The 55165-nt window shown below is 45.9% G+C and carries 71 protein-coding genes and 1 other annotated feature (1 of these 72 cut by a window edge); of the genes, 68 read left to right on the top strand and 3 right to left on the bottom strand.

Going from position 1 to position 55165, the window contains the following annotated elements; translation table 11 throughout:
• Together disA and pssA are read left to right on the top strand one after the other, a co-directional pair.
• Window positions 1-936: the 3' portion of a DNA integrity scanning diadenylate cyclase DisA gene (disA, locus tag ACUTVW_RS25905; protein ID WP_445648366.1), read on the top strand. Its footprint begins 141 nt before the window's first position; only the last 936 of its 1077 coding nucleotides appear in the window; its start codon lies off the left edge, out of view; it ends in the stop codon at window positions 934-936.
• 42 nt (window positions 937-978) lie between these two features.
• Window positions 979-1710 (top strand): CDP-diacylglycerol--serine O-phosphatidyltransferase, encoded by a 732-nt coding sequence (pssA, locus tag ACUTVW_RS25900; RefSeq protein ID WP_445648365.1) that lies wholly within the window; start codon window positions 979-981, stop codon window positions 1708-1710.
• Between the two features lie 135 nt (window positions 1711-1845).
• On the opposite strand, the gene ACUTVW_RS25895 is transcribed toward pssA, so the two are convergent.
• Complete coding sequence (locus ACUTVW_RS25895) at window positions 1846-2241, bottom strand: DUF1573 domain-containing protein (protein ID WP_434749246.1); 396 nt, start codon at window positions 2239-2241, stop codon at window positions 1846-1848.
• Window positions 2242-2413: 172 nt separating this feature from the next.
• Between ACUTVW_RS25895 and ACUTVW_RS25890 the strand changes: the two genes are divergently transcribed.
• From ACUTVW_RS25890 to ACUTVW_RS25580, 63 genes are all read left to right on the top strand, one after another.
• Complete coding sequence (locus ACUTVW_RS25890) at window positions 2414-3499, top strand: PIN/TRAM domain-containing protein (protein ID WP_445648364.1); 1086 nt, start codon at window positions 2414-2416, stop codon at window positions 3497-3499.
• 101 nt (window positions 3500-3600) lie between these two features.
• Window positions 3601-4293 (top strand): 2-C-methyl-D-erythritol 4-phosphate cytidylyltransferase, encoded by a 693-nt coding sequence (gene ispD / locus ACUTVW_RS25885; RefSeq protein ID WP_445648363.1) that lies wholly within the window; start codon window positions 3601-3603, stop codon window positions 4291-4293.
• Complete coding sequence (ispF, locus tag ACUTVW_RS25880; protein WP_445648362.1) at window positions 4290-4766, top strand: 2-C-methyl-D-erythritol 2,4-cyclodiphosphate synthase; 477 nt, start codon at window positions 4290-4292, stop codon at window positions 4764-4766. The genes ispD and ispF overlap by 4 nt, the downstream gene beginning before the upstream one ends.
• 33 nt (window positions 4767-4799) lie before the next feature.
• Window positions 4800-6263, top strand: a complete 1464-nt coding sequence (gene gltX / locus ACUTVW_RS25875; RefSeq protein WP_445648361.1) for a glutamate--tRNA ligase — start codon at window positions 4800-4802, stop codon at window positions 6261-6263.
• A 487-nt stretch (window positions 6264-6750) separates the two neighbouring features.
• Complete coding sequence (gene cysE / locus ACUTVW_RS25870) at window positions 6751-7404, top strand: serine O-acetyltransferase (RefSeq protein WP_445648360.1); 654 nt, start codon at window positions 6751-6753, stop codon at window positions 7402-7404.
• A gap of 66 nt (window positions 7405-7470) precedes the next feature.
• Window positions 7471-8871 (top strand): cysteine--tRNA ligase, encoded by a 1401-nt coding sequence (gene cysS / locus ACUTVW_RS25865; protein WP_445648359.1) that lies wholly within the window; start codon window positions 7471-7473, stop codon window positions 8869-8871.
• Between the two features lie 11 nt (window positions 8872-8882).
• Window positions 8883-9389 (top strand): Mini-ribonuclease 3, encoded by a 507-nt coding sequence (locus tag ACUTVW_RS25860; protein WP_445648370.1) that lies wholly within the window; start codon window positions 8883-8885, stop codon window positions 9387-9389.
• 51 nt (window positions 9390-9440) lie between these two features.
• Window positions 9441-10187 carry a 23S rRNA (guanosine(2251)-2'-O)-methyltransferase RlmB gene (gene rlmB / locus ACUTVW_RS25855; protein WP_445648358.1) on the top strand — a complete coding sequence of 249 codons (747 nt, stop codon included), beginning with the start codon at window positions 9441-9443 and terminating at the stop codon, window positions 10185-10187.
• A gap of 5 nt (window positions 10188-10192) precedes the next feature.
• The gene (locus ACUTVW_RS25850; RefSeq protein WP_434749256.1) at window positions 10193-10714 is read left to right on the top strand and encodes an NYN domain-containing protein; all 522 of its coding nucleotides are present in this window, start codon (window positions 10193-10195) and stop codon (window positions 10712-10714) included.
• A 171-nt stretch (window positions 10715-10885) separates the two neighbouring features.
• Window positions 10886-11530, top strand: a complete 645-nt coding sequence (sigH, locus tag ACUTVW_RS25845; protein ID WP_024633601.1) for an RNA polymerase sporulation sigma factor SigH — start codon at window positions 10886-10888, stop codon at window positions 11528-11530.
• A gap of 306 nt (window positions 11531-11836) precedes the next feature.
• Window positions 11837-11986 carry a 50S ribosomal protein L33 gene (gene rpmG / locus ACUTVW_RS25840; protein ID WP_072735843.1) on the top strand — a complete coding sequence of 50 codons (150 nt, stop codon included), beginning with the start codon at window positions 11837-11839 and terminating at the stop codon, window positions 11984-11986.
• A gap of 20 nt (window positions 11987-12006) precedes the next feature.
• Window positions 12007-12198 (top strand): preprotein translocase subunit SecE, encoded by a 192-nt coding sequence (gene secE, locus ACUTVW_RS25835; RefSeq protein ID WP_024633600.1) that lies wholly within the window; start codon window positions 12007-12009, stop codon window positions 12196-12198.
• 22 nt (window positions 12199-12220) lie between these two features.
• Window positions 12221-12754: a transcription termination/antitermination protein NusG gene (gene nusG / locus ACUTVW_RS25830; protein WP_036607165.1), complete on the top strand. Its 534-nt coding sequence runs from the start codon at window positions 12221-12223 to the stop codon at window positions 12752-12754.
• A 68-nt stretch (window positions 12755-12822) separates the two neighbouring features.
• The gene (rplK, locus tag ACUTVW_RS25825; protein ID WP_017692062.1) at window positions 12823-13248 is read left to right on the top strand and encodes a 50S ribosomal protein L11; all 426 of its coding nucleotides are present in this window, start codon (window positions 12823-12825) and stop codon (window positions 13246-13248) included.
• A 94-nt stretch (window positions 13249-13342) separates the two neighbouring features.
• On the top strand, window positions 13343-14035 hold the full coding sequence (gene rplA / locus ACUTVW_RS25820; protein WP_434749257.1) for a 50S ribosomal protein L1: 693 nt from the start codon (window positions 13343-13345) through the stop codon (window positions 14033-14035).
• A 68-nt stretch (window positions 14036-14103) separates the two neighbouring features.
• Window positions 14104-14250: a sequence feature (ribosomal protein L10 leader region), on the top strand.
• A gap of 23 nt (window positions 14251-14273) precedes the next feature.
• Window positions 14274-14777 carry a 50S ribosomal protein L10 gene (rplJ, locus tag ACUTVW_RS25815; protein ID WP_434749258.1) on the top strand — a complete coding sequence of 168 codons (504 nt, stop codon included), beginning with the start codon at window positions 14274-14276 and terminating at the stop codon, window positions 14775-14777.
• Between the two features lie 71 nt (window positions 14778-14848).
• The gene (gene rplL / locus ACUTVW_RS25810; protein ID WP_445648357.1) at window positions 14849-15211 is read left to right on the top strand and encodes a 50S ribosomal protein L7/L12; all 363 of its coding nucleotides are present in this window, start codon (window positions 14849-14851) and stop codon (window positions 15209-15211) included.
• Window positions 15212-15309: 98 nt separating this feature from the next.
• On the top strand, window positions 15310-15912 hold the full coding sequence (locus tag ACUTVW_RS25805; RefSeq protein WP_434749260.1) for a class I SAM-dependent methyltransferase: 603 nt from the start codon (window positions 15310-15312) through the stop codon (window positions 15910-15912).
• A gap of 412 nt (window positions 15913-16324) precedes the next feature.
• Window positions 16325-19870 (top strand): DNA-directed RNA polymerase subunit beta, encoded by a 3546-nt coding sequence (gene rpoB, locus ACUTVW_RS25800; RefSeq protein WP_445648356.1) that lies wholly within the window; start codon window positions 16325-16327, stop codon window positions 19868-19870.
• Window positions 19871-19983: 113 nt separating this feature from the next.
• On the top strand, window positions 19984-23598 hold the full coding sequence (gene rpoC, locus ACUTVW_RS25795) for a DNA-directed RNA polymerase subunit beta' (protein ID WP_445648355.1): 3615 nt from the start codon (window positions 19984-19986) through the stop codon (window positions 23596-23598).
• A 202-nt stretch (window positions 23599-23800) separates the two neighbouring features.
• Window positions 23801-24049 carry a ribosomal L7Ae/L30e/S12e/Gadd45 family protein gene (locus ACUTVW_RS25790; protein ID WP_441930684.1) on the top strand — a complete coding sequence of 83 codons (249 nt, stop codon included), beginning with the start codon at window positions 23801-23803 and terminating at the stop codon, window positions 24047-24049.
• A 150-nt stretch (window positions 24050-24199) separates the two neighbouring features.
• Entirely contained in the window at window positions 24200-24622 is a 423-nt protein-coding gene (gene rpsL / locus ACUTVW_RS25785) for a 30S ribosomal protein S12 (protein ID WP_056697677.1), read from the top strand.
• An 87-nt stretch (window positions 24623-24709) separates the two neighbouring features.
• Window positions 24710-25180: a 30S ribosomal protein S7 gene (rpsG, locus tag ACUTVW_RS25780; protein ID WP_018753997.1), complete on the top strand. Its 471-nt coding sequence runs from the start codon at window positions 24710-24712 to the stop codon at window positions 25178-25180.
• Between the two features lie 49 nt (window positions 25181-25229).
• Window positions 25230-27308 (top strand): elongation factor G, encoded by a 2079-nt coding sequence (fusA, locus tag ACUTVW_RS25775; RefSeq protein WP_445648354.1) that lies wholly within the window; start codon window positions 25230-25232, stop codon window positions 27306-27308.
• A gap of 93 nt (window positions 27309-27401) precedes the next feature.
• On the top strand, window positions 27402-28592 hold the full coding sequence (gene tuf, locus ACUTVW_RS25770; RefSeq protein WP_123067252.1) for an elongation factor Tu: 1191 nt from the start codon (window positions 27402-27404) through the stop codon (window positions 28590-28592).
• A 432-nt stretch (window positions 28593-29024) separates the two neighbouring features.
• Entirely contained in the window at window positions 29025-29333 is a 309-nt protein-coding gene (gene rpsJ / locus ACUTVW_RS25765) for a 30S ribosomal protein S10 (RefSeq protein WP_017692074.1), read from the top strand.
• 47 nt (window positions 29334-29380) lie between these two features.
• On the top strand, window positions 29381-30004 hold the full coding sequence (rplC, locus tag ACUTVW_RS25760; RefSeq protein ID WP_090924677.1) for a 50S ribosomal protein L3: 624 nt from the start codon (window positions 29381-29383) through the stop codon (window positions 30002-30004).
• Between the two features lie 25 nt (window positions 30005-30029).
• Window positions 30030-30653, top strand: coding sequence for a 50S ribosomal protein L4 (gene rplD / locus ACUTVW_RS25755; protein WP_090924676.1), 624 nt, complete (start codon window positions 30030-30032; stop codon window positions 30651-30653).
• Window positions 30653-30943, top strand: coding sequence for a 50S ribosomal protein L23 (gene rplW, locus ACUTVW_RS25750; protein ID WP_090924675.1), 291 nt, complete (start codon window positions 30653-30655; stop codon window positions 30941-30943). The genes rplD and rplW overlap by 1 nt, the downstream gene beginning before the upstream one ends.
• A gap of 31 nt (window positions 30944-30974) precedes the next feature.
• Window positions 30975-31805: a 50S ribosomal protein L2 gene (gene rplB / locus ACUTVW_RS25745; RefSeq protein ID WP_445648353.1), complete on the top strand. Its 831-nt coding sequence runs from the start codon at window positions 30975-30977 to the stop codon at window positions 31803-31805.
• 71 nt (window positions 31806-31876) lie between these two features.
• On the top strand, window positions 31877-32155 hold the full coding sequence (gene rpsS, locus ACUTVW_RS25740) for a 30S ribosomal protein S19 (protein WP_056697694.1): 279 nt from the start codon (window positions 31877-31879) through the stop codon (window positions 32153-32155).
• Between the two features lie 35 nt (window positions 32156-32190).
• Window positions 32191-32523, top strand: a complete 333-nt coding sequence (gene rplV / locus ACUTVW_RS25735; protein WP_090924674.1) for a 50S ribosomal protein L22 — start codon at window positions 32191-32193, stop codon at window positions 32521-32523.
• A gap of 15 nt (window positions 32524-32538) precedes the next feature.
• Window positions 32539-33204 carry a 30S ribosomal protein S3 gene (gene rpsC, locus ACUTVW_RS25730; RefSeq protein ID WP_090924673.1) on the top strand — a complete coding sequence of 222 codons (666 nt, stop codon included), beginning with the start codon at window positions 32539-32541 and terminating at the stop codon, window positions 33202-33204.
• Window positions 33205-33206: 2 nt separating this feature from the next.
• Complete coding sequence (rplP, locus tag ACUTVW_RS25725) at window positions 33207-33641, top strand: 50S ribosomal protein L16 (RefSeq protein WP_076292170.1); 435 nt, start codon at window positions 33207-33209, stop codon at window positions 33639-33641.
• Entirely contained in the window at window positions 33631-33828 is a 198-nt protein-coding gene (rpmC, locus tag ACUTVW_RS25720) for a 50S ribosomal protein L29 (protein WP_017692083.1), read from the top strand. Before rplP ends, rpmC begins: the two co-directional genes overlap by 11 nt.
• A 48-nt stretch (window positions 33829-33876) precedes the next feature.
• Window positions 33877-34143, top strand: coding sequence for a 30S ribosomal protein S17 (gene rpsQ, locus ACUTVW_RS25715; RefSeq protein ID WP_056697701.1), 267 nt, complete (start codon window positions 33877-33879; stop codon window positions 34141-34143).
• A gap of 36 nt (window positions 34144-34179) precedes the next feature.
• Window positions 34180-34548 carry a 50S ribosomal protein L14 gene (rplN, locus tag ACUTVW_RS25710; RefSeq protein WP_024633579.1) on the top strand — a complete coding sequence of 123 codons (369 nt, stop codon included), beginning with the start codon at window positions 34180-34182 and terminating at the stop codon, window positions 34546-34548.
• A 41-nt stretch (window positions 34549-34589) separates the two neighbouring features.
• Complete coding sequence (gene rplX / locus ACUTVW_RS25705) at window positions 34590-34943, top strand: 50S ribosomal protein L24 (protein WP_090924672.1); 354 nt, start codon at window positions 34590-34592, stop codon at window positions 34941-34943.
• Window positions 34944-34975: 32 nt separating this feature from the next.
• Entirely contained in the window at window positions 34976-35518 is a 543-nt protein-coding gene (gene rplE / locus ACUTVW_RS25700) for a 50S ribosomal protein L5 (RefSeq protein WP_090924671.1), read from the top strand.
• 74 nt (window positions 35519-35592) lie between these two features.
• Window positions 35593-35778, top strand: a complete 186-nt coding sequence (locus tag ACUTVW_RS25695) for a type Z 30S ribosomal protein S14 (RefSeq protein ID WP_013312154.1) — start codon at window positions 35593-35595, stop codon at window positions 35776-35778.
• A 32-nt stretch (window positions 35779-35810) separates the two neighbouring features.
• The gene (gene rpsH / locus ACUTVW_RS25690; RefSeq protein ID WP_123067254.1) at window positions 35811-36209 is read left to right on the top strand and encodes a 30S ribosomal protein S8; all 399 of its coding nucleotides are present in this window, start codon (window positions 35811-35813) and stop codon (window positions 36207-36209) included.
• 30 nt (window positions 36210-36239) lie between these two features.
• The gene (rplF, locus tag ACUTVW_RS25685; RefSeq protein WP_017692089.1) at window positions 36240-36782 is read left to right on the top strand and encodes a 50S ribosomal protein L6; all 543 of its coding nucleotides are present in this window, start codon (window positions 36240-36242) and stop codon (window positions 36780-36782) included.
• Between the two features lie 117 nt (window positions 36783-36899).
• Window positions 36900-37268 (top strand): 50S ribosomal protein L18, encoded by a 369-nt coding sequence (gene rplR, locus ACUTVW_RS25680; RefSeq protein WP_017692090.1) that lies wholly within the window; start codon window positions 36900-36902, stop codon window positions 37266-37268.
• A gap of 27 nt (window positions 37269-37295) precedes the next feature.
• On the top strand, window positions 37296-37793 hold the full coding sequence (rpsE, locus tag ACUTVW_RS25675; RefSeq protein WP_024633574.1) for a 30S ribosomal protein S5: 498 nt from the start codon (window positions 37296-37298) through the stop codon (window positions 37791-37793).
• Between the two features lie 12 nt (window positions 37794-37805).
• Window positions 37806-37991 carry a 50S ribosomal protein L30 gene (gene rpmD / locus ACUTVW_RS25670; RefSeq protein WP_017692092.1) on the top strand — a complete coding sequence of 62 codons (186 nt, stop codon included), beginning with the start codon at window positions 37806-37808 and terminating at the stop codon, window positions 37989-37991.
• Between the two features lie 43 nt (window positions 37992-38034).
• On the top strand, window positions 38035-38475 hold the full coding sequence (rplO, locus tag ACUTVW_RS25665) for a 50S ribosomal protein L15 (RefSeq protein WP_434749266.1): 441 nt from the start codon (window positions 38035-38037) through the stop codon (window positions 38473-38475).
• Window positions 38475-39773 (top strand): preprotein translocase subunit SecY, encoded by a 1299-nt coding sequence (gene secY, locus ACUTVW_RS25660; RefSeq protein ID WP_434749267.1) that lies wholly within the window; start codon window positions 38475-38477, stop codon window positions 39771-39773. The genes rplO and secY overlap by 1 nt, the downstream gene beginning before the upstream one ends.
• A 90-nt stretch (window positions 39774-39863) precedes the next feature.
• Window positions 39864-40508, top strand: coding sequence for an adenylate kinase (locus tag ACUTVW_RS25655; protein WP_434749268.1), 645 nt, complete (start codon window positions 39864-39866; stop codon window positions 40506-40508).
• 3 nt (window positions 40509-40511) lie between these two features.
• Window positions 40512-41264, top strand: a complete 753-nt coding sequence (gene map, locus ACUTVW_RS25650; RefSeq protein WP_445648352.1) for a type I methionyl aminopeptidase — start codon at window positions 40512-40514, stop codon at window positions 41262-41264.
• A gap of 10 nt (window positions 41265-41274) precedes the next feature.
• Window positions 41275-41583, top strand: coding sequence for a hypothetical protein (locus ACUTVW_RS25645; RefSeq protein ID WP_445648351.1), 309 nt, complete (start codon window positions 41275-41277; stop codon window positions 41581-41583).
• 3 nt (window positions 41584-41586) lie between these two features.
• Window positions 41587-41802, top strand: a complete 216-nt coding sequence (gene infA / locus ACUTVW_RS25640) for a translation initiation factor IF-1 (RefSeq protein ID WP_017692098.1) — start codon at window positions 41587-41589, stop codon at window positions 41800-41802.
• 152 nt (window positions 41803-41954) lie between these two features.
• Entirely contained in the window at window positions 41955-42068 is a 114-nt protein-coding gene (gene rpmJ, locus ACUTVW_RS25635; protein WP_003333770.1) for a 50S ribosomal protein L36, read from the top strand.
• Window positions 42069-42088: 20 nt separating this feature from the next.
• Complete coding sequence (rpsM, locus tag ACUTVW_RS25630; protein ID WP_056697730.1) at window positions 42089-42457, top strand: 30S ribosomal protein S13; 369 nt, start codon at window positions 42089-42091, stop codon at window positions 42455-42457.
• A gap of 19 nt (window positions 42458-42476) precedes the next feature.
• Window positions 42477-42872, top strand: a complete 396-nt coding sequence (rpsK, locus tag ACUTVW_RS25625; protein WP_068537278.1) for a 30S ribosomal protein S11 — start codon at window positions 42477-42479, stop codon at window positions 42870-42872.
• A gap of 136 nt (window positions 42873-43008) precedes the next feature.
• On the top strand, window positions 43009-43953 hold the full coding sequence (locus tag ACUTVW_RS25620) for a DNA-directed RNA polymerase subunit alpha (protein ID WP_017692101.1): 945 nt from the start codon (window positions 43009-43011) through the stop codon (window positions 43951-43953).
• A 34-nt stretch (window positions 43954-43987) separates the two neighbouring features.
• Window positions 43988-44353 (top strand): 50S ribosomal protein L17, encoded by a 366-nt coding sequence (gene rplQ, locus ACUTVW_RS25615; RefSeq protein ID WP_017692102.1) that lies wholly within the window; start codon window positions 43988-43990, stop codon window positions 44351-44353.
• Window positions 44354-44515: 162 nt separating this feature from the next.
• Entirely contained in the window at window positions 44516-45289 is a 774-nt protein-coding gene (gene truA / locus ACUTVW_RS25610; RefSeq protein ID WP_445648350.1) for a tRNA pseudouridine(38-40) synthase TruA, read from the top strand.
• Between the two features lie 205 nt (window positions 45290-45494).
• Entirely contained in the window at window positions 45495-45932 is a 438-nt protein-coding gene (gene rplM / locus ACUTVW_RS25605; protein WP_434749272.1) for a 50S ribosomal protein L13, read from the top strand.
• Window positions 45933-45951: 19 nt separating this feature from the next.
• Entirely contained in the window at window positions 45952-46344 is a 393-nt protein-coding gene (gene rpsI / locus ACUTVW_RS25600; RefSeq protein WP_090924661.1) for a 30S ribosomal protein S9, read from the top strand.
• Between the two features lie 666 nt (window positions 46345-47010).
• Window positions 47011-47703: a phosphoadenylyl-sulfate reductase gene (locus ACUTVW_RS25595; protein ID WP_445648349.1), complete on the top strand. Its 693-nt coding sequence runs from the start codon at window positions 47011-47013 to the stop codon at window positions 47701-47703.
• A gap of 99 nt (window positions 47704-47802) precedes the next feature.
• The gene (sat, locus tag ACUTVW_RS25590; RefSeq protein ID WP_445648348.1) at window positions 47803-48972 is read left to right on the top strand and encodes a sulfate adenylyltransferase; all 1170 of its coding nucleotides are present in this window, start codon (window positions 47803-47805) and stop codon (window positions 48970-48972) included.
• Window positions 48973-49045: 73 nt separating this feature from the next.
• Window positions 49046-49801 (top strand): N-acetylmuramoyl-L-alanine amidase CwlD, encoded by a 756-nt coding sequence (cwlD, locus tag ACUTVW_RS25585; protein WP_445648347.1) that lies wholly within the window; start codon window positions 49046-49048, stop codon window positions 49799-49801.
• Between the two features lie 78 nt (window positions 49802-49879).
• Window positions 49880-50983 (top strand): P-loop NTPase, encoded by a 1104-nt coding sequence (locus ACUTVW_RS25580; RefSeq protein ID WP_445648346.1) that lies wholly within the window; start codon window positions 49880-49882, stop codon window positions 50981-50983.
• Window positions 50984-51127: 144 nt separating this feature from the next.
• Here ACUTVW_RS25580 and gerD read toward each other — a convergent pair whose 3' ends face one another.
• Complete coding sequence (gerD, locus tag ACUTVW_RS25575; RefSeq protein WP_445648345.1) at window positions 51128-51889, bottom strand: spore germination lipoprotein GerD; 762 nt, start codon at window positions 51887-51889, stop codon at window positions 51128-51130.
• Between the two features lie 125 nt (window positions 51890-52014).
• Here gerD and ACUTVW_RS25570 point away from each other — a divergent pair, with 125 nt between their 5' ends.
• Window positions 52015-52629, top strand: a complete 615-nt coding sequence (locus tag ACUTVW_RS25570; protein WP_445648344.1) for a KinB-signaling pathway activation protein — start codon at window positions 52015-52017, stop codon at window positions 52627-52629.
• Window positions 52630-52812: 183 nt separating this feature from the next.
• Here ACUTVW_RS25570 and pdaB read toward each other — a convergent pair whose 3' ends face one another.
• Window positions 52813-53589 (bottom strand): polysaccharide deacetylase family sporulation protein PdaB, encoded by a 777-nt coding sequence (gene pdaB / locus ACUTVW_RS25565; RefSeq protein WP_445648343.1) that lies wholly within the window; start codon window positions 53587-53589, stop codon window positions 52813-52815.
• A 122-nt stretch (window positions 53590-53711) separates the two neighbouring features.
• Here pdaB and ACUTVW_RS25560 point away from each other — a divergent pair, with 122 nt between their 5' ends.
• Both ACUTVW_RS25560 and ACUTVW_RS25555 read left to right on the top strand, forming a co-directional pair.
• Window positions 53712-54329, top strand: coding sequence for a stage II sporulation protein M (locus ACUTVW_RS25560; protein ID WP_445648342.1), 618 nt, complete (start codon window positions 53712-53714; stop codon window positions 54327-54329).
• 174 nt (window positions 54330-54503) lie between these two features.
• The gene (locus ACUTVW_RS25555) at window positions 54504-54734 is read left to right on the top strand and encodes a hypothetical protein (RefSeq protein ID WP_434749281.1); all 231 of its coding nucleotides are present in this window, start codon (window positions 54504-54506) and stop codon (window positions 54732-54734) included.
• Window positions 54735-55165: the final 431 nt, after the last annotated feature.

Here is a 55165-nt window from a genome sequence, read left to right as displayed (position 1 = left end):
ATGGAAGTGGTGGATGGGGGATTTTCGATTAACTGTGATTTCTCGCCAAACTACCTTTACGAGCTTGCCAAAATGGACGGTGCGATTATTCTGAGTGAGGATTTGAAACGGATTTTGTACGCCAATACACAACTAATCCCGGACTCCTCTATCTCTTCTTCAGAGACAGGCATTCGTCACCGGACGGCAGAGCGAGTGGCAAAACAAACCGGCAAGCTGGTCGTTTCCATCTCGCAGCGCCGGAATATTATCACCCTGTATCAGGGAACACTTCGATATTCACTTAAGGAAATCGGGGTGATTCTGACCAAAGCGAATCAGGCGATTCAAACGCTCGAAAAGTATAAAGCGGTGCTGAAGCAATCCCTCACGAATCTGAGTGCTTCCGAATTTGAGGAGCTGGTGACGATTCCTGAGGTGGTCAATGTCATTCAGCGTACTGAAATGGTGCTGCGGATCAAAACGGAGATTGAACGATATATTGATGAGTTGGGGAACGAAGGAAGGCTCATTTCCATGCAAATGGAAGAGCTTGTGGGGACAACAGAGGAAGAAGCTTGGCTGCTGTATAAGGACTATGCTCGTGACGATAGTGATGACAAGATTCGTGAAATTATAGTGGGATTAAAAAGATTGTCGGACGAGGAATTACTTGATGCGCATCATATCGTACGATTGCTGGGTTATCCTTCATCAGCGGCGACTTCCGAAGATTCGGTTGCACCACGCGGTTACCGGGTATTAAATAAGATCCCTCGTCTGCCTAATGTAATTATTCATAACTTGGTGGATCAATTTGAACAGTTACCACATGTCATCATGGCAACAATTGAAGAACTCGATGAGGTAGACGGCATTGGTGAGGTTCGTGCACGCACCATTAAGGAAGGTCTCAAACGTCTGCAGGAGCAAATGTTTATTGATCGACAGATGTAGGAAATCGCCTATAACGGCTTCTAATGGATGAGGTGAAACAACATGTTAACCAGATTCATTCCAAATCTTTTTACCTTAGGTAATCTGTTTCTGGGTATGCTGGCCATCTTGCTTGCAATTAACGGAAAATACAGCACGGCCGCCATTATGGTTATCGTTGCGATGTTGCTGGACGGTTTGGATGGAAGGGTAGCAAGAGCGCTGAACGCGCAAAGTGAATTTGGCAAGGAGCTTGATTCTTTGTCCGATATGGTGTCCTTTGGTGCAGCGCCTGCATTAATCATTTTTATGGTGTCATTTCAGGATGCGATGCCAATATTTGCCTGGATTGCTACGGCGGCCTTTCCGATCTGCGGTGCAATTCGTTTAGCGAGATTTAACGTACGTCCAGGAATTCCAGGATATTTTACAGGTTTGCCGATTCCGGCTGCGGGTGGTGTGCTGGCTACACTTTCCCTGTTTCACAAGGATATCGGGCCAATCAGCATGATGATTGCTACGCTGCTGTTGTCTTACCTGATGGTCAGTTCACTGAAATATCCCAATTTCAAAAAAGTCGGACTGCCCCGCAAGGCCATTTGGATTGCCCCGTGGGTTGTACTGCTGGCTGTAGCGCTGGCTGTTCTTTTCCCGGATCAGCTCTCCAAGCTGATTTTTATCCCGCTGGTGTTATATGCCTTATATGGCATGAGATACAGTGTACGAACGGCTGCTTCGCGAAATCGTGCCAAAAAACGCAAGGACAAAAAGTCTTCCCGTTCTTCCGATAATTAAAAAGAGTAGCGTGTTTAGCTTCAGCTACCACCAATATTATATAAAAAGCACGTACATTCCTTAAAAAGGAGCGTACGTGCTTTTTGTTTGGATTGCATTTTTCGATCTATAACCAAGTGGCCGAGACAGATATAGCTAAGACAGATTAAATATCCCCAGCGTTGAACATTTCTGTGATTCGTGATTCACGACCTCTTCCAAGTTAATGTCCAGTAGATTGCAGAGTGCAGACATATAGAACAGGTTTCGCCCCAACTCGGAGCTGATCACCTCTTTGCAATTCTCACACAACTGACCTTCTACATGCGTTTCCAGCAGGCTCTTGGCTTGAGAAATACCACTCTCAGGGGTGTACTGCTGTTTGGTGGCGTGCAGCTCAATGCAGCCGCATTCAGTAATGGCTTTGGACACGGCGCGGTTAACGGAGGCTCCGGCTTGTCCCGTTTTGGACAGTACATCAATCAGGCTGCGATGACGCAGCAACAGTTCGGAAACTTGATCCTGAAAAGCCTGTAAACTTAGCGTACTCATTTTGCTACTCACCTCGGGATATGAATTGAATTCATTATATGCCAATAAAAGTCTTACTTTCAACTGACGAATGCAACATTTCCAAAAACTTCTTGCGAACCGGATTAGCTTTCCGGAAATTGGATCATACTGGATATGAAAATGAAGAATGATTGAGGAGGTGCAGGAACTCATGTGGAGAAAAGGCATTTTAACTTTTACTGGATTGTGCGGCGCATGGTTCGGGTACACGGCTTATCATCTGGCAGGTAAGTCTATTCCCTGGATGGCTGAATGGATTCAGTCGGCAGGATTGCTGGGAGCTGGCGTATCTACACTGCTGGGAGCAGTACTTTTTATGTCCGTATGCACGATCGGCGGCACCGTGATGGCAAACAGATTGCATAGCGGTATCGATTCTTTAGCCAGAATACCCATGAATGAACTTGCTGCCGGGGCGGCAGGCACCGTGGCTGGACTGCTGGTTGCATTACTGATGTATCCTTGCCTTGTCTGGTTAGGAACCGCAGGAGAGGTCCTGCAAGTGGCCCTGACTGTGATTGCTGCGTATTCCGGATATAGTTTGGCTATGGCCAAGAAAGACGATCTGGCGGCACTCTGGAAGTCGGGACGGTGGGGACACCCCGAGGCAGAAGAAGGACGACGGATGGAAGAGCATAAAATTTTGGACACCAGCGTCATTATTGACGGAAGAATCGCAGATATCTGCAAGACCGGGTTCATTGAGGGAACGATTGTTATCCCGGAATTTGTACTGGAAGAGCTGCAGCATATTGCAGACTCATCGGATCTGCTCAAGCGTAACCGCGGGCGCCGTGGGCTGGACATTTTAAACAAAATCCAGAAGGAGCTTGATGTGCAGGTATTGATCTATGAAGGTGATTTCGAGGAAATTTCCGAGGTGGATAGCAAACTGGTGAAACTCGCCAAAGTGCTTCAGGGCAAGGTTGTTACCAATGATTTTAACCTGAACAAAGTCTGTGAACTTCAAGGGGTATCGGTGCTTAATATCAATGATTTGGCAAATGCGGTGAAGCCGGTTGTGCTGCCGGGAGAAGAGATCATGGTGCAGATTATCAAGGACGGCAAGGAGCATGGACAGGGCGTAGCCTATCTGGATGACGGAACGATGATTGTGGTTGAAGGCGGACGCGAGTATATCGGCATGATGATGGAAGTGCTCGTGACCAGTGTGTTGCAGACGTCTGCGGGACGAATGATTTTTGCCAAGCCGAAACTGTTGGAAAAAGCCCAATAAAGCGGTATGATGGGTAGTGTATCGTTGTACGATGGTGGATATCGAAGCAGATATGAATTGTCGCCCGGCGATAAACTGACAGACAAGGCAGGGATTGCGGCATGGATAAAGGGTGGGGCGTTGTCATTGTGGCGGCAGGCCGGGGAACCCGCATGGGAACGACCGAGAGCAAACAATTTTTGCTGCTACAGGACAAGCCCGTTTTCATACATACGCTTGAAGTATTTGCGGCTCTGGACGAGATCCGTGAGATGATCCTGGTTACAGGTGCTGCAGATGTTGAACGTTGCCTGGAATGGGTAAAAGAATATCAGCTGGAATCGCGTGTCCGCGTGATCCCCGGAGGGAAAGAGAGACAGCATTCCGTGCATGAAGGCCTTCGGGTGCTAGACACGGAGTGGGTTCTCGTTCACGACGGGGTGCGTCCTTTTGTGACCCGTGAGCAGATCAGAGACTGTATGACTGTCGCCGCATCGGGCGGGGGCGCTGTGCTGGCTGTGCCGGTGAAGGATACGATTAAACAAGTGAATGCGGAAGGTGTCGTTACAGCGACGCCGGATCGCAGTAGTCTGTGGAGCATTCAAACCCCGCAGGCTTTTCGTCTTTCTTCCCTGCTGGAGGCTTACGAATCCGCGGAACGGGACGGGTTTCTGGGCACGGATGATGCCATGCTGGCTGAGCGCCAGGGAATGTCGGTTAAGGTTGTGGAAGGCAGTTATACCAACATCAAACTAACGACACCGGAAGATTTACAGTATGCCGCGTTTTGGCTTGAGGGAGAGAAGAAGCGATGATACGTGTAGGACAAGGATTTGACGTGCATCAGTTGGTGGAAGGTAGACCGTGTATTATTGGCGGAGTAACGATTCCTTATGAAAAAGGGCTCCAGGGCCACTCCGACGCAGACGTATTGCTGCACGCAATCAGTGATGCCATTCTTGGCGCGCTGGCACTTGGAGATATCGGCAAACATTTTCCGGATACCGATCCGGAATTCAAAGATGCCGACAGCTTGAAACTGCTTGAGCATGTATGGCAACTTGTGAAGGATCGTGGGTATAAGCTTGGTAATATCGATTCAACGATTATTGCCCAGAAGCCAAAGATGGCACCTTACATCCCGCAGATGGCAGAAGTGATTGCCAAGGCGCTGGAAGCGGATGTGACACAGGTGAACGTAAAGGCAACGACAACAGAGCAACTTGGGTTCCCGGGACGGGGAGAGGGAATTGCAGCCCAATCCGTTGTATGCCTTGTACGTGTGTGATATCATCAATCAATTAGAGACGGAGGGGATCATATGAGCACAGAAATTCGGGTGCGCTACGCACCGAGTCCAACGGGACACCTGCATATCGGGAACGCTCGTACGGCGCTGTTTAACTACTTGTATGCCAAACATAATAACGGAAAATTTATCATTCGTATCGAAGATACGGACGTGAAGCGGAACATTGCGGGCGGAGAAGAAAGCCAGCTGAAATACTTGAAATGGCTCGGTATCGAGTGGGATGAAAGTATTGATGTAGGCGGAGAATACGGACCGTACCGTCAGACTGAGCGTCTGGATTTGTATCGTAAATACACGCAGGAACTGCTGGACAAAGGTCTGGCGTATCGTTGCTACTGCACGGAAGAAGAGTTGGAACAGGAGCGTGAAGAGCAGTCGGCCCGTGGAGAAACCCCGCGTTACTCCGGCAAGCACCGTGACCTGACACCAGAGCAGATCGAGGCATTCGAGGCAGAAGGCCGCGTGGCAAGTATTCGTTTCCGTGTACCGGCAGACCGCACATATACATTTAACGACATGGTCAAAGGCACAATCTCGTTCAACAGCAAGGAATCAGGCGACTTTGTCATTGTGAAAAAAGATGGCATTCCCACGTACAACTATGCCGTTGCCGTGGACGATCACTTGATGAAGATCTCCCACGTGCTACGCGGGGAAGATCATATCTCCAACACACCGCGTCAGCTGATGATCTATGAAGCGCTTGGCTGGGAGCCGCCGCAATTTGGTCATATGACACTGATCGTGAACGAAAATCACAAAAAACTGAGCAAGCGCGATGAATCCGTCATTCAGTTTATTGAACAATATGATCAGCTCGGTTATCTGCCGGAAGCGATGTTTAACTTCATCTCCCTGCTTGGCTGGTCGCCGGAAGGAGAAGAAGAAATCTTCTCACAAGAGCAGTTGATCTCCATTTTTGATACTAAACGGCTGTCTAAAAGTCCGGCTGTATTTGACACACATAAGCTGGCGCACTTGAACAACCATTACATCAAAAATGCTGACCCGGCACGTATTGCCGAAATGGCCATTCCGCATCTGCAAAAAGCGGGACGTCTTCCAATGGAACTGTCCACGGAGCAAATAGAATGGGCACATACGCTTGTGCATCTCTATCAGGAACAGATGAATTCGGCATCCGATATCGTGGAACTGTCCGAAGTATTCTTCCGTCCAGAAGTTGAATTGGAAAGTGAAGGCGCTGCAGTGCTTGCTGAAGAGCAGGTTCCAACCGTACTGAAGGCATTTGCGGATAAGGTGCAGGCGAGTGATGAATTTACGCCAAGTAAAATGGCTGCTCTGATCAAGGAAGTACAGAAGGAGACGGGCTTTAAGGGCAAACAACTCTTTATGCCAATCCGTGTGGCCTTGACTGGACAGACTCACGGACGTGACCTGAATCAGACGATTGTGCTGTTGGGCAGAGACACTGTAACCCAGCGTTTGCTGGCACGGGTGACAGGCGCGTAAATTCAATTCTGCAGGTTGTCAGTGCACAGGCTTTTCGCTATAATAGCAACACAAGGTTGAATTGTCATAATACGTTCATATAGAACAGCATAGACCGGGAGAAGTAAGCTGAGCCGGACAGATTCAGAGAGGATGGCCCCACGCGCGAGCAGAGAACAGGTCTCTCGGCGTGTGGTGGCTGCGAGCCGTCCACTGTCCAGCAGTCTGAAATGCACCCGTGAGCTGCACTGTCGAATCCGGCCCCGCCTCTGTCAACAGGATAGAGGAAAACGTCAGGATAGATGGTGACGACTGGTTCTCGTTACCGAACCGCCAGAGGGCTCGTTTTTTCAAGAATGAGCCAAGCAGAGTGGGACCGCGACTAACGCCTCTGCAGCTTCGTGCTGCAGGGGCGTTTTTTGTTTAGGCGAGTGCGCAAGTATACTAACAAGGAACGCGCCGTCCGGCGAACCCGGAGGACGAGAACCTGAACAAGAGGGGAACGAGCATGTTCAAAAAGATCAGATCCGATATTCAGACGGTCTTTGAAAATGATCCGGCCGCCCGGAGTTGGTTTGAAGTCGTATTTACGTATTCAGGGTTGCATGCGATATGGGCCCATCGATTTGCTCATGATCTGTATAGACGAAAATGGTACTCGCTCGCCCGGTTCGTATCACAGGTTAGCCGGTTTATGACAGGTATAGAGATTCATCCTGGAGCTACGATTGGGGAACGTTTGTTCATTGACCACGGTATGGGAGTTGTCATCGGTGAAACCTGTGAGATTGGTGACGATGTCGTGATCTATCAAGGAGTAACTCTTGGTGGAACAGGGAAAGAAAAAGGAAAGAGACACCCGACGATTGGCAATAATGTGGTTATCTCATCCGGAGCCAAGGTACTGGGGTCGTTTCGAGTCGGGGATCAGAGCAACATCGGGGCGAACTCTGTTGTACTGAAAGAAGTTCCCGCCAATAGCACGGTGGTGGGCATTCCGGGCAGAATCGTCAAGCAGGATGGACGGCGGGTAGACCGTCTGAATCAACAATTGCCCGATCCGGTTATCGACTCTTTGCGCAGCATGCAGCGCGAGATTGAACGATTGCATGAGGAAGTGCGTACTTTGCAAGAAACACGTGAATCCGAGAAATGCACCTAATTCCATCCGTTAACATACACCATTGGAATCAAGTAAAAGCAGTTTAGGACGAAAGGAAAAGTGACTATGACGCTTCAGATTTATAATACGATGAGTCGCACCAAAGAGGATTTTGTTCCACAAGAGCCTGGCAAAGTGAAAATGTACGTATGCGGACCAACGGTTTATGACTACATTCATATCGGTAATGCACGTCCAGTGATCTTTTTCGACACGGTTCGCGGATATCTGGAGCAGATCGGACATGAAGTGAATTATGTCGTGAACTTCACCGATGTCGATGACAAACTGATTCGCAAAGCGGAGCAGCTCGGCACGGACGTACCGCATGTGGCTGAGAAGTTTATTGCCGCTTATTACGCGGACCTGGAAGGGCTGGGTATTCCTAAAGCCAGCAGTAATCCACGGGTAACGGAGAATATGCCGCTTATTATCGATTTTATCCGTGAACTGGTCGAAAAAGGTTTCGCATATGAAAATGGCGGTGACGTATATTATCGAACAGGAAAGTTCGAAAAGTATGGGCAATTGTCGAAACAGAACTTGCAAGAGTTGCAGTTTGGTATTCGAATCGGCGTAGACGAGCGGAAGGAACATCCGGAAGATTTTGTGCTCTGGAAAGCAGCAAAACCAGGCGAAATCTTCTGGTCTAGCCCATGGGGAGATGGCCGTCCGGGATGGCATATCGAGTGCTCTGCAATGGCAAGAGAGTACCTTGGTGACACGCTGGATATTCACGGGGGTGGACAGGATCTGCAGTTCCCTCACCATGAATGCGAATGCGCACAGTCCGAGGCAATTACAGGTGCACCCTTAGCGAATTACTGGATGCATAACGGTTTTATTCGCATTGATAACGAGAAAATGTCGAAATCCCTCGGTAACGGCGTTCTGGTAAAAGACCTGCGTGATCAGTACAAACGTGAAGCGATTCGTTACTTTATGCTGTCCACCCACTATCGTAACCCGCTCAATTTCACGGAAGATACGATGGAACAGGCTCAGAACAGTGTGGATCGGATTGCCAATGCGGTAGGTAACCTCAAACATCGTCTGGGTGCTGTGTCTGTCAATCAGGAGGTCACACCGGAGTTCTCTGCAAGACTAGACCAAATTCGACAGCAGTATCATGAAAAAATGAAGGATGACTTCAATACGCCAGATGCAATCACTGCATTGTTCGAATGGGCTGCGGAAGCGAATCAGTTGTTGCAGCAGGATGTGGTGAATGCCGCTGAGATTCATGCGTTGCTGGAACTGTTCGCTGAACTGAATGCTGTGCTTCGGATCTATACGGACATTGAACCGGAGCTTCTGGATGAGGACATCGAACGTCTTATCCAAGAGCGTGTGGAAGCACGCAAATCCAAAAATTGGGCTCGTGCGGACGAGATTCGTGATGAACTGTCGGCTCAGGGAATCCTGCTTGAGGATACCGCGCAGGGCATGAGATGGCGGCGTAAATGAGCGAAGAAAAAATGAATACTTTACCTGAACCTGTCGAACAGGTTGAGCCGGTTGAGGGAACTGAAGCGAAAAATCAGGCGCGTGTTTCGGAAGGTGGATGGTTTCCTTATCCCCCTTCCAGACCTGCAAGACTGATTCCGCCGATTGCTCTTGCTTACATTGGCGATGCGGTATATGAGGTTGCCGTGAGGCAATATCTGTTATCCAAAGCAAACATGCGCCCCAATCATTTGCACCGTAGCGCAACTAAACTGGTATCTGCCAAAGCACAGAGCCGCATACTGACAAGTATTGAGGCTGAACTGACTGAAGAAGAGCAGGATGTTGTACGCTCAGGGCGGAACGCCAAATCGGGCAGTGTTCCGAAAAATGCTGATGTGCTGGAGTATAGACATGCAACGGCGTTTGAATGTCTGATCGGCTACTTGTACAGCAGCAGTCAGCACGAACGAATGATTCAACTGATCGGGCTGGGTATTGAGCTTGCGGAGCAAGCATCTGCATCAACGTCAAAATAGCTTCAGGGTTGAAATATATATAATAAGCAATACAGAGAGGAACGAAGAAAGATGGAAGAAGAATGGATTGCCGGGAAACACTCCGTAACGGAGGCATTGCGATCAGGCAGGACTATTAATAAAATATGGATCGCTGATACGGCGCAGAAACATTTGACGCAACCGATCATCGTGGAAGCCAAAAAGCAGGGGATTGTCATCCAGCATGTGGACAAGCGTAAGCTGGATCAGACGGTTCCGGGTATTCAGCATCAGGGTGTCGTTGCTCAGGCGGCGCCTTATGCCTATGCTGAGGTTGAAGATATTTTGGAAATAGCCAAATCCAAAAATGAACAGCCCTTTTTAATTTTGCTTGATGAGATTGAAGATCCTCATAATCTCGGTTCCATCTTGCGTACAGCGGACTGCACAGGAGCCCACGGTGTCATCGTTCCTAAACGTCGCTCAGCATCGGTAACTGCAACAGTGTCCAAAACATCAGCAGGTGCAGCGGAGTATGTACCCGTTGCTCGCGTAAGCAATCTGGCGCAGACGATCGATCGTCTCAAAGAAGAAGGTGTATGGGTTGTAGGTACAGATGTCACCGCACGTGAAGGCGTGTTTGGTAATGGTGTATTCTCAGGGCCGGTAGCACTCGTGATCGGGAATGAGAACAAAGGCATGGGCCGTCTTATTCGTGAGAAATGTGATGTGCTGGTTAAATTACCGATGCAAGGCCAGATTAATTCCCTGAATGCTTCCGTGGCAGCGGGGGTTGTCATGTACGAGGTGCTTCGCTCCCGCCAAGCGCAGGAATAGTTGTTATGGCTGACTCCCGTGATGTGCTTCTTGTAGACGGGTATAATATGATCGGTGACTGGCCGGAATTATCGAAGTTGGCGGAAAACGGGCTTGAAGAGGCGCGGAACAGGCTTCTCTTTCGTCTGGCAGACTATCAGGCTTTTTCCGGTCGGCGCGTCATTGTTGTGTTTGACGCATACCTTGTGCCAGGACTCGGCAAATCCTTTACTCAGAGTAAAGTTCAGATTTATTTTACAAAGGAAAAAGAGACGGCAGATGAATGCATCGAAAGGCTCGTTCGGGAACTAAGCATGCGAAGACGCCAAATCTATGTGGCTACAAGCGATATGGTGGAGCAACATGTTATCTTTGGACAGGGAGCGCTGCGCATATCTGCCAGAGAGTTGTTGATTGAAGTAGAGCAGAATGAAAAAGAGTTACAACAGCGACTTGCTGAAGATCAGGCCAAGTCAACACGTAATACAATCGGGGGGAAATTAAGTCCGGATGTATTGCAACAGTTTGAACGCTGGAGACGAGGCTGATACTGGGTTTTTACAATTTTTTCAATATTGAAACTATTGACAATTATGTTATAGGTGTTCTTTTTTAGGCATAGCGTGGTTGACGGTGGCAGGTACCATCATATATACTGTTCGTATATTTCATAGAGTAGAGTAACGGGGTACCTTGCGTTGCAGCCGGAGGGATTGTCTGTGAGTGTCGACCTCAAAGATATCATGTTATCCAAGTATGATTACCAAAGTGACGAAGACATTGTCGAAGCGGTCCGTGAAGGCGAAAGCGAAGCGCTGGAGTTTTTGATCAACAAGTATCGCAACTTTGTACGCGCCAAGGCAAGATCTTATTTTTTGATCGGAGCTGACCGGGAAGATATTATTCAAGAAGGAATGATTGGCCTTTACAAATCCATTCGTGATTTCAAAGGAGACAAGCTTGCTTCTTTCAAGGCATTTGCCGAACTGTGCATTACGAGACAGATTATTACGGCAATCAAGACAGCTACACGTCAGAAGCATATTCCGCTTAATTCTTATGTATCTCTGGACAAGCCCATTTATGATGAAGAGTCTGATCGTACGTTACTCGATGTGATTTGTGGAACTCAGGTCAGTGATCCAGAAGAATTGATTATTAACCAGGAAGAGTTTGTGGGACTGGAAGATAAGATGTCTGAGATTTTGAGTGACCTGGAACGTAAAGTGCTAATGTTGTACCTGGACGGGAGATCCTATCAGGAAATTGCAGTGGATTTGGATCGTCATGTGAAGTCTATCGATAATGCATTGCAGCGTGTGAAGCGCAAACTTGAGAAGTACCTGGAAGTTCGAGATAATTGAACAAAGGTTGTTGTCGTTGATGGAAAAGGCTCGGTGTTTGAGTCTTTTTTTATTGTCTGAAGTTTATATTGTTAAGGATTGATAATACTAGTAATCGCTCGGTTCATGCCGGAGCAGTGAAAAAATCAGAGATGAGAGATATGCGCGTTTTGTGCGGAATTAATACCCAACGATGAAAGCTTATTCTTTCATTGACATGCTTATACCCTTGTGATAAAGTGTTTTAGGTAGGCCTATTTTACGGCTTTTTTTAGGATCAATTTAGAGACTCTGCTTCAATGTGGAAGTCTTCGGGAGGTGTACATCATGCGGGTAATTATTACTTTGGCTTGTACTAACTGCAAACAAAGAAATTACACTACGACAAAAAACAAGCGTAATCACCCCGACCGCATGGAGATGAAGAAATTTTGCAAGTTTTGTAACGAGCAGACTTCTCATCGCGAAACCAGATAGTTTTTGGAGGTGTAGTCGGCGTGAAACGTAGTTTCAAATCTCTGATTTCCTTTTTCTCTGAAAGCTGGGCTGAACTTAAAAAGGTTCGCTGGCCTAATCGTAAAGAGCTGACGAACTACACGTTAATCGTACTAGGTACTGTTGTGGTTATGACGCTGTTTTTTTGGGTCGTAGATATCGGCATCTCCGCTGTGATCGAAGCGATTATTTAAGAAGGGTCCCAGGTGGCTTGATATGGAAAAAAGATGGTACGTCGTTCATACCTATTCAGGGTATGAAAATAAGGTCAAAGCCAATTTGGAAAAACGCGTAGAGTCCATGGGCATGGAAGACAAGATTTTCCGCGTTCTTGTTCCGATGGAAGAAGAAGTGGTAAACAAAGACGGTAAGAAAAAGACCGTTATGCGTAAAGTTTACCCCGGTTATGTCTTGGTCGAAATGGTTCAGACGGATGATTCTTGGTATGTTGTTCGCAATACACCGGGTGTTACCGGCTTTGTCGGTTCGACAGGTTCCGGTTCTAAACCAACAGCCTTGTTGCCAGAAGAAGTGGAACAAATTCTGAAGCACATGGGTATGGTTGAACCTAAGCCTAAAATTGAATTCGATATTAAGGAATCCGTACGAATCAAAGTCGGTCCTTTTGCGAATTTTGTGGGCTCCGTGGAAGAGATTTTGGTAGAGAAAAGCAAGCTGAAAGTACACGTTAACATGTTTGGACGGGAAACGCCGCTTGAGTTGGAATATACACAAGTGGAGAAGATATAGTTTCTTCAAGTTTCTTGTGGGAGGGCTGCGAGGCCCGTTAACCACTATTTTGCAAGGAGGTGTCAATCATGGCAAAAAAGGTAATCAAAATGGTAAAACTGCAGATTCCAGCAGGTAAAGCAAATCCAGCACCACCAGTAGGTCCGGCATTGGGTCAAGCAGGTGTCAACATCATGGCATTCTGTAAAGAATTCAACGCTCGTACAGCTGATCAAGCGGGATTGATCATTCCAGTTGAAATCTCTGTATTCGAGGATCGCTCCTTTACATTCATCACTAAAACTCCACCTGCAGCAGTTCTGTTGAAAGTGGCAGCTAAAGTTGAAAAAGGATCCGGCGAGCCGAATAAGAAAAAAGTTGCTACCGTTAAACGTGATGCGGTACGTCAAATCGCGGAAACAAAAATGCCTGACCTGAATGCAGCAGACGTTGAGTCCGCAATGCGTATGGTCGAAGGTACTGCCCGCAGCATGGGTATCACCATCGAAGACTAATTTTCACACGAAACATGGCTTCGTAAAGCCGGCCGATTCGCGGCCGGTCAATGTGGGAGGTATATCCGCTAAAACCACAAAGGAGGAATAAAACATGGCTAAACACGGTAAAAAATACCTGGAAGCTGCTAAGCTGATCGATAGCGAAGCAACTTACGAGCCTTCAGAAGCTGTAGAGCTTGTGAAAAAGGCAGCTACTGCAAAATTCGATGAGACTATCGAAGCAGCAGTTCGTTTGGGTGTAGACCCTCGTAAGCAAGACCAGGCAGTACGTGGTGTTGTTGTCTTGCCACACGGCACAGGTAAAACACAACGCGTATTGGTATTTGCAAAAGGTGACAAAGCGAAAGAAGCGGAAGCGGCTGGCGCGGACTATGTTGGTGATGCAGACATGATCAACAAAATCCAACAAGGCTGGTTCGAATTCGACGTCTGCGTAGCGACACCAGATATGATGAGTGAAGTAGGTAAATTGGGCCGTCTGCTCGGCGGTAAAGGCCTGATGCCTAACCCTAAAGCCGGAACGGTAACTTTCGATGTAACTAAGGCTGTTCAAGAAATCAAAGCCGGTAAAATCGAATATCGTCTGGATCGTGCAGGTCAAATTCATGCACCGATCGGTAAAGCTTCTTTCTCTTCCGAGCAACTGAATGAGAACCTTAAAGCTCTCATGGACGCTCTGAACCGTGCTAAACCGGCGGCAGCTAAAGGTGTTTATCTGAAGAATGTAAGTCTTTCTTCTACGATGGGCCCTGGTGCACGCGTGAACGCAGCATCTTTTAGATAAAATATTCTTGACAGGTTCGTCCTGTTTTGATATTCTATAAAAGTTGTGAGTCCGAGTGACTGACCGTTGACATTTGAATATGCTTGCCGTAGACAGTAGGTGCCATCCGGCTTAATTTCCTACCGAGGTGTGATTATACAACTTGAACGATGCAAATCGGATGCGAGTATATATCAAGCCTTCGTGATTCTACGGAGGCTTTTCTTAATGGGATAAAATTGATCAGGAGGTGTACAGATTGGCAAACGCAAAAGTGATTCAAGCAAAACAAGAGTCCGTTGATGCAGTAACAGCAAAATTGCGCGAGAGCGCTACGACTGTTGTTGTTGACTATCGTGGATTGAACGTTGCCCAAGTAACTGAACTGCGTAAGCAGCTTCGTGAAGCGGGAATCGAATTCCAAGTGCTGAAAAACTCGTTGCTTCGCCGTGCGGCTGCAGCAGCTGAACTGACAGAACTGAACGATGTTCTAACAGGTCCTACTGCAATTGCATTTAGCGTAGATGACGTTGTTGCTCCAGCTAAAATTCTGAACGACTTCGCGAAAAAGAATGATGCACTGGAATTAAAAGGTGCAGTTGTTGAAGGTCGCGTAATCGGAGTAGAAGAAGTTAAAGCATTGGCAGAACTGCCTTCACGCGAAGGTCTCCTCTCCATGCTCCTCAGCGTGCTTCAAGCGCCAGTGCGCAACTTCGCGCTTGCGGTTAAAGCTGTTGCGGAAAAAGAAGAGCAAAGCGCGTAAGCGTTTTGATCTACATGCTGCTTAGCAGTAACGAATAACAAAAAAATAAAATTATATATGGAGGTTCAATCATGAGTAAAGAGCAAATCTTGGAAGCAATCAAAGGCATGACTGTACTGGAACTGAACGATCTTGTTAAAGCAATCGAAGAAGAATTCGGCGTAACTGCTGCAGCTCCAGTAGCTGCTGCAGGTGGCGGAGCTGCTGCAGCTGAAGCTGAGCAATCCGAATTCGACGTAATCCTGACTAACGCTGGTGCTTCCAAAATCAACGTTATCAAAGCAGTTCGCGAAATCACAGGTCTTGGCCTGAAAGAAGCAAAAGAACTGGTTGACAACGCTCCAAAACCACTGAAAGAAAAAGTAGCTAAAGAAGAAGCAGAAGCTGTTAAAGCTAAGCTTGAAGAAGCTGGCGCTACAATCGAAGTTAAATAATTTAGCTTATCCAAGCTAAATGAACAAAACAACAAACCCCTTGACTTATATCAAGGGGTTTGTTGCTGTAAATGTAACTATGGAAAGTGAGTGAGGGCATGTCCAATCATTATTATTCGGACAAACCGCAAGTAGCACATGATCGCAAGGCTGCGGAAGCGGTACTTCGCGGAATTAGTTTACGACTTGTGACGGATGCTGGTGTTTTTTCCAAAAATGGAATCGATTATGGCAGCAGAGTGTTAATTGATGCGATGGAACTGCCGTCAGGCGCTCATGTTCTCGATGTGGGATGTGGTTACGGGCCAATCGGGCTTACAGCAGCAAAACTTGTACCGGATGGGCATGTCACCATGATCGATATCAACGAGAGAGCTGTTGAGCTTTCCAAAGAAAATGCTAAAGGCAATGGCATTGGCAATGTTACTGTAATTCAAAGTAATCTACTGACTGAAGTAAAGAAGCGGGATTTCGACGTGATCTTGACTAATCCTCCTATACGAGCTGGCAAAGAAACAGTGCATACTATCTTTGATCAAGCCTATAACCATCTGAAGATAGGTGGAGCGTTATGGATAGTCATTCAAAAGAAACAAGGAGCACCTTCTGCGAAAGCAAAGTTGGAATCGTTGTTCACACGAGTGGAAGAAGTAACGAAGGATAAAGGCTACCGAATCTTCAAAGCGGTGAAAGAAGAGTAGAGAAACTGTAAGAGGTTCATTCGAATTTGTAAAGTAAGCAGGGGATCATTTTTTTTGCAATAGGCCTATTGACTTGAAATTTAAGCCATGGTATAGTTGTAAAATGTCAGTATTAAGATGCCCTACTTGGCTTTAGCTAACTGAAAATGTCAAGCTTTTTTACGCCGAACCGGGCTTATTATGCCTATGTTTGGCGTATAATATGTACATTTTGGGCAAACTGGGGATAAGAATGATTTGGAAAGACATCCGCCGATCAAAGTTGCTCCTTTATCGAACGACATTTCGAATAAGGGCTTTTCTTTATTTGCGGGTGCATTGTTTTGCTCTGTATGTGTACCATTATAAGGTTACAAACAGAGGTTCGCAACGAAATTTTTAAAGTGAGTAGACATTGAGGGGTGAGTTTAAGTTGGCAGGACATCTTGTTCAATATGGTCGACGCACTCGGCGCAGTTATGCACGAATTAACGAGATACTCGAAGTTCCGAACCTGATTGAAATCCAACAAAAATCGTATGATTGGTTTTTGGAGGAAGGGTTGCGCGAAATGTTCCAGGATATCTCGCCGATCCAGGATTTTACAGGTAATTTGATTTTGGAATTTATCGATTACAGTCTCGGAGAACCGAAGTATACAGTAGATGACGCGAAAGAGCGCGACGTTACTTATGCAGCACCGCTTCGGGTCAAAGTCCGGCTCATTAATAAGGAAACCGGAGAAGTCAAAGAGCAGGAAGTATTCATGGGAGATTTCCCGCTGATGACCAATACCGGCACATTTATTATTAATGGTGCTGAACGGGTTATTGTCAGCCAGTTGGTTCGCTCTCCTAGCGTTTACTTCAGTACCAAAGTAGATAAAAACGCCAAAAAAACGTATACCGCTACAGTAATCCCTAACCGCGGCGCTTGGCTGGAGCTGGAGATGGATGCGAAGGATGTTGTTTACGTCCGGATCGACCGTACACGTAAAATACCGGTTACGGTTCTCCTGCGTTCACTAGGTTTTGGCACAGACGCTGAGATTTTGGATTTGCTCGGTAATGACGAATATATCCGTAATACGCTGGACAAAGACAATACGGATTCAACGGAGAAAGCACTCATTGAGATCTATGAGCGTCTTCGTCCAGGCGAGCCACCAACGTTGGATAACGCAAAGAGCTTGCTTGTTGCACGTTTCTTTGATCCGAAACGTTATGACCTCGCAAACGTTGGTCGTTACAAAATCAACAAAAAACTTCACATCAAAAACCGTTTGTTTAATCAGCGTTTGGCTGAGTCTCTGATCGACGCTGAAACAGGAGAGATCATTGCAGAAGCAGGCCAGATGGTTGACCGTCGTTTGCTCGACGAAATCATGCCATACCTGGAGAAGAGTGTTGGTTTCCGCACATACCATGTGGGGAACGGCGTTTTGGATGCCAATGATATCCCGATGCAAACCATTGATGTGTTTTCACCAATCGAAGATGGTAAAGTGGTTAAACTGATTGCCAATGGGGACATTGACAAATCTGTGAAAAACATCACGCCAGCAGATATCATCTCTTCCATCAGTTACTTCCTTAACCTGCTGCACGGCATCGGAAGCACGGATGATATCGATCACCTGGGTAACCGTCGTCTCCGTTCTGTTGGTGAGCTTTTGCAAAACCAGTTCCGTATCGGTTTGTCCCGTATGGAGCGTGTGGTTCGTGAAAGAATGTCCATCCAGGATGCAAACGTCATTACACCACAGGCATTGATCAACATTCGTCCGGTCATTGCATCGATTAAAGAGTTCTTCGGTAGCTCTCAGTTGTCACAGTTTATGGATCAAACGAACCCGCTGGGTGAGTTGACGCATAAACGTCGTCTGTCCGCACTCGGACCAGGTGGTTTGACACGTGAGCGCGCAGGCATGGAAGTCCGTGACGTCCATCCATCCCACTATGGCCGGATGTGTCCAATCGAGACACCTGAGGGACCAAACATCGGTTTGATCAACTCGTTGTCAACGTTTGCCCGTGTGAACGAATATGGCTTCATTGAAGCTCCGTATCGTTGGGTTGATCCGAAGACTGGTGTTGTAACCGAGCAGATCGATTACTTGACAGCAGACGAAGAGGACAACTATGTTATCGCACAGGCGAATGCAAAGCTGAATGAAGACAGCACCTTTGAAGAAGAAGCGATCATTGTGCGTTACAACAAACAGTCGGATAACATCCTTACGATGCCGAGTGAGCGAGTGGACTACATGGACGTATCTCCTAAACAGGTTGTATCCGTCGCTACGGCGCTCATTCCGTTCCTTGAGAACGATGACTCCAACCGTGCGCTGATGGGATCAAACATGCAACGGCAGGCGGTTCCGCTCTTGATTCCTAAAGCTCCGCTTGTAGGAACAGGTATGGAACACAAAGCCGCGAAAGATTCCGGTGTATGTATTGTTGCCGATTATGATGGAATTATTGAACGGTCCTCTGCGAACGAAATTTGGCTCCGTCGTGTTGAAGAAGTAGACGGCCAAGAAGTCAAAGGCGATATCGTTAAATATAAATTACACAAATTTATGCGTTCGAACCAAGGAACATGCATTAACCAACGTCCGATCGTGAAAAGAGGCGCTGTTGTCAAAGCTGGCGACATTCTTGCTGACGGTCCTTCCACTGAAATGGGCGAATTGGCTCTTGGACGTAACGTTGTTGTTGCCTTCATGACTTGGGAAGGCTACAACTATGAGGATGCGATCCTGCTCAGTGAAAAACTCGTTAAGGAAGATGTTTACACATCCATCCATATCGAGGAATATGAGTCGGAAGCTCGTGATACCAAGCTTGGACCTGAAGAGATCACACGTGATATCCCTAACGTTGGGGAAGAAGCGCTGCGTAATCTGGATGAGCGTGGTATTATCCGCATCGGTGCTGAAATCGCCGCTGGCGACATTCTCGTTGGTAAAGTTACACCAAAAGGGGTAACAGAACTAACAGCAGAAGAACGTCTCTTGCATGCGATCTTTGGTGAGAAAGCACGTGAAGTACGTGATACATCCTTGCGTGTACCTCACGGTACCGATGGTATTGTAGTTGACGTGAAAGTATTTACCCGTGAAAACGGAGATGAACTGCCACCAGGTGTGAACCAACTCGTTCGTGTTTATATTGCCCAAAAACGGAAAATTTCCGAGGGTGATAAAATGGCCGGACGTCACGGTAACAAAGGGGTCGTGGCTCGTATCTTGCCGGAAGAGGATATGCCTTTCCTGCCGGACGGAACACCGGTTCAGATCGTTCTTAACCCACTGGGCGTACCTTCCCGTATGAACATCGGTCAAGTACTTGAAGTTCACTTGGGTATGGCAGCAATGCAGCTTGGTATCCACGTAGCAACACCTGTATTCGACGGAGCGAAGGAGTACGACGTCTTCGATACGATGGAAGAAGCAGGTATGCAGCGTAATGGTAAAACCGTGCTGTATGATGGTCGTACAGGTGAAGAGTTTGAACGTGAAGTTACCGTTGGTGTCATGCACATGATCAAACTGGCACACATGGTTGATGATAAAATCCATGCCCGTTCCACAGGTCCTTACTCACTTGTTACGCAACAGCCGCTGGGTGGTAAAGCCCAATTCGGTGGACAGCGTTTCGGGGAGATGGAAGTTTGGGCGCTTGAGGCGTATGGTGCTGCTTATACCCTGCAAGAAATCTTGACGGTTAAATCCGATGATGTTGTTGGTCGGGTTAAAACCTATGAGTCCATTGTCAAAGGCGAGAACGTGCCGGAACCAGGCGTTCCAGAATCGTTCAAAGTACTGATCAAAGAGCTGCAAAGCTTGGGTATGGACGTTAAGATTTTGAGTGAAGATGAGCAAGAGATTGAAATGAAAGAAATGGACGATGAAGATGACGCTGCGAGCGATAAGCTCAGCCTCAACCTTGAGGGTACAGAGGTCGGAGCGGAGTAACTGCTTCTGGCGCATGATGACCGGCGTTTTTCATCAGGCTCGCGTCTTACTCCGGCTTCGGCCGGAGAGGGCGTAACCTAGAATACAGGAATTAGGTTAAGGAGGGTTGCTCCTTGTTGGACGTCAACAATTTCGAATACATGAAGATCGGGCTTGCTTCCCCAGAGAAAATTCGTTCTTGGTCCCGCGGAGAAGTGAAAAAACCGGAAACGATCAACTATCGTACGTTGAAACCGGAAAAAGAAGGGCTGTTCTGCGAAAAGATTTTTGGCCCTACAAAAGACTGGGAATGTCATTGCGGTAAATACAAACGTGTTCGTTATAAAGGTGTTGTTTGTGACCGCTGTGGCGTTGAAGTAACACGTGCGAAAGTTCGTCGTGAACGGATGGGACATATCGAGCTCGCTGCTCCGGTATCGCATATTTGGTACTTCAAAGGTATTCCGAGCCGTATGGGTCTCGCATTGGATATGTCTCCAAGATCTCTGGAAGAGATCATTTATTTTGCATCATATGTAGTAACCGATCCAGGAGAAACTCCTCTGGAGAAAAAACAGCTGTTGTCCGAAAAAGAATACCGCAGCTACCGTGAAAAATACGGATACGGCTTCCAAGCCGGCATGGGTGCCGAAGCAGTTAAGAAATTGCTTCAAGACCTTGATATAGACAAAGAGCTTGAATTCCTGAAGGAAGAGCTTCGCACTGCACAAGGACAACGCCGTAACCGTGCCATTAAACGTTTGGAAGTTATTGAAGCCTTCCGTAACTCTGGCAACAATCCAGAGTGGATGATCATGGATGTCCTTCCTGTTATTCCACCGGAACTTCGTCCGATGGTTCAGCTCGATGGTGGACGTTTTGCTACGTCTGACTTGAATGACCTGTATCGTCGTGTAATTAACCGGAACAACCGTCTGAAACGTTTGCTTGACCTGGGCGCGCCAGATATCATCGTGCAAAATGAAAAACGGATGCTGCAAGAAGCAGTTGACGCTTTGATCGATAACGGTCGTCGTGGACGTCCTGTTACAGGCCCGGGTAACCGCCCTTTGAAATCTCTCAGCCACATGTTGAAAGGTAAACAAGGTCGTTTCCGTCAGAACTTGCTCGGTAAACGTGTTGACTACTCTGGTCGTTCCGTTATCGTTGTCGGACCTTACTTGAAAATGTATCAGTGTGGTCTGCCTAAAGATATGGCGCTTGAACTATTCAAGCCTTTTGTTATGAAAGAGCTTGTCAATAAAGGGCTCGCCCACAATATCAAGAGCGCAAAACGTAAAGTTGAGCGTGTAAGTCCTGAAGTGTGGGATGTGCTTGAGGAAGTAATCAAGGAGCATCCGGTTCTCTTGAACCGTGCCCCTACGCTTCACCGTCTCGGTATTCAAGCATTTGAACCGATTCTTGTTGAAGGTAAAGCAATTCGTCTTCACCCGCTCGTATGTACGGCATACAATGCCGACTTTGACGGTGACCAAATGGCCGTGCACGTTCCATTGTCCGCTGAAGCTCAAGCGGAAGCACGTATCCTGATGCTGGCATCAGGTAACATTTTGAACCCGAAAGATGGTAAACCGGTTGTAACTCCTTCCCAGGATATGGTCCTTGGTTCTTATTACCTCACGATGGACAACAAGGAAGAAAAGGGTACAGGTATGATCTTGCGTACAGTGAACGAAGCTGTATCGGCATACCAACGGGGCACTGCAGGTCTACATGCACGTGTAGCTATTCCGGTTAAGGCGCTTGGTAAAACAAGCTTCACGGATGAGCAGCAAGAAGGAATGTTGTTGACTACAGTCGGCAAAATTATCTTTAATGAAATCTTCCCGGCAAGCTTCCCATATATCAATGATGCGACTCGTGCGAACCTGTATCAAGGTACAGCTGATCACTTCTTTGTATATGAAAAAGGTGCTGATCTGAGAGAAGCGATCATGAATGCTCCTCTGGCTGGCGGTGTCGGCAAAGAATATCTCGGCTCCATCATTGCTCGTTGTTTTGAAATTTATCACACAACAGAAACAGCGGTTATTCTGGATAAAATCAAACAGCTCGGTTTCACATACTCTACTCGTGCCGGTATTACGGTTGCGGTGTCAGACGTTATCGTTCCACCTGAGAAATTCGAAATTCTCAGACAGTCCGAAGATAAAGCGCAAATCGTTACAAATCAGTACCGTCGTGGTCTGATTACGAATGAAGAGCGTTATGACCGTATCATTGATATTTGGTCAAAATCCAAGGATGATATTACTGAGATTCTGATGAAATCCATGGATCGTTATAACTCCATCATGATGATGGTTGACTCCAAAGCACGGGGTAACAAATCGCAAATTACCCAATTGGGCGGTATGCGTGGTCTGATGGCCAACCCATCTGGTCGAATTATCGAACTCCCAATCAAATCGAACTTCCGTGAAGGTTTGACAGTACTCGAGTACTTTATCTCCACTCACGGTGCGCGTAAAGGTCTCGCGGATACAGCTCTACGTACAGCCGACTCAGGTTACCTGACTCGTCGTCTCGTAGACGTAGCCCAAGACGTTATCGTGCGTGAAGACGATTGTGGTACAGATAAAGGCTTTACGGTAAGTCGTATCCAGGATGGTAAAGAGGTTATTGAAGATCTCTACGACCGTATTGAAGGCAGATACTGCTTCGAGACGTTACGTCATCCGGAAACGAAAGAAATCATTGTAGGTCGCAATGAATTGATTGACTCTGATAAAGCGGAGGCTATCATCAAAGCGGGTATAACCAAACTGCAAATTCGCTCCGTACTCAGTTGCCGTGCTAGTCACGGTGTCTGCAAGAAGTGTTACGGTCGTAACCTTGCGACAGGTAAACATGTGGAGATTGGTGAAGCGGTTGGTATCATTGCAGCACAATCCATTGGTGAGCCAGGAACCCAGCTTACAATGCGTACGTTCCATACCGGCGGTGTAGCCGGAGACGACATCACGCAAGGTTTGCCGCGTATCCAGGAGTTGTTCGAGGCTCGTAATCCTAAAGGTCAAGCAACGATCAGTGAGATTGATGGTGTCGTTAAAGAGATTCGCGAGACCAAAGATCGTCGTGAAATTGAAATTCAAGGTGAAGCGGAATCCAAAGTATACGCCGTTACCTACGGTTCCCGTGTGCGCGTAAGCGAAGGCATGGAAATTGAAGCAGGTGATGAGTTGACAGACGGTTCCATCGATCCGAAAGAAATGTTGCGTATTAAAGGTATACGTGGCGTACAAAACTACATCTTGCAGGAAGTACAACGCGTATATCGTAACCAAGGTGTAGAAATCAATGATAAACACGTTGAGGTTATGATCCGTCAAATGTTGCGTAAAATCCGTATCGTAGATGCAGGAGATACAACGCTGTTGCCGGGGTCATTCGTGGATATGCATGAGTACGAAAGAGCTAACAAAATAGCGATTCTTGGTGATAAAGAGCCAGCGGTTGCAAAACCAATCTTGCTCGGTATTACGAAGGCATCACTGGAAACAGACTCCTTCCTCTCAGCAGCTTCTTTCCAAGAAACTACACGTGTACTGACAGATGCAGCGATCAAAGGGAAAGTCGATCAATTGCTGGGTCTGAAGGAAAATGTAATCATCGGTAAATTGATTCCTGCAGGTACGGGTATGAACCGTTACCGCAGTATCAAATTTGCTGAGCCAGAAGATGGCCAATCTCCCGTAGAAGAGTTGGAGCCAGTTTCGGTAGACTAATATAACATTCCTTGTTGCAAGGAATGAAAGGGAGTGTCTGTCAGGAAACGACGTTTGTATCATACAAGCGGACGATTCCTGGCGTACACGAACTTTATAAAATAATCTTTTGGAATAGCATTGACAATGCTCGCGCTAGATGCTAATATATCAAAGGTGCGTGGGCAGCTGATTGTGATCGTCCTATTCGGAGGAATGTATGATGTCTAATGAAAAAGGCTTGCAAGATGCTCATGTCAAAATTGGTACCAAACAGACCATGCGGACAGTGCAGACAGGAATGGCTTCTGAAGTCTATGTCGCAGAAGATAGTGATCCGCAGCTCACTTCCAAAATCATTGCCTTGTGTGAACAACATAATGTGAAGTGCACGAAAGTGGACACAATGAAAAATCTCGGCAAAGCGTGCGGGATTGGAGTGGGAGCAGCGATGGCTGCTGTCGTAAAATGATAGGGTAAGGAACGTTTTTGTCCGAGAAGATTTGAAGATTCTCCAAGGCAAAAACTTTTCATTTGTCTTTTTATGAACCGCCTGGGTCTGTGGGCTTAGATAAAGGTTTGTAAAGAAACATCAATAATTGAGGAAGGGGGTGGCAATCACATGCCAACTATTAACCAATTGGTTCGTAAAGGACGTCAAGCAAAAGTTGACAAGTCTAAATCACCAGCTTTGCAAAAAGGATTCAACGCCTTGAAACGTGAATCCACTAACATCAGTGCCCCACAAAAACGTGGTGTCTGCACTCGTGTAGGTACAATGACTCCTCGTAAACCGAACTCTGCACTTCGTAAATATGCCCGTGTTCGTTTGACGAACCGTCTCGAGGTAACTGCTTATATCCCGGGAATCGGACATAACCTTCAAGAGCACAGTGTGGTATTGATCCGTGGAGGTAAAGTAAAAGACCTTGCAGGGGTTCGTTATCACATCGTTCGTGGAGCTCTCGATACTGCAGGCGTGAACAACCGTATGCAAGCTCGTTCTAAATACGGCGCGAAACGTCCAAAAGCTAAAAAAGCCTAAACCATTATAAGCAAGTTACCTGAAAGCCTTCTGGCTTAAGTCTAGAAGGTACAGGGACTGCTGAACAAGAAAGAAAGGGGGATATCCATGCCACGCAAAGGTCCAGTTACGAAAAGAGACGTGTTGCCAGATCCGGTATACAACTCCAAGTTGGTTACTCGTTTGATCAATCGCATCATGCTCGACGGAAAACGCGGTGTTGCTCAAAGCATTCTGTATAATGCGTTCAAGTTGATTCAAGAACGTACGGGTAATGACCCGATGGAAGTATTTGAAGCAGCAATCAAAAATATCATGCCAGTCCTGGAAGTTAAAGCTCGCCGTGTCGGCGGTGCCAACTACCAAGTACCAATCGAGGTAAAACCAGAGAGACGTACTGCTTTGGGTTTACGTTGGCTCGTGAACTACTCCCGCAACCGCGGTGAGAAAACAATGGAAGAGCGTTTGGCGGCTGAGATCATCGACGCTTCCAACAACACAGGCGCTTCCGTTAAGAAACGCGAAGATACGCACAAAATGGCTGAAGCGAACAAAGCGTTTGCTCACTACCGTTGGTAGGATTCAGTTCACAATAAAAAAACTTCAATTTTGAAGGGAGACCCATTTCATGGCTAGAGAGTTCTCCTTGAAAAATACACGTAATATCGGGATCATGGCTCATATTGATGCGGGTAAAACCACGACAACTGAGCGGATCTTGTTTTACACAGGACGTACGCACAAAATCGGTGAAGTTCACGAAGGCGCTGCGACAATGGACTGGATGGAACAGGAACAGGAGCGCGGAATTACGATTACTTCCGCTGCGACTACCGCTGCTTGGAAAGGCCACCGCGTAAATATTATTGATACCCCGGGACACGTTGACTTCACAGTTGAAGTTGAACGTTCCCTTCGTGTATTGGACGGAGCAGTAGGTGTATTCAGTGCGAAAGAAGGCGTTGAGCCTCAGTCTGAAACCGTATGGAGACAGGCTGACAAGTACGGCGTACCTCGTATCGCATATGTAAACAAAATGGATATCATCGGTGCTGACTTCTTGAACGTTGTATCTGATATGCGTGATCGCCTTCAAGCGAACGCAGTTGCGATTCAACTTCCGATCGGTGCTGAGAATGATTTCAAAGGTATCATTGATATTGTTGCACAACGGGCTCATATGTACAAAGATGACCTGGGACAAGATATCGAAGAAACCGATATTCCTGCGGAATTCGTTGAGCAAGTTGAAGAACTTCGCAACGAATTGATTGAGCGTGTTGCAGAACTTGACGAAGATTTGACAATGAAATACCTGGAAGGCGAAGAGATCACTATTGATGAGATCAAATCCGTTCTCCGTAAAGGTGTGGTAGATGTTAAGATCTTCCCGGTTATCTGTGGTTCCTCATACCGTAACAAAGGTGTTCAACTGATGTTGGATGCTGTTATCGATTACTTGCCAGCTCCTATAGATGTACCATCAATCACTGGTCATCTTGAAGATGGAACGGAAGCAGTTCGTAAGTCTTCTGATGAAGAGCCGTTCTCCGCTCTGGCATTTAAAATCATGACTGACCCTTACGTTGGTAAATTGACATTCTTCCGCGTATACTCCGGTGTTCTTCAATCCGGTTCATATGTATTGAATGCTACTAAAAACAAACGTGAGCGTATCGGTCGTATCCTTCAAATGCATGCAAACAGCCGTCAAGAGATCACTGAAGTTTACTCTGGTGATATCGCTGCTGCAGTTGGTTTGAAAGATACAGGTACAGGTGATACACTATGTGATGAGAAACACCCGGTTATCTTGGAATCGATGAATTTCCCTGATCCGGTAATCGAAATCGCTGTTGAACCTAAAACCAAAGCTGACCAAGACAAAATGGGTGTTGCTCTCGGTAAGTTGACAGAAGAGGATCCAACTCTTCGCGCTCATACTGACGAAGAAACAGGTCAAACAATCTTGGCAGGTATGGGTGAGCTTCACCTTGATATCATCATCGACCGTATGCGTCGTGAGTTCAAGGTTGAAACTACTGTGGGTAAACCACAAGTAGCTTACCGTGAAACATTCCGTGCTCCAGCGCGCGTTGAAGGTAAATTCGTACGTCAATCCGGTGGTCGTGGTCAATACGGTCACGTATGGGTTGAATTCGAGCCTCTTGAGCCAGGTACAGGCAGCCAGTTCGAAAGTAAAGTTGTCGGTGGATCGGTTCCGAGAGAATACATTCAACCTGCATTGTCAGGGATTGAAGAGCAAATGAAAAACGGCGTAATTGCAGGCTTCCCGCTTGTAGACGTTAAGGCTACAATTGTAGACGGATCTTACCATGATGTCGATTCCAACGAGATGGCATTTAAAATTGCCGGATCTATGGCACTGAAAGCAGCAAAAGACAAATGTAAACCGGTACTACTTGAGCCTATCATGAAAGTAGAAGTAACTGTTCCAGAAGAGTACATGGGTGACGTAATGGGTATGTTGAATTCCCGTCGTGGCCGCATTGAAGGTATGGATTCCCGTAGTGGAGCTCAAATCATTCGTGCTAAGGTACCTCTCTCTGAGATGTTTGGTTACTCTACAACTCTTCGTTCCGGTACTCAAGGACGCGGCGTATTCTCCATGGAGCTTTCTCACTATGAAGAAGTTCCTAAGAGCATTGCTGAAGAGATCGTTGCCAAAACAAAAGGCACCGAGTAGTTTTCTCACACTGAATGTTTGTGCTTGAACCTGGTTTGAAGCACTGCATTCAGTGAAACATAAAATTATAATTTTTAAGGAGGCCACGTTCAAATGGCAAAGGCTAAATACGAACGTAATAAACCGCACGTTAACATTGGTACTATTGGTCACGTCGATCATGGTAAAACAACTCTGACTGCTGCAATCACAACTGTATTGTCCAAAACTTACGGTGGTGCAGCAATTGCTTTCGATCAAATTGATAAAGCTCCAGAAGAGCGCGAGCGCGGTATCACAATCTCGACTTCACACGTTGAGTACGAAACTGACACTCGTCACTACGCACACGTAGACTGCCCAGGTCACGCCGACTATGTTAAAAACATGATCACTGGGGCGGCACAAATGGACGGAGCTATCTTGGTAGTATCCGCAGCTGACGGCCCAATGCCACAAACTCGTGAGCACATTTTGCTCTCCCGTCAAGTAGGCGTACCTTACATTGTTGTTTTCTTGAACAAATGTGACATGGTTGAAGACGAAGAGTTGTTGGAATTGGTTGAGATGGAAGTTCGCGACCTTCTTAACGAATATGAGTTCCCAGGTGATGACACTCCAATCACTCGTGGTTCCGCTCGTGAAGCTCTGCAAAACCCTGATGGTGAGTGGGCTCAAAAAATCGTTGAGATGTTCAAAGAAATCGACACTTACATCCCACTGCCTGAGCGTCAAACTGACAAGCCTTTCTTGATGCCTGTCGAGGACGTATTCTCCATCACTGGTCGTGGTACCGTTGCTACAGGTCGTGTAGAGCGTGGTACTGTTAAAGTCGGCGAAGAGATCGAAATCGTTGGTATTACTGAAGAAACTAAAAAATCCGTAGTTACAGGCGTTGAGATGTTCCGTAAATTGTTGGATTCCGCACAAGCGGGCGACAACATCGGTGCATTGTTGCGTGGTGTTGATCGTACTCAAATCGAGCGTGGTCAAGTACTTGCTAAACCAGCATCTGTTAAACCACACACAGAATTCACTGCACAAATCTACGTTTTGACTAAAGAAGAGGGTGGCCGTCACAAGCCTTTCTTCACTGGATACCGTCCACAGTTCTACTTCCGTACAACTGACGTAACTGGTATCATCAACTTGCCAGAAGGTACTGAAATGGTAATGCCTGGTGACAACATCACGGTTACTGTTCAACTGATCTCTCCAATCGCGATCGAAGAAGGAACTAAGTTCTCTATTCGTGAAGGTGGACGTACAGTTGGTGCAGGTTCCGTAGCATCAATCCAAAAATAATTTGGCATTCGCCAAATGAGCATAAGCAACAGTGTACTGGAACGAGTAACATTGTATTGTAACGAAGCTTCGGAAGAGTTCTTTATCCGACATCGGATAAAGAACTCTTTTATTATGTCAACGTTTCGGAACCTGCGTCATCTTAATGAACAAAATTCATCTTATAGATTGATAGGTTAGGCAGCTTGGGTATTAGGAAAAACATTGTACTAAACGGAGTCAATTCTTTTGAAAAGACTAGTTTAAATGTTTTTTTTAAATATGCTTGCAATACGCCCATCTTTTCTATATAATAATGAATGTTGTTCTTGTGACGTTGCGATGATGTGAGAGGTTACTGACACACCCGGCCCCTTTGCCATGGGAGAGTGGTTAGAAAATTTTCACGGAGTATGTCCGATAAAAAATTGGGCGATAGAAGGAGGGACTAAAATGGCAAAGCAAAAAATTCGTATTCGTTTGAAAGCTTACGACCACAGAATTCTTGATCAATCCGCGGAGAAAATTGTTGAAACAGCAAAACGTTCGGGTGCAGGTGTATCCGGTCCGATTCCGCTTCCTACTGAAAAACAAATCATTACTATTCTTCGTGCGGTGCACAAGTACAAGGATTCTCGGGAGCAATTCGAGCAACGCACTCATAAGCGTTTGATTGATATCGTTAACCCGACTCCACAAACTGTGGATGCCTTGATGCGCTTGGATCTGCCGTCCGGTGTAGATATCGAAATTAAACTGTAATATATAGCAACAAACAAGACCACGTATAAAGGAAAAGAGGTGTCAACATGAAAGGTATCTTAGGAAAAAAACTTGGAATGACTCAAGTGTTTACCGCTGAAGGTAACGTAGTTCCAGTAACGGTTATCGAAGCAGGTCCTTGTGTTGTTTTACAAAAGAAAGATATTGAAAACGATGGCTACGAAGCAGTTCAAATCGGTTTTGCCGATAAGAAAGAGAAAAATGCTAACAAGCCAGAAGCAGGACACGCTAAAAAAGCGAATACTGCACCTAAGCGCTACGTTCGTGAGCTTCGCGGCATTAACATTGCGGAATATGAAGTTGGCCAAGAATTGAAAGCTGACATTTTCGCTGAAGGCGAGTTCGTTGACGTAACAGGTATTTCTAAAGGTAAAGGTTTTGCCGGCGTTATCAAACGTTGGGGACAAAGCACTGGACCTATGTCTCACGGTTCCCGTTATCACCGTGGCCCAGGTTCGATGGGATCGATCCAAGCGAACCGCGTTCCTAAAGGCAAACGCCTGCCAGGACATATGGGACATGATACTGTTACAATTCAACGTCTTGAAGTTGTTAAGGTAGACGCTGAGCGTAATGTAATCCTCGTAAAAGGTTCTATACCTGGACCGAAGAACAGCCTTGTAAGAGTTAAAGAAACGGTGAAAAAATAACCACTGAAGAAAGGAGGAACACAAAATGCCAAAAGTATCAGTTTACAATGTAGATGGTAGCCAAGTAGGTGAAGTTGAACTGAATGATGCGGTATTCGGTATTGAGCCGAATCAACACGTTCTGTACGATGCAGTTCTTATGCAACGCGCTTCCCTTCGTCAAGGTACCCACAAAGTAAAAGGACGTTCTGAAGTACGTGGCGGTGGACGTAAACCTTGGAAACAAAAAGGTACAGGTCGCGCTCGTCAAGGTTCGATTCGTTCTCCACAATGGAAAGGCGGCGGTATCGTATTTGGTCCGACACCACGGAGCTATGCGTACAAACTGCCTAAGAAAGTTCGCCGTCTGGCGATCAAGTCTGCCCTTTCATCCAAAGTGCAAGACAATGACATTATCGTTTTGGATGCTCTCGCGTTGAGCTCACCAAAAACAAAGGAATTTGCAGCTATTTTGAATAACCTCAAAGTAGGCCGCAAAGCTTTGATTGTAGCTCCTAGCTATGATGATAATGTAGCTCTTTCTGCACGGAATATTCCGGGTGTGAAATTCGTAGCTGCTGATGGTATTAATGTTCTTGACGTGCTTTCGCACGACAAACTGATCATTACGAAAGAAGCAGTTCAGAAGGTAGAGGAGGTGCTCGCGTAATGAAAGATCCTCGTGATATTGTAAAACGTCCGATTATTACGGAACGTACTGCTGACATGATGAACGACTTGAAATACGTATTTGAAGTCGATATCCGTGCAAACAAAACCGAGATCAAAAAAGCGGTAGAAGCTATTTTCGGCGTGAAAGTGAAAAACGTGAACACACTTCGTGTTCCAGCTAAACCGAAACGGTACGGACGTTATTCCGGATATACAAGCGAATGGAAAAAAGCGTTTGTAACGCTGACACAAGATAGCAAATCGCTTGAGTTCTTTGAAACTGTATAATTGAAATCTTTGAAGTAAGGAGGGAAAACTAGTGCCAATCAAAAAGTATAAACCAACATCCCCGGCAAGACGGAATATGTCCGTTTCTACATTTGAGGAAATCACCACAGATAAGCCGGAGAAATCGTTGTTGGCCCCGTTGAGCAAACAAGCAGGCCGCAACAACCAAGGTAAAATTACAGTTCGTCACCACGGTGGTGGACACAAACGTAAATACCGTATCATCGACTTCAAACGTACTAAAGATGGAATACCGGGCCGCGTTGCTACAATCGAGTATGACCCGAACCGTACTTCCAACATCGCATTGATTCACTACGCTGATGGTGAGAAACGTTACATCATCGCTCCTAAAGGTCTGAAAGTTGGAGATCAAGTATTCTCTGGTCCTGACTCAGATATCAAAATTGGTAACGCACTGCCGCTTGAGAACATTCCAGTAGGTACCGTTATCCACAACATTGAGTTGAAACCAGGTAAAGGCGGACAATTGGTTCGTGCTGCTGGTACGGAAGCTCAGTTGCTTGGTAAAGAAGAAAAATACGTATCTGTTCGTCTCTCTTCCGGAGAAGTTCGTCGTATTCTGAAAGTTTGCCGCGCAACAATCGGATCTGTTGGTAACCAAGACCACGAGCTTATCAAAATCGGTAAAGCCGGTCGTAGCCGTTGGTTGGGTCAACGTCCTGAAGTTCGTGGTGTAGTAATGAACCCTAACGATCACCCTCACGGTGGTGGTGAAGGTCGTGCTCCAATCGGACGTAAATCGCCAATGTCACCATGGGGTAAACCTACTCTTGGTTACAAAACGCGTAAGAAAAATAAAGCTTCTGATAAATACATCATCCGTCGCCGCACGAAGTAATACACATTGTGCATAACTTCGTGAGGCATCTACGGATGCATAAAAGCTATGTTTGAAGGGAGGATCTCCACATGAGTCGCAGTTTGAAAAAAGGGCCATTCATTGATGGCTACATGCTCAAGAAGGTAGAAGAGATGGAAGCATCAGGCAAGAAGAACGTTATCAAAACCTGGTCCCGTCGCTCTACAATTTTCCCACAATTCATCGGACACACATTTGGCGTTTACGACGGTCGTAAACACGTGCCAGTGTATGTAACTGAGGACATGGTCGGACACAAACTGGGTGAGTTCGCTCCAACCCGTACGTACAAAGGCCATACTGATGATGATAAGAAAACAAGAAGATAAATGAACATCTCTAATGTTTGAGAGGAGGTTACACAATGGAAGCAAAAGCACATGCTAAGTTTATCCGGATTGCTCCTCGTAAAGTTCAACTCGTTGTTGACTTGATTCGCGGCAAGCAAGTAGGTGAGGCGGTTGCCATTCTCCGCCACACTCCGAAATCCGCTTCTCCAGTTGTTGAGAAGTTGCTTAACTCCGCTATTGCGAATGCGGAACATAACTATTCTTTAGATGTTAATAACTTGGTGATCTCGCAAGCTTACGTAAACCAAGGACCGACTATGAAACGTTTCCGCCCTCGTGCAATGGGACGCGCAAGTCGTATTAACAAACGTACTAGCCACATTACTTTGGTGGTATCTGAGAAGTAGAAGGAGGGAAAACGTGTGGGCCAAAAGGTAAATCCAGTCGGACTTCGTGTCGGAGTTATCCGTGACTGGGAATCTAAGTGGTATGCAGGCAAAGACTTCGGTGATCTTTTGATGGAAGACGTGAAAATTCGTGAATTCCTGAAAAATAAATTGAAAGACTCCGCTATGTCTCGTGTTGAGATCGAGAGAGCGGCTAACCGCGTAAACGTAACGATTCACACAGCGAAACCAGGTATGGTAATCGGTAAAGGTGGATCTGAAGTTGAAAATCTTCGTAACCAAATTACGAAAATTGCTGGCGGTAAAAAAGTACACATCAACATTTCTGAAATTAAGAACCAAGACCTGGACGCGATCCTGGTAGCAGAAAGCATTGCACAACAATTGGAACGTCGTGTTTCTTTCCGTCGTGCTCTGAAACAAGCTATTCAAAGAACTATGCGTTCCGGTGCTAAAGGTATTAAAACTCAAGTAGGCGGACGTCTTGGCGGAGCTGAGATTGCACGTTCTGAAGGCTACAGCGAAGGAACTGTTCCACTGCACACACTGCGTGCTGACATTGACTATGGTACTGCAGAGGCTCATACTACTTACGGACGTATCGGCGTAAAAGTATGGATCTATCGTGGAGAGGTTCTTCCTACGGCTAAGAAACAAGCTGCTAAGGAAGGAGGCAACTAATCATGTTGGTACCAAAACGTGTAAAACACCGTAAGCAACAACGTGGACATATGAAAGGCCAAGCAAAAGGCGGAACTACGCTGAACTTTGGCGAATATGGTCTGCAAGCTACGGAACCGGCTTGGATTACGAACCGTCAGATCGAAGCGGCTCGTATTGCGATGACTCGTTACATCAAACGTGGTGGTAAAGTCTGGATCAAAATTTTCCCTGACAAACCAATCACTCAAAAGCCTCTAGAGGTTCGGATGGGTAGCGGTAAAGGTAACGTAGAAAAATGGGTTGCAGTAGTGAAACCTGGTAAGATCATGTTTGAACTTGCTGGTGTACCGGAGGATATTGCTCGCGAAGCGATGCGTCTTGCCGCTCACAAACTGCCAATCAAAACGAAGTTCGTGAAACGTGAAGAATTGGGTGGTGAAGCAAATGAAAGCTAGTGAATTTCGCAACCTAACCTCTGCTGAAATCGAGCAAAAGATTGCCGGATTTAAAGAAGAACTCTTTAATCTCCGCTTTCAACTCGCTACCGGTCAGCTGGATAACCCGACTCGAATCCGTGATGTGCGGAAAGAAATAGCTCGTGCTAAAACCATCATCCGTGAAAGAGAACTGGGAATCGGTTAATTAGAGGTCGGATATACATTCCGTCTGTAATCAGGAAGGAGGCCAACAATGAGCGAAGAACGTAATGCACGCAAAGTTCAGACTGGTAAAGTTGTCAGTGATAAAATGGACAAAACGATTGTTGTTGCTGTAGAAACCTACAAAAACCACAAATTGTATCATAAACGCATTAAGGTTACTAAAAAGTTCAAAGCGCATGACGAAGAAAACACTGCGAAAATCGGTGACACGGTGAAAATCATGGAGACTCGTCCGCTTTCGAAAGATAAACGCTGGAGACTTACTGAAGTCGTTGAAAAAGCGGTTATCATCTAATTGCATGATCAGCATAGCTGGAAGGAGGAATACTAAATGATTCAACCATTTACACGTTTGACTGTAGCCGACAACTCCGGTGCGAAGGAACTGATGTGTATCCGCGTACTCGGCGGTACGGGACGTCGTACAGCTCAAATCGGTGATCTGATCGTTTGTTCTGTAAAACAAGCAACACCAGGCGGCGTTGTCAAAAAAGGTGATGTAGTTAGAGCGGTTGTCGTTCGTACGAAGCGTTCTGTACGTCGTAAAGACGGTTCCTACATCGGTTTTGATGAAAATGCAGCTGTTGTTGTAAAAGACGACAGAAGCCCTCGTGGAACACGTATTTTCGGACCTGTTGCTCGTGAACTTCGCGAGAAAGACTTCATGAAAATCGTTTCCTTGGCCCCAGAGGTTATCTAATAGATTAAGCTCGTGATGTTTAGAAACAGGAGGTGTACGAAATGCCAAGAGTGAAAAAAGTTCTGGAATCCCATAACAACAAACTTCACGTTAAAAAGGAAGATACGGTTATGGTGATCAGCGGTAAAGACAAAGGTAAAAAAGGCCGTGTCATCGCTGCTTATCCTCGTGAAAACCGCGTCCTTGTGGAAGGTGTTAACATGGTGAAAAAACACCAGAAGCCTAACCAGCAAAACCCGCAAGGCGGCATTATCGAGAAGGAAGCTCCGATTCACGTTTCCAACGTGATGCACATCGATCCAAAGAGCGGAAAAGTAACCCGTATCGGTTACAAAGTGTTGGATAACGGTAAGAAAGTGCGCGTTGCAAAACGTTCCGGAGAAATTATCGACTAATTGAACCGAATGAGAAAGGAGGGCTATGATTCATGGCATCAAGAATGAAAGAACGTTACCTGCAAGAAATCGCTCCTGCTTTGATGCAGAAGTTCAACTATACAACGGTAATGCAAGTGCCGAAAATCGAGAAAATCGTTATCAACATGGGTGTGGGCGACGCTGTCCAAAACTCTAAAGTGTTGGATTCCGCAGTAAACGATTTGCAACTGATCGCAGGTCAAAAACCTGTAATCACCCGTGCGAAAAAATCTATCGCAGGTTTCAAACTGCGTGAGAACATGCCTATCGGTGTGAAAGTAACATTGCGCGGCGAGCGTATGTACTACTTCCTCGATAAATTGTTCAACGTAACACTTCCACGTGTACGTGACTTCCGCGGTGTATCGAGCAAAGCGTTCGATGGTCGTGGTAACTACACTCTGGGTCTGAAAGAGCAATTGATCTTCCCAGAGATCGAGTATGATAAAGTAGACAAAGTCCGCGGTATGGATATTGTCATCGTAACAACGGCGAAAACAGACGAAGAGTCCCGTGAATTGCTTACGCAAATGGGAATGCCTTTCGTTAAATAATGTTGGCATAAACGTTCCGGGTGTCTGGAAAGACTCCCTTTTCTCCGAAATTATTTAGGAGGTGTCAGGCTAAAGTGGCAAAAACTTCGATGAAAGTTAAACAACAACGTACACCAAAGTTTAAAGTACGTGCTTATACACGCTGCGAGCGTTGCGGTCGTCCACATTCGGTGCTGCAAAAGTTCAAAATTTGCAGAATTTGCTTCCGTGAATTAGCTTATAAAGGCCAGATCCCTGGCGTGAAAAAAGCAAGCTGGTAAAAAGTCCTGAACGGGAAGGAGGTTAACTCACAATGACTATGTCTGATCCAATTGCAGATATGCTTACTCGTATTCGTAACGCGAACACTGTTCGTCACGAAACGGTAGAAATGCCTGCTTCGACAATGAAAAAACAAATCGCCGATATCCTGAAGCGCGAAGGTTTCATCCGTGACGCTGAATTTATCGAAGATAACAAACAAGGGATTATCCGTGTTTTCTTGAAATACGGTCAAAATAACGAGCGCGTTATCACTGGTCTGAAAAGAATCAGTAAACCAGGTCTTCGTGTTTACACGAAAAGCAATGAAGTACCTCGCGTACTTGGCGGCCTTGGAATCGCGATTATCTCGACATCCAAAGGTGTTATGACGGACAAAGAAGCTCGTCAATCGAAATCCGGCGGAGAAGTCGTCTGCTACGTTTGGTAATATAACGTCACAAGATAGGAGGTGCAACATATGTCTCGTATTGGTCGCAAACCAATTACAGTACCAAGTGGTGTAGACATCACTTTGGACAATACCGTTATCACGGTAAAAGGACCTAAAGGAACTTTGACTCGTGAACTTCACAAAGACATGAAGGTAACAGTTGAAAACAACGAAATTACAGTTGTGCGTCCTTCCGATAACAAAACTCACCGTTCTTTGCACGGCACAACGCGTAGCGTTGTCAACAACATGGTGAGCGGCGTAACTGAAGGATTCGCTAAATCTCTGGAGTTGGTTGGGGTCGGATATCGTGCAAGCAAATCCGGAGATAAAATTGTTCTGAACGTTGGATACTCTCACCCGGTTGAAATTACACCGGAAGCGGGAATCGAATTCGAAGTACCTTCGAATACGAAAATCATCGTTCGCGGTATCGATAAAGAGCGCGTAGGTGCTTACGCTGCTAAAATTCGTTCCGTTCGTGAACCTGAGCCGTACAAAGGTAAAGGTATTAAATATGAAGGCGAGCGTATCATCCGTAAGGAAGGTAAAGCCGGTAAGAAGAAATAAGATTTCTCTTACCGCCTTTGCGCGGCTTTCGGCTTGCTTGCTTCGTGTGTTTCTAATATACCCCGTGGCTTCTGCTTTGAAGCCAGCGAGGTAACCTGAAAGGAGTGAATCCCTGAGATGATTACGAAACCAGATAAAAATAAGGCTCGTCTGAAAAGACACCTTCGCGTTCGTAAAAAAATCCAAGGAACGGCTGCACGTCCTCGTTTGAACGTTTTCCGTTCTGGTAAACATATGTACGCTCAAATCATCGATGATGTAGCTGGTGTAACAATCGCTTCCGCGTCTACTGTAGACAAAGAATTGAGCACTGACATCAAAAACGGTGCATCTGTTGAATCTGCTCGTAAAGTTGGCGAACTCGTTGCTAAACGTGCAAAAGACAAAGGTGTTTCCAATATCGTATTTGACCGTAGCGGATATCTGTACCATGGTCGTATCGCAGCTTTGGCTGAAGCGGCTCGTGAAGCAGGACTTGAGTTTTAAGATATTTTTCAAAAGGAGGTTAACGACTTGCGTGTAGATCCGAATACTTTGGAACTGTCTGAAAGAGTAGTAAACATTAATCGCGTAGCTAAAGTAGTAAAAGGCGGACGCCGTTTCAGCTTTAGCGCACTGGTTGTAGTCGGCGACGGCAACGGCTGGGTTGGAGCGGGTATCGGTAAAGCTGGCGAAGTACCTGATGCAATTCGCAAAGGTATTGAAGATGCTAAGAAAAACCTTGTACACGTTCCACTCGTAGGAACATCGATTCCTCACTTGGTAACAGGTAAGTTCGGCGCCGGACGCGTTCTGTTGAAACCAGCATCTGAAGGTACTGGTGTTATCGCTGGTGGTCCTGTACGTGCGGTTCTCGAACTTGCTGGTGTAGGTGACATTTTGACAAAATCTCTGGGTTCTTCGAATTCCATGAACATGGTCAATGCGACTTTGGAAGGTTTGTCCCGTTTGAAGCGTGCTGAAGACGTGGCTAAACTGCGCGGAAAATCCGTCGAAGAGCTTCTGGGTTAGGAGGGAATTCTCATGGCTAAATTAGAAATTACCCTCGTCCGTAGCTTGATCGGACGTCCGGAGACGCAAAGAACAACTGTGAAAACATTGGGCTTGCGCAAAATCAACAGCAAAGTGGTTCAAAACGATAATCCTGCCATCCGTGGTATGATTAACAAAGTAAGTCACTTGGTAGCTGTAAAAGAAGTAGAAGCATAAGAACGGGTTAATCCCACAAATCTTTAAGGAGGTGCAACGAACGATGAAGTTACATGAGCTTTCTCCATCACCTGGATCCCGTAAAGAGCGTAAGCGTCTTGGTCGCGGTCCAAGTAGTGGTACTGGTAAAACATCAGGTCGCGGTCACAAAGGACAAAACGCTCGTTCTGGCGGTGGTGTACGTCCAGGCTTCGAAGGTGGACAAAATCCATTGTATCGTCGATTGCCAAAACGCGGTTTCGTAAACCCAACTCGCAAAGAATATGCAGTTGTGAATATTGAAGACCTGAATAGTTTGGCAGCTGGTACTGAAGTAACTCCAGAATTCTTGATGACGAACGGCGTAGTTAAAAACGCTAAATCCGGAATCAAGATCCTGGGTAACGGTGAAGTTACTGTGAAGCTGACTGTTAAAGCTAATAAGTTTTCTCAATCTGCGGTAGAGAAAATTGAAGCTGCCGGCGGTACAACCGAGGTGATTTAATGTTCAAGACCCTAAAGAATATCTGGCGGGTTGAGGATCTGCGCAAAAGGGTATTATTTACCCTTTTTGTACTGATCATATACCGCATCGGCTCCTTTGTCCCCGTTCCGGGCGTTAACAAAGATGTGTTCGAAGCGACAAATTCTGCGGGTAAAGAAGTTTTTGGACTTCTGAATACATTCTCGGGTGGAGCACTGTTTCAGTTCTCGATATTTGCACTCGGGATTGTACCTTACATCACTGCGTCTATCATAGTACAGTTGCTTTCCATGGACGTTATTCCAAAATTAGCGGAATGGGCAAAGCAAGGTGAACAAGGTAAGAAAAAATCTGCACAATTGACTCGTTACTTAACAATTGGGTTGGCATTGATTCAAGCGTTTGGTACGTCGATCGGATTCAATCGCTTGTACAATACTGACATGATTCCTAACGCTACATTTGCAGATTATATCTTGATTGCGATTGTGCTTACGGCTGGTACTTCATTCCTCATGTGGCTTGGTGAGCAGATCACCGAGAAGGGCATAGGAAACGGGATTTCGATCTTGATCTTTGCGGGTATCCTATCTACGGTGCCTAATATCATCAAGCAGACGATCGAATCTGATTTCATTCAACCTGATCAGTTGTTTATGAACATCCTTAAAGGTGTGATCATCGCGATCGTGATCGTTTTGATTATCATTGGAGTCATTTACATTCAGCAGGCGATTCGGAAAATTCCGGTACAGTATGCAAAACGTGTCGTAGGTAACAAAATGTACGGTGGACAGAATACACATATCCCGCTGAAAATTAATGCAGCTGGTGTTATCCCTGTTATCTTCGCATCATCGCTATTGATGTTCCCAACGATTATCGCTAACTTCTGGGCTAATCAAGGTTGGGCACAGTGGATTGGTCAGAACTTGACTACACACAAACCACTTGGTATGGTGCTGTATGTTGTGATGATCTTTGGATTCACATTCTTCTATACTTTTGTACAGATGAATCCACAGCAGATGGCTGATAATATGAAAAAGAACGGCGGTTATATCCCAGGTATTCGCCCGGGTAAAGCAACCGAGAAATATCTGACCCGTGTCATGACTCGTTTGACAATGGCCGGAGCCATATTCTTGGCAGTCATTTCCGTTCTGCCTGTATTCTTAGGGGCACTTTCTGGTTTGCCTCAATCAGCGCAAATTGGAGGAACTTCCCTCCTGATCGTTATCGGTGTTGCGCTGGATACGATGAAGCAAATCGAAAGCCAATTGATCAAACGCCACTACAAAGGTTTTATCAATAAATAGGCGATAGGTTCCGGTTGAGTAAAGATTTACTTGCCGGCACCTATTGTGCTGTTTGTTGATGTAGGGTAGTCTTGGAGGGAGTGACATAACGTGAACATCCTATTCATGGGCCCTCCGGGGGCAGGAAAAGGTACGCAAGCAGACGTCATTGTGAAAGAGTTCGGTATTCCCCATATTTCAACGGGCGATGCATTTCGTCTCGCGATTAAACAGGGAACTCCCATTGGCTTGAAAGCCAAGGAATATATGGATCAAGGATTACTTGTACCAGATGATGTAACCATCGGCATCGTTGAAGAACGATTGCAACAGTCGGACTGCAGAGAAGGATTTCTTTTGGATGGTTTTCCAAGAACCCTGTCTCAGGCAGAGGCGCTGGATGGCATCCTGGAGCGACTGAACTCAGGTCTTGATCATGTGATCAACCTGAAAGTGGATCGCAACAAATTGCTCGCTCGTTTAACGGGTCGTCGCATTTGTAAAAATTGCGGTTCTACGTATCATGTCGTATTTAATCCACCGAAGCAGGAAGGTACTTGTGATAAATGCGGCGGCGAGTTGTACCAACGCTCTGATGATAACGAAGAGAGTGTAGGCACTCGTTTGGACGAATATATCAACAAAACAGCACCACTCCTCACGTTCTACGAAACTAAGGGTCTTCTTCGTCAAATGGACGGAGAACAGGATATCGATCAAGTTTCTCAAGAAATCGTGTCCTTGTTGAGAGGTTAATTGATGATCATTGGTAAGTCCGAAACGGAACTGGGTTTGATGAGGGAAGCAGGGAGAATTGTTGCAGAAACGCATCGTCTCTTGGCAGAGCATATCGCTCCCGGTATTACGACTGGTGAACTTGACCATATGGCTGATCAATATATCCGCAGTCAAGGAGCTGTGCCGTCTTTCAAAGGTTATAACGGTTTCCCTGCCAGTGTGTGCGCTTCAGTGAATGAAGAGTTGGTACATGGATTTCCCGGCAAACGCAAGTTGAACGAGGGCGATATCGTTACGTTTGACATTGGCGCGCAGTACCAGGGGTATCATGGAGATTCTGCCTGGACTTATCCAGTTGGCCGTATTTCCGAAGAAGCCCGTCGTCTTCTGGACGTTACCGAGGCTTCGTTATACGCAGGTCTGGCGCTGGTAAAACCAGATGTTCGCTTGTTTACAATATCTCATGCAATTCAGAAATATATCGAAGATGAGGGGTTCTCCGTCGTTCGTGAATATGTCGGTCACGGCATTGGAGCGGATCTACACGAGGAACCATCGATTCCGAACTATGGTCTTCCTGATCGTGGACCAAGGTTGAAGGCAGGCATGGTGCTTGCTATTGAACCGATGGTTAACGCGGGCAGACGGTATGTGAAAACGTTGGAAGATAACTGGACTGTCGTTACCGCTGATGGATCGTTATGTGCCCACTTTGAACACACCGTAGCAGTTACACCTGATGGTATGGAAATTTTCACGAAACTGAATGCGTAGGTGATTAGGCATGAACAATCCGTCGAATCCTCAGCTCGGTCAACTTGTGAAGATCCGTAAAGGCCGCAATGCGGACCAAGCCGCAGTAATTGTTTCTATAGTGGACAATAGGTTCGTATATATTGCGGATGGAGACAAACGAAAGTTTGACCAACCCAAGAAGAAGAATATTCTTCATCTTGAACTTCACCCCATGATTAGCAGTGAGGTAGTAAACAGTTTAAACGAGAGTGGTCGGGTGACAAATGGAAAGCTCCGCTATGCGGTTCATTCCTTTCTGGAGTCCACCAACATTCAAGCTGAAGAGAAAGGAGACTGACTAATGGCCAAGGAAGATGTCATTGAAGTGGAAGGCACGGTTCTTGAACCGCTGCCGAATGCAACGTTCAAGGTTGAGCTTGAGAATGGTCATCAAATTCTCGCTCACGTTTCCGGAAAATTGCGGATGCACTTTATCCGTATCCTGACTGGAGACAAAGTAGTTGTTCAGTTATCGCCTTATGATCTAACAAAAGGTCGTATAACTTACCGTAAATAGTAGTAGACAGTTGCAGTGAACTGTGAAGCTTATGAAGCGGGTTTTGCCCGGCAAAACTTGCGAAAGCTTCGAAGCCGGTTTTACAATAGTAGAACAAGGTCAATGCTTACGAAGAGGGTTTTGCTAAGCAAAACTTTGAGGAGGTAATTCACATGAAGGTAAGACCTTCGGTCAAGCCGATTTGCGAAAAATGCAAAGTCATTCGCCGCAAAGGGAATGTAATGGTTATCTGTGAAAATCCAAAACACAAACAAAAACAAGGTTAATGAAGGGGGTGTAGCGTAAAATGGCACGTATAGCTGGTGTGGATTTGCCACGTGATAAGCGCGTTGAGATCGCCTTGACTTATATTTTCGGAATCGGTAAAACGACTTCCCAGAAAATTCTGAGCTCTACAGGCATCAATCAGAACACTCGTGTTCGTGATTTGACGGAAGATGAAGTCAGCAAATTGCGTGAAAGTATCGACAAAGAGGTCAAAGTTGAAGGTGACCTGCGTCGTGAAATCTCTTTGAATATTAAACGTTTGACGGAGATCGGTTGTTACCGTGGAGTTCGTCATCGTCGTGGTCTGCCTGTTCGTGGACAACGTACGAAAACGAATGCTCGTACTCGTAAAGGTCCTCGTCGTACTGTAGCGAACAAGAAGAAATAATAAGGGGGGATAAGAGAAAATGGCTAAACCGAAAAAAGTCGTACGTACTAAACGTCGTGACCGTAAAAATATTGAATCTGGCGTGGCACATATCCGTTCCACTTTCAATAACACTATCGTTACTATTACGGATCCTCACGGAAACGCGATTTCGTGGGCAAGCTCCGGCGGCCTCGGATTCAGAGGTTCCCGTAAATCGACTCCGTTTGCTGCACAAATGGCTGCTGAGACTGCTGCCAAAGCTGCAATGGAACATGGGATGAAATCCGTTGAGGTTATGGTTAAAGGACCAGGCGCAGGCCGTGAAGCAGCGATCCGCTCTTTGCAAGCTGCTGGTCTTGAAGTTAACCTGATCAAAGACGTAACTCCAGTCCCGCATAACGGATGCCGTCCTCCAAAACGTCGTCGTGTCTAATGAGATTTGCCCCTGCGTGTGGTATACTTCCGGCACAATCTGCTAATAATGGTTGTTTAGGCATACTACTACATGTTTTCGCAAGAGAAGGTAAATGTTTCATAGAGGACCGACGTTTTGAAGGAGGGGTATTGCAGTGATAGAAATCGAAAAGCCGAAAATTGAGACGGTAGACGTCAATGATGATGGCACCTATGGGAAATTCGTAGTAGAACCGCTGGAGCGCGGATATGGTACGACGCTTGGAAACTCGCTTCGCCGAATCTTGCTCTCATCACTGCCGGGTGCGGCAGTGTCTTCGGTTCAAATCGATGGCGTTCTGCATGAATTTGCTACAGTTCCTGGCGTAATGGAAGACGTTACAGAGGTTATCCTTAACCTGAAAGCTTTGTCGCTCAAAATTCACTCTGACGAGGAGAAAGTGCTCGAGATTGATGCTGAAGGCGAAGGAGCAATCACGGCTGGAGACATTCGTGCTGATTCCGATGTGGAAATCCTTAATCCGGATCTTCACATTGCTACGCTCGGACCAGGTTCGAGACTTCACATGCGTATTTTTGCCAATCGCGGTCGCGGCTACGTCCAGGCAGATCGGAATAAACGCGATGACCAGCCGATCGGCGTCATCCCTGTCGATTCCATCTTCACCCCGATCAGCCGCGTAAACTACGCTGTGGAAAATACGCGTGTAGGCCAAGTAACCAACTATGACAAGCTCACGTTGGAAGTTTGGACTGACGGAAGTATTCGTCCTGAAGAGGCTGTAAGCCTTGGCGCTAAAATTTTGACCGAGCATCTGATGCTCTTCGTGGGTCTTACAGACGAAGCGAAGGATGCAGAGATCATGGTTGAAAAAGAAGAAGACAAAAAAGAAAAAGTACTCGAAATGACGATTGAAGAGCTGGATCTCTCTGTTCGTTCTTACAACTGCCTCAAACGTGCTGGTATTAATACCGTACAAGAGCTGACTACGAAAACGGAAGAAGACATGATGAAAGTCCGGAACCTCGGACGCAAGTCTTTGGAAGAAGTTCAAGAGAAGCTTGAGGAACTTGGTTTGGGATTACGTACAGAAGAATAGTCAGCTGAGTGCTTGAAGTGAAGGAGGGAAAACAATGGCATACCAAAAGTTGGGCCGTAATTCCAGTGCACGTAAGGCTTTGTTCCGTGACCTGGTAACCGACCTGTTCTTATACGAGCGTATTCAGACAACTGAAGCGAAAGCAAAAGAGGTTCGCTCTATTGCTGAAAAATTGATCACTAAAGCGAAAAAGGGAGATCTTCATGCCCGTCGCCAAGTGGCAGCTTATGTTCGCCGCGAAACGATCGATGGTGAGCAAGATGCAATCCAAAAACTGTTTAGCGAATTGTCCGGTCGTTACGCTGAGCGTCCAGGTGGATACACACGTATCCTGAAACTGGGACCTCGTCGTGGTGACGCAGCGCCTATGGTTTACTTGGAACTAGTAGACCGCGCGTAATACAGATGTGAGATGAGGAAAGGGGACAGAGTCTAAGTGATTCTGGTTCAACCCTTTTTTTCTCTTCATTTCGGAATTCGTGCTGTAAATGAAGCTCCGTAAGGGGCTTCTTTTGCTGTTCGGGATAGGCTTATGTATAGTATGGAACAAAGGTGTGGTAATATGCGCAACTTATGTATGACGGTAACTTATGATGGAACGGCCTACTACGGCTTTCAAATACAGCCAGGAGGCAATACCATACAGGATCACCTTGAGGATGCTATTCGTGCATTGACTGGTGAAACTGTTAAAATCACGGGTTCAGGCCGAACGGATGCAGGCGTTCATGCTCGCAGACAAATCTTCAATTTTCCTATAGCGTCTCAGATTCCGGTGGAACGTTGGTGTATCGCACTCAACTCCAGATTGCCATCCGACATTGTTGTTATTGATGCTATTGAAGTACCGCTAGATTTTCATTCTCGTTATGCAGCGAAAAAGAAGACCTATCGATACACGGTCAATGCTAACCAATTTCCGGATGTCTTTAACAGGAGACTGCAGCATCATCATCATGCCAAGCTGGACATCCCTGCTATGGAGGAAGGCCTGCGTCATTTCATAGGCACATATGACTTTACGTCCTTTGCTTCACGCAAGTCTCAGAAAGAGAATCATGTACGCTCGGTATACGAAGCATGGATAGAAGTGGACCGTTCAATGTGCAGGGATCATCCGCGCGATCAGGGTGTCATTCACATTTATGTGAGCGGTAACGGCTTTTTGCAGCATATGGTGCGGATCATTGTCGGGACACTGCTGGAGATCGGAGAGGGCAAACGGAAAGCCTCTGATGTGCCGAATATGATTGCTGCATGCAACCGTTCTGCTGCTGGACCTACAGCAGTTAGCTGCGGTTTAATGCTCTGGGATCTTGAATACAAAAAAGATTAAAATAGTAAGCGATTATACTTAAATAATACTTGCGATTTGATCGTCTATCATGTAATATAAAAGTTGTGTTTTCTTAATGGCTTTCCCACAGCCCCAATTAAGATGTTCACATTGCAACAACTATCCATCAACACCTAAAGTTATCACTTAACGAACGAAGATAAATGAAAAATGATGATTTTGAACATTTAAGGAGGAAATTTTCATGCGTACTACGTACATGGCGAAGCCTAACGAAGTTGAGCGCCAATGGCACATCATTGATGCTGAAGGCAAAACCCTCGGACGTTTGGCGAGCGAAGCAGCTGCTTTGATCCGCGGCAAACATAAGCCACAATTCACTCCACATGTGGACACTGGCGATTTCGTTGTTATCATCAATGCAGAGAAAATTGTATTGACTGGTAAAAAAATGCAAGGTAAAAAATACTACCGTCACTCGATGCACCCAGGTGGTTTGAAAGTAACTACTGCAGAAGAGATGGTTAAACACAAACCTGAACGTATGTTGGAATTGGCTGTTCGCGGTATGCTTCCTAAAACTCGCATGGGCGAGAAAATGAAGCTGAGACTTAAAGCGTACAGAGGCACTGAGCATCCACACGCAGCACAAAAACCAGAAGTTTACGAACTTCGCGGTTAATTAAAAGGAGGACAGTTTCATGGCACAAGTACAATACTATGGGACAGGTCGTCGTAAACATTCGGTAGCACGTGTTCGCCTTGTACCGGGTGAAGGACGCATTGTCATCAATAAACGTGATATTAATGAATACTTCGGTTTGGAAACACTTAAACTGATCGTAAAACAACCACTGACTTTGACAGAAACGCTCACTAACTATGACGTTTTGGTTATCGCTCATGGTGGCGGAATCTCCGGTCAAGCCGGCGCGATCCGTCATGGTATCTCCCGCGCTCTGCTCAAAGCAGATCCGGAATACCGTGCATCCCTGAAAAAAGCAGGATTCCTGACTCGTGACCCACGTATGAAAGAACGTAAAAAATACGGTCTTAAAGCGGCTCGTCGCGCACCTCAGTTCTCCAAACGTTAAGATTTTTCAAAGTCCTTGGCTCTGGCCAGGGGCTTTTTTTATTATTTAGATGGAAAAGATACGTTGCGCATGCACACATGTAAAATCAAATTCCACATAATCATATCTACCGCCTCTCTCAATCCCTGACTTTTCTCTACATGTCTAACTGCCTTCCTATTGTGCTTCTAAGGTATACTGTTAGCCTTGGCAATAACTCAGAGATCACCTGTTTCTCATGTCTTGTTACTCATGTCCTGCTTATCAGTCTTTCTTATGAATATGATAAAGGCTTCTTACTTTTGATGTTTGAAGGAGTAACAGATATGAGGATTAAATTTTCTCAGTGATCGTGAAGGACTAGTAGAATAAACTGTTTGTTGATTCAAATTAACGATTCAGATTTTGCCATAAGTCCAACAATAGCAACGATTTATGCAACACTAGAACTTAATGACTCAAAAGTTATCCTTATCAGATTTCCGAATGATTTAGTCTGGTTTTTATGTGAAAGCCTAATAAACGCTAAATTCAACTCTATTGTGATGTTTTTTTGAAGAAGGAACTGATGTAATTTACCAGATGGCAGGCATTGACATCCCGAGTGAAAGATTTATACTATACATAATTCATATTAGATTAGTCGGCTTTATGTTCTTTTAGATCATGAATGGGGGAAACTGAACAATGAACTTGTTAGAAAAGGAAGAATTAGCGCGCGCAAAAGCAGAGGAACTGGAGCAAGCAAGCCCGGAAGATATTATTCGTTATGCGATTGAAACATTTCCTAATATCACATTTGCGTGCAGCTTTGGTGCAGAAGATGTTGTGCTTGTAGATATGATGCAAAAAATCAGCCCTTCCACTGATATTTTTTATCTGGATACAGATTTTCATTTCCAGGAAACATATGATACGCGTGATCGGATGCAAGAAAAGTACAATCTTGAATTTGTAAAAGTATCTCCAAAAATCACACCGGAAGAACAAGCTGCACAACATGGGCAAGAATTGTGGAAATCAGACCCTAATGCATGTTGTAACATTCGCAAAGTGGAGCCGCTGACACGTATTCTTTCGCAGTATGATGCATGGATTACGGGTATTCGCAGAGATCAGGCGCCGACGCGTGCAAATTCGAAGAAGGTTGAATATGATACGAAGTTTGGACTGATGAAATTTAATCCAATTGCACACTGGACGAGCGAGGATGTGTGGGACTACATTCGTGCTAACAACGTGACATACAATCCGCTGCATGATCAGAATTACCCGAGTATCGGCTGTGAGCATTGCACACGGCAGGTTATGCCTGGAGAAGATCCACGTGCGGGACGCTGGTCTGGCAATGATAAAACGGAATGTGGACTGCATAAATAAGAGCTTAATGATGGTGTGAACAGTGTTGCCATATAAACAGTAATTGATAAATAATTGGTTTTCATCAAATTGCGGATGCATAAATAAGGAGCTGACAAGATGACTTCGATTCTGCCTCATGGAGGTGCGCTGGTACAGCGTGTCGTACAAGGAGAAGAACGTGAGCAACTATTGCAGGAAAGTAAGACGCTGAACTCGTTGCGAATTAATACCTGGACCATCTCAGATTTGGACTTGATCGGTGTAGGTGCGTTTTCACCGCTTCAGGGATTCATGAATGAGGAAGATTATCTTTCCGTCGTTTCCCGTATGCGTTTGGCTGACGGTACAGTATGGAGCATACCGATTACCCTTGCTGTAGATGATCAACAAGCTGCATCCCTTCGCAAAGGTGAGGTTGTAGCTCTCGTTGGTGATGCAGATGGGGTAACATATGGTCTGCTTGAAGTTCAAAGCATCTATCAGGTGGATCAGGGAGAGGAAGCACGCCGTGTATTTAAGACCGATGATCCTGAACATCCGGGTGTAAAAAAACTGCTGGAGCGTCCTGCTACATATGTAGGAGGTCCAATTCAAGTGTTGAACCGTCCGAAACCTGCCAAGTTCGAAGAGTTCTATTATGATCCGGCAGAGACTCGCAAGATTTTTCAGGAAAAAGGATGGAGAACCGTTGTTGGTTTTCAGACACGTAACCCTGTCCACCGGGCGCATGAGTATATCCAGAAAAGTGCGATGGAGATTGTTGATGCGCTTTTCCTGAATCCGCTTGTGGGTGAAACAAAATCTGATGATGTTCCTGCGAATGTGCGCATGAAGAGTTATCTGGTACTGCTGGAGAACTATTATCCGGCGGATCGTTCATTTCTGGGCGTATTCCCGGCTGCTATGCGGTATGCCGGGCCTCGTGAGGCTATTTTCCATGCGATGGTACGTAAAAATTATGGCTGTACCCACTTTATTGTAGGACGTGATCATGCGGGTGTAGGTGACTACTACGGAACTTATGAAGCACAAGAGATCTTCTCGAATTTTTCCGCTGAGGAACTAGGCATTACACCGCTGTTCTTCGAACATAGCTTCTTCTGCACCAAGTGCGGAAATATGGCTTCCAGCAAAACCTGCCCTCATGACAAGGAGCACCACCTGACCCTGTCCGGAACCAAGGTGCGTGGATTGCTGCGTAATGGTGAATGTCCGCCACCTCAATTCACACGTCCTGAAGTTGCTGAGGTGCTGATTGAGGGTATGGCAGAACAAGTCCATTCCTAAGGTAAGGGTATATTTGTCCATCTTGTCCCATATAGATGATTAGAGTCATTTATAGGGACGAGGTGGTTTTTTTATGCGCAAAAACATGGGGAAACATCTGGTGGTTTGGATCCGCTTGAAGACGGTGAAGAGGGTTATGCTGAGTCTATGCTTGCTGGCCATGTTTGTGTTGGTGGTTTCGTATGAAATGCCCTCTACCAAGACATCAGGATATTGGGGTCTGCCTCTTGCCGGAAAAGTGATCGCCATTGATGCGGGTCATGGAGGTCCAGATGGTGGCGCTGTAAGCAGACAGGGGGTTATCGAAAAAGATATCAACTTGTCTATTGCGCTGTATGTCAGAGACTATTTGCAGCAGGCTGGTGCTCTTGTTGTTATGACTCGTGAAAGCGATAAGGATCTGGCCGAAGAGGGAACGAGAGGGTACTCCAAACGCAAAACAGAGGATCTCAAGCAAAGAGTGCGGCACATCGAAGATAAACAAGCCGATCTATTCATCAGCATTCATATGAACAGTGTGCCTTCCAATCGGTGGAGCGGTGCACAGGTCTTCTACACACCTAACCATCCCGATAATGAAGGACTGGCAAACCTGCTTCAAGCCGAAATCATTCGTAATCTGGAAAATACAGACCGTATAGCAAAAACGGTGAGTACCGTTTATCTGCTGCAGGCTCTTAAAATCCCGTCAGCCCTCGTAGAGGTCGGCTTTTTGTCCCATCCAGAAGAGGCAAGGATGCTCGCTGATGAAGCGTACCAACGAAAAGTAGCTGCATCTATTTACAACGGGATTCTCCGATATTCCGCAGGGGAACATCCGAAAAGTTAGTCAGAAGAAGAAAGGTAGTGCTATAATTGGAACAGCATACCTAACACATGCCAATAGATAAAACCGAGGTGCTGTCTGATGTTATCAAAAGAACAGATACTTGAACTTTTACAGCCATTACAGGAACCGCAGCTGGGACAAAGCTTGACGGAGCTGGGATGGATTCGTGACATTATGGTGAAGGAACATCATGTGGCATTAAGCATGGTGACACTGGAGAATCGGCCAGAAGATGCAACCGCTTTAACGGATGCCGCGCGCAACCTGCTCTCGCAGCAAGGGGTGAAGGATGTACATATCCGCATACGTGCAGCGTCTGAGCATGACCGTGAGAGCCTTAACATGGGACAAGCGGAAGAAGATCAAGATCAGGATGAAGTGCTTGTAAAGGGCCATGCAGCTGGACTGGATGGACATGAACTATTGAGTCCTGAATCGGGAGTTCGTTTTATCGCGGTAGCTAGTGGTAAGGGGGGCGTGGGTAAATCGACTGTTACCGTTAATCTGGCAGTAGCTTTGGCACGTCAAGGGAAGAAAGTAGGCCTCATTGATGCCGATATTTATGGGTTCAGTGTACCTGATATGATGGGAATTGAAGAATTTCCAGTCGTGGAAGACGGTGTCATTCAACCGGTCGAACGTTTTGGCGTCAAAGTAATGTCCATGGGGTTCTTTATACGAGAGAATAACCCGGTGATTTGGCGTGGTCCGATGCTTGGCCGGATGCTGCGTCAATTTTTCACAGACGTACAGTGGGGCGAACTGGATTATATGTTATTGGACTTGCCTCCAGGTACGGGCGATGTCGCGCTTGATGTCCATCAAATGCTGCCGCAGAGCAAAGAGATCATTGTCACGACTCCACATGCGACTGCAGCGTTTGTTGCAGCACGTGCCGGAGCGATGGCCATTCAAACGGAGCATGAGCTACTAGGTGTGGTTGAGAACATGGCTTACTACGAATGTGGCAAATGTGGAGAGAAGGAATATGTATTTGGTCGTGGCGGGGGCGGGCGCCTTGCGGAAAGCCTGCACACGGTGCTCCTGGCTCAGATTCCATTGGGTGCTCCAGACAATCATCCTTCCGAGCCGGATTTCTCACCATCTGTGTACAAGGCAGAAACGACAATCGGAGCTATTTATGACGAAGTTGCCCGGTCGATCGAGTCTAAATTTGAATAAGCGTTGTAATTAATACGAGTATAGGTAAATAGGTAAAAGCCTGCGTCCGGTGCTTAGGATGCAGGCTTTTTGACATCAGCTCAAGTTTGAGGATGGGCGTCCATCATCAATAAATTTTAACGAACTCCTGATGTACGTTTCGTTTTATGAACTTCCACCGCCACCACCAGAGTCTCCGCCTCCAGAATCACCACTGCCACCATCTCCACCGTCCTGACCACCGGATTCCTGCCCCTTTTGCCCGCCACCACTTTCTACTTTGGGCTGAAGCTCTTCTTGTACCACTTTTTTCAGCAAAGTAAGGACTTCCATACGAAATAAAGGATTTTGCATGACTTCTTGCATAACGGTCATCGTCTGTTTGCGGTATTCCGGGGTTTTGGTCATATCCATAAACATCTTGGATACCTCAGGTGATTTCATAATATCCCCGATTGATTTTTGATACGTCGGGTCTTTAATTAGCTGCATGTGCAATTGTTTGCTCTGTGCATTGATCACTTTGGCGAATTCACCGGCAAATTGCGGGTCGGTCATGATCTTCTCGAATTCCTTCTGGTATTCAGGAGCGGTTATGGTGTCTTTTACAGCAATACGTATTTGTTCCGAAGATTGCATAGGCATTAACATTTTCATACCGACTGTTCCCGATCCACCGCCCGAGCTGCCCCCTTCTTCAGAGCCACCACCACCACCTCCTCCACCGCCGCCAGAACTGCTTTGACCCGTTAGAGCTTCTTCAACCGCTTTCTTGCCTTCATCACTTTTCAAAATATCTACGACCATCGTTTTCATCTCTTTATAACTGCCCTGAGGAGGCGAAGAACTCTGATCTGAACCACAGCCGGCAAGCATGGCGGATAGTCCCAATACAATGCAGCATAGCTGCCACATAGGCCGTTTCATGTGTACAATCCCTCCTTGAATAGATACTGGATGTAGTATGTGATGGGAAAGGGGGAAATATGTTGAGCAATGATGGTTTTTTGCTGTGAAGGTTGGTAAAATAAACTCTCGGGGGTGGAAAACATTTGAATTTGCGTAGATGGTTTTTCCTGTTTTGGACAGCCTTGCTTATTGGCGCCGCGGGAGCATTAGGTACAGGATTGATTATGATGTTGGTAAACGGAGAAAAAATGAACGGAATTGCTGATTTTATGCTGTATCTTCTGATTCTGTTTGGCTCCGGAGTGATGATTAGCGTATATTCACAAATGGGTTTCTTTGCATATCTCATATTAAATTATATGGGGAAAGGTGTGTTTCCAAGACGCGGGTGGCAAATGGTTCAGATTGTGCTGACCGTGCTGGCGTTGCTGGACATCATGTTTTTACGTCTGTTTGTTGGAGGAGGCAGGGAGCGCATCTCGGACATTGTGCTGGGATTGATCATTTTGGCGACGGCAATTGTTACCGCTTACGTGAAAATAAAACAGACGCATATCTCCGCGCTCGTACCAACGCTCTTTTTCATGATAGCCGTAACGGCTGTGGAGACGATCGGTGTATTACGCATTGACGTTAATGCGGCCACCATATTTATTGTGATCCCTTTGCTGTTATGTAATGCATACCAGATGTTGATTTTGCACAAACTGGTCGATGTCACAAAAGAAAGATCTGTGGAGCCCGCTCCGAGCCGATGAACGAATACGGACTTGTAAGCGTCGATTAACATCAAAAAGCATCCATATGATGAAAACACCAAAAGAGCTAACCAAGTTAGCTCTTTTCAACTTTTTACGTATCATGGCTCCACTTCGTGGTGCAGGTATCGTTTGAGCAGGGTGTGAACCTAAACTTTCGTTCTTTAGGGTACTCTTGTTTCATTATTGGCCGCTGGCTTGATCACGTACTTCCTTGCCTTTTACACTGGAGTGATTAAGCATCTCGGACACGGTCACGAACTCATATCCCTGATTTTTCAATTTATCGATGATGACTGGCAAAGCTTCATGGGTCTGTTTCGAAGAGTCACTGGCATGCAGCAGGACGATGTCACCGGGATGGGCTTTACTGACGACACGATCGACAATCGTTTGCACCCCGGGATTTTTCCAATCTAGAGAATCGGTGTCCCATTGTACAACTTGATAGTTTAGACTGTTCGCAACCTGAAGCACGCGTTTATCAAAGTCTCCATTAGGCAATCGCAGTAAATTCGGTTCTTTTCCTGTTAAATCGGTTAAAATGCTGTGAGCTGTCGAAATTTCCTTACGGATTTGCTCTTCAGTTAAACTGCTGTAGTTTTCGTGCCGATGTCCATGACTGCCAATCTCATATCCTGCATCTTTGATGGCAGTAACAATCTCGGGGTGCGTTTTGCTCCAGGGTGAAGAGAGGAAGAAGGTGGCCTTCTGCACTTTGTTCTCTTGAAGAACTTTTAGAATCGGCTCGGTGCGTTTATCCCCCCAGCTGATGTCAAAGGTAAGTGCAATGACCTTTTTGTCGGTTGGAACACTGTAGACGGCGGAAGGTGCTTCTTCCGAGAACACAGATACGTTTCCGCTTTCCAGATAAATAATACCAATCGCAAAGATGGCAGCAACGAGCACAATCAGGTTACGTTTGATTTTTTTGCCGCTAAATACATAGAACGAGTTCATTTCGCTAAGCGCCCCTCTCCCAATAAAGAAATGCTTGTTTACTTTCCAATGTATGCTCGTACTGACCAGTTATTCGTTTTACATCGTTGTTTGTCCATCATTTCGATTATCAGGAGGTTGTTATGTTAAAATTCAGTACTTTTATGAGAGACATGGGCAAGATCAGGGGAGCTTTAATCTGGTCATTTCTGTTGTTTGCTGTGGGGATTGGAGCTGGATGGATAAGTACAGGGCCACTGGAACAGTTGTTGTTAAATCAGATTGATGGGCTTCGCCAAATCAGCCAACAGTTGCAGCAGGGAGGGAATGTGCAATGGAATTTCTTTTTGCTCATTTTTTTCAATAATGCTATCAAAAGTGTGCTGGTCATCTATGCAGGTGTTTTCTTTGGCATCTTACCCATCATTTTTCTGCTAATTAACGGCATGGTGCTGGGCTTTGTTGTTCATACCTCGATGAATTATGGAGCCAGCTTTTTCGATATCGTCGTTAAGGGTTTGCTACCTCACGGGATTATCGAGATCCCGGTTATTATTATTGCCTGTGCATTTGGATTAAAGTTCGGTGGTCTGGCGGTACGCAGTCTTGCACAAATGGGAGGCGACAAACGTGGCTTGATTGGATCACGATGGAAAGAGTTTATGAGCATGACATTAACGGCAAGCTTTTGGATCGTCGTCTTACTCCTCGTTGCAGCCATTATTGAGAGCACACTCACATATGCACTTGTGAGAGGTTAAAATTCTTTTTAGTGAAATTTTGTGATACCCTGCATTCATAAATTCCCAATAATTTGACCATAACAATAAAACGGGTTTCAGCAGTGCAGACAAAAAGAGATCTGCTTCATCAGAAACGTTGCTGAAATGCTGCAGTGTGACTATAGAGGCTATGCACAAAAAGGAGAACTATGAATGCTGGGTATGCTATTTAACGAGAAGGAATGCAAAGAGCTGGACTATGTATTGCGCAAAGAATTGGATGAAATGTTGTTCGATCTGAGCGACCATCGTCTTGATCAGGAGATTAAATATGCTATAGCGAGTCGGTACAAGACTGTATTCCGAATGTATGCACGATTTGCCCCGCCCAAAGAGTTATCCAAGTATGCAAGAGGCGGCAAGTTAAAGCACTCCAAGCCGTGATGTTAAGGCTGAAAATATAAATTTGCATGAGGATGAGGAGAGGAGCAGCACTCTCTATAGAGTCTGTGCCTCTGACTCATTGGTGTATTGTTAAAGTGAATAATCAATATTTTGTCGAAATAGGGTTGACCATTTCATGAGTATATGGTAAATTAATTTTCGTTCCATTTTTTAAGGAGCCGATGGATTGAACAAGCATATTTGTTAACATGATTAAAAAAGTTAAAAATAATGCTTGCAAATAGAATTCGGCTATGATACATTATAAAAGTCGCCGCTGAAACGACGACAACCTGAAAAACAACGTTTTATATTGAATGTTTGATCTTTGAAAACTGAACAACGAGTGAGTAATGATCTTGCTTGCAAGATCGACGCTGAAAAATCGGTACATGTCTTCGGACTGTATGGTTTGGAAGCACAAATGAGAT

It is taken from the genome of Paenibacillus sp. TSA_86.1 (assembly GCF_052691815.1).
Note: the sequence above shows the minus strand (reverse complement) of the source record. Positions and strands in the feature narration are given on the sequence as shown.

Excerpts from the sequence above, each read along its gene's own strand:
- secY (WP_434749267.1), top strand. The coding sequence starts at position 38,475 with ATGTTCAAGACCCTAAAGAATATCTGGCGGGTTGAGGATCTGCGCAAA.
- rpmG (WP_072735843.1), top strand. The coding sequence starts at position 11,837 with ATGCGGGTAATTATTACTTTGGCTTGTACTAACTGCAAACAAAGAAAT.
- ACUTVW_RS25580 (WP_445648346.1), top strand. The coding sequence starts at position 49,880 with ATGTTATCAAAAGAACAGATACTTGAACTTTTACAGCCATTACAGGAA.
- rplD (WP_090924676.1), top strand. The coding sequence starts at position 30,030 with ATGCCAAAAGTATCAGTTTACAATGTAGATGGTAGCCAAGTAGGTGAA.
- rplO (WP_434749266.1), top strand. The coding sequence starts at position 38,035 with ATGAAGTTACATGAGCTTTCTCCATCACCTGGATCCCGTAAAGAGCGT.
- ACUTVW_RS25560 (WP_445648342.1), top strand. The coding sequence starts at position 53,712 with ATGTTAAAATTCAGTACTTTTATGAGAGACATGGGCAAGATCAGGGGA.
- tuf (WP_123067252.1), top strand. The coding sequence starts at position 27,402 with ATGGCAAAGGCTAAATACGAACGTAATAAACCGCACGTTAACATTGGT.
- ACUTVW_RS25850 (WP_434749256.1), top strand. The coding sequence starts at position 10,193 with ATGGCTGACTCCCGTGATGTGCTTCTTGTAGACGGGTATAATATGATC.
- truA (WP_445648350.1), top strand. The coding sequence starts at position 44,516 with ATGCGCAACTTATGTATGACGGTAACTTATGATGGAACGGCCTACTAC.
- rpmC (WP_017692083.1), top strand. The coding sequence starts at position 33,631 with ATGAAAGCTAGTGAATTTCGCAACCTAACCTCTGCTGAAATCGAGCAA.
- cysE (WP_445648360.1), top strand. The coding sequence starts at position 6,751 with ATGTTCAAAAAGATCAGATCCGATATTCAGACGGTCTTTGAAAATGAT.
- rpmJ (WP_003333770.1), top strand. The coding sequence starts at position 41,955 with ATGAAGGTAAGACCTTCGGTCAAGCCGATTTGCGAAAAATGCAAAGTC.
- rplM (WP_434749272.1), top strand. The coding sequence starts at position 45,495 with ATGCGTACTACGTACATGGCGAAGCCTAACGAAGTTGAGCGCCAATGG.
- map (WP_445648352.1), top strand. The coding sequence starts at position 40,512 with ATGATCATTGGTAAGTCCGAAACGGAACTGGGTTTGATGAGGGAAGCA.
- nusG (WP_036607165.1), top strand. The coding sequence starts at position 12,221 with ATGGAAAAAAGATGGTACGTCGTTCATACCTATTCAGGGTATGAAAAT.
- rpsL (WP_056697677.1), top strand. The coding sequence starts at position 24,200 with ATGCCAACTATTAACCAATTGGTTCGTAAAGGACGTCAAGCAAAAGTT.
- ACUTVW_RS25595 (WP_445648349.1), top strand. The coding sequence starts at position 47,011 with ATGAACTTGTTAGAAAAGGAAGAATTAGCGCGCGCAAAAGCAGAGGAA.
- rlmB (WP_445648358.1), top strand. The coding sequence starts at position 9,441 with ATGGAAGAAGAATGGATTGCCGGGAAACACTCCGTAACGGAGGCATTG.
- ispD (WP_445648363.1), top strand. The coding sequence starts at position 3,601 with ATGGATAAAGGGTGGGGCGTTGTCATTGTGGCGGCAGGCCGGGGAACC.
- rplP (WP_076292170.1), top strand. The coding sequence starts at position 33,207 with ATGTTGGTACCAAAACGTGTAAAACACCGTAAGCAACAACGTGGACAT.
- rpmD (WP_017692092.1), top strand. The coding sequence starts at position 37,806 with ATGGCTAAATTAGAAATTACCCTCGTCCGTAGCTTGATCGGACGTCCG.
- sat (WP_445648348.1), top strand. The coding sequence starts at position 47,803 with ATGACTTCGATTCTGCCTCATGGAGGTGCGCTGGTACAGCGTGTCGTA.
- rpsK (WP_068537278.1), top strand. The coding sequence starts at position 42,477 with ATGGCTAAACCGAAAAAAGTCGTACGTACTAAACGTCGTGACCGTAAA.
- rpsJ (WP_017692074.1), top strand. The coding sequence starts at position 29,025 with ATGGCAAAGCAAAAAATTCGTATTCGTTTGAAAGCTTACGACCACAGA.
- rpsQ (WP_056697701.1), top strand. The coding sequence starts at position 33,877 with ATGAGCGAAGAACGTAATGCACGCAAAGTTCAGACTGGTAAAGTTGTC.
- rplA (WP_434749257.1), top strand. The coding sequence starts at position 13,343 with ATGGCTAAACACGGTAAAAAATACCTGGAAGCTGCTAAGCTGATCGAT.
- fusA (WP_445648354.1), top strand. The coding sequence starts at position 25,230 with ATGGCTAGAGAGTTCTCCTTGAAAAATACACGTAATATCGGGATCATG.
- pssA (WP_445648365.1), top strand. The coding sequence starts at position 979 with ATGTTAACCAGATTCATTCCAAATCTTTTTACCTTAGGTAATCTGTTT.
- rpsH (WP_123067254.1), top strand. The coding sequence starts at position 35,811 with ATGACTATGTCTGATCCAATTGCAGATATGCTTACTCGTATTCGTAAC.
- rpsI (WP_090924661.1), top strand. The coding sequence starts at position 45,952 with ATGGCACAAGTACAATACTATGGGACAGGTCGTCGTAAACATTCGGTA.
- ACUTVW_RS25555 (WP_434749281.1), top strand. The coding sequence starts at position 54,504 with ATGCTGGGTATGCTATTTAACGAGAAGGAATGCAAAGAGCTGGACTAT.
- ACUTVW_RS25860 (WP_445648370.1), top strand. The coding sequence starts at position 8,883 with ATGAATACTTTACCTGAACCTGTCGAACAGGTTGAGCCGGTTGAGGGA.
- cysS (WP_445648359.1), top strand. The coding sequence starts at position 7,471 with ATGACGCTTCAGATTTATAATACGATGAGTCGCACCAAAGAGGATTTT.
- gltX (WP_445648361.1), top strand. The coding sequence starts at position 4,800 with ATGAGCACAGAAATTCGGGTGCGCTACGCACCGAGTCCAACGGGACAC.
- cwlD (WP_445648347.1), top strand. The coding sequence starts at position 49,046 with ATGCGCAAAAACATGGGGAAACATCTGGTGGTTTGGATCCGCTTGAAG.
- rplR (WP_017692090.1), top strand. The coding sequence starts at position 36,900 with ATGATTACGAAACCAGATAAAAATAAGGCTCGTCTGAAAAGACACCTT.
- pdaB (WP_445648343.1), bottom strand. The coding sequence starts at position 53,589 with ATGAACTCGTTCTATGTATTTAGCGGCAAAAAAATCAAACGTAACCTG.
- rplK (WP_017692062.1), top strand. The coding sequence starts at position 12,823 with ATGGCAAAAAAGGTAATCAAAATGGTAAAACTGCAGATTCCAGCAGGT.
- rplC (WP_090924677.1), top strand. The coding sequence starts at position 29,381 with ATGAAAGGTATCTTAGGAAAAAAACTTGGAATGACTCAAGTGTTTACC.
- rpsM (WP_056697730.1), top strand. The coding sequence starts at position 42,089 with ATGGCACGTATAGCTGGTGTGGATTTGCCACGTGATAAGCGCGTTGAG.
- ACUTVW_RS25895 (WP_434749246.1), bottom strand. The coding sequence starts at position 2,241 with ATGAGTACGCTAAGTTTACAGGCTTTTCAGGATCAAGTTTCCGAACTG.
- infA (WP_017692098.1), top strand. The coding sequence starts at position 41,587 with ATGGCCAAGGAAGATGTCATTGAAGTGGAAGGCACGGTTCTTGAACCG.
- rplE (WP_090924671.1), top strand. The coding sequence starts at position 34,976 with ATGGCATCAAGAATGAAAGAACGTTACCTGCAAGAAATCGCTCCTGCT.
- rplL (WP_445648357.1), top strand. The coding sequence starts at position 14,849 with ATGAGTAAAGAGCAAATCTTGGAAGCAATCAAAGGCATGACTGTACTG.
- rplF (WP_017692089.1), top strand. The coding sequence starts at position 36,240 with ATGTCTCGTATTGGTCGCAAACCAATTACAGTACCAAGTGGTGTAGAC.
- ACUTVW_RS25805 (WP_434749260.1), top strand. The coding sequence starts at position 15,310 with ATGTCCAATCATTATTATTCGGACAAACCGCAAGTAGCACATGATCGC.
- ACUTVW_RS25790 (WP_441930684.1), top strand. The coding sequence starts at position 23,801 with ATGTCTAATGAAAAAGGCTTGCAAGATGCTCATGTCAAAATTGGTACC.
- rplV (WP_090924674.1), top strand. The coding sequence starts at position 32,191 with ATGGAAGCAAAAGCACATGCTAAGTTTATCCGGATTGCTCCTCGTAAA.
- rplX (WP_090924672.1), top strand. The coding sequence starts at position 34,590 with ATGCCAAGAGTGAAAAAAGTTCTGGAATCCCATAACAACAAACTTCAC.
- rplW (WP_090924675.1), top strand. The coding sequence starts at position 30,653 with ATGAAAGATCCTCGTGATATTGTAAAACGTCCGATTATTACGGAACGT.
- ispF (WP_445648362.1), top strand. The coding sequence starts at position 4,290 with ATGATACGTGTAGGACAAGGATTTGACGTGCATCAGTTGGTGGAAGGT.
- rpsS (WP_056697694.1), top strand. The coding sequence starts at position 31,877 with ATGAGTCGCAGTTTGAAAAAAGGGCCATTCATTGATGGCTACATGCTC.
- ACUTVW_RS25645 (WP_445648351.1), top strand. The coding sequence starts at position 41,275 with ATGAACAATCCGTCGAATCCTCAGCTCGGTCAACTTGTGAAGATCCGT.
- ACUTVW_RS25890 (WP_445648364.1), top strand. The coding sequence starts at position 2,414 with ATGTGGAGAAAAGGCATTTTAACTTTTACTGGATTGTGCGGCGCATGG.
- gerD (WP_445648345.1), bottom strand. The coding sequence starts at position 51,889 with ATGAAACGGCCTATGTGGCAGCTATGCTGCATTGTATTGGGACTATCC.
- rplN (WP_024633579.1), top strand. The coding sequence starts at position 34,180 with ATGATTCAACCATTTACACGTTTGACTGTAGCCGACAACTCCGGTGCG.
- rplQ (WP_017692102.1), top strand. The coding sequence starts at position 43,988 with ATGGCATACCAAAAGTTGGGCCGTAATTCCAGTGCACGTAAGGCTTTG.
- rpsG (WP_018753997.1), top strand. The coding sequence starts at position 24,710 with ATGCCACGCAAAGGTCCAGTTACGAAAAGAGACGTGTTGCCAGATCCG.